Origin of the sequence: Streptomyces sp. NPDC048288 (assembly GCF_043201555.1) — a bacterium.
Taxonomy (GTDB): domain Bacteria; phylum Actinomycetota; class Actinomycetes; order Streptomycetales; family Streptomycetaceae; genus Streptomyces.
In genome coordinates, this window is the sequence record NZ_JBICZD010000020.1 from 1 (window position 1) to 56497 (window position 56497).

General features: G+C 72.4%; 51 protein-coding genes (1 of these 51 cut by a window edge). 24 read left to right on the plus strand and 27 right to left on the minus strand.

All coding sequences use genetic code 11. The annotated features are described in order from the left end of the window. Nucleotides 1–193: 193 nt before the first annotated feature. Nucleotides 194–1519 carry a flavin-containing monooxygenase gene (locus ACGFZS_RS45365; protein ID WP_393800099.1) on the minus strand — a complete coding sequence of 442 codons (1326 nt, stop codon included), beginning with the start codon at nucleotides 1517–1519 and terminating at the stop codon, nucleotides 194–196. Between the two features lie 144 nt (nucleotides 1520–1663). Here ACGFZS_RS45365 and ACGFZS_RS45370 point away from each other — a divergent pair, with 144 nt between their 5' ends. The 8 genes from ACGFZS_RS45370 to ACGFZS_RS45405 all read left to right on the plus strand — a co-directional run bounded on the left by ACGFZS_RS45370 (nucleotide 1664) and on the right by ACGFZS_RS45405 (nucleotide 8526). Further along, entirely contained in the window at nucleotides 1664–2575 is a 912-nt protein-coding gene (locus ACGFZS_RS45370) for a LysR family transcriptional regulator (protein WP_393800100.1), read from the plus strand. 450 nt (nucleotides 2576–3025) lie between these two features. Beyond that, nucleotides 3026–3760 carry an amino acid ABC transporter ATP-binding protein gene (locus ACGFZS_RS45375; RefSeq protein WP_393800101.1) on the plus strand — a complete coding sequence of 245 codons (735 nt, stop codon included), beginning with the start codon at nucleotides 3026–3028 and terminating at the stop codon, nucleotides 3758–3760. Nucleotides 3761–3765: 5 nt separating this feature from the next. Beyond that, nucleotides 3766–4401 carry an amino acid ABC transporter permease gene (locus ACGFZS_RS45380; protein ID WP_393800102.1) on the plus strand — a complete coding sequence of 212 codons (636 nt, stop codon included), beginning with the start codon at nucleotides 3766–3768 and terminating at the stop codon, nucleotides 4399–4401. Beyond that, nucleotides 4401–5054: an amino acid ABC transporter permease gene (locus tag ACGFZS_RS45385; RefSeq protein ID WP_393800103.1), complete on the plus strand. Its 654-nt coding sequence runs from the start codon at nucleotides 4401–4403 to the stop codon at nucleotides 5052–5054. Before ACGFZS_RS45380 ends, ACGFZS_RS45385 begins: the two co-directional genes overlap by 1 nt. 14 nt (nucleotides 5055–5068) lie before the next feature. Then, nucleotides 5069–5935 carry a substrate-binding periplasmic protein gene (locus ACGFZS_RS45390; protein ID WP_393800104.1) on the plus strand — a complete coding sequence of 289 codons (867 nt, stop codon included), beginning with the start codon at nucleotides 5069–5071 and terminating at the stop codon, nucleotides 5933–5935. 138 nt (nucleotides 5936–6073) lie between these two features. Further along, nucleotides 6074–7234: an FAD-dependent oxidoreductase gene (locus ACGFZS_RS45395; RefSeq protein ID WP_393800105.1), complete on the plus strand. Its 1161-nt coding sequence runs from the start codon at nucleotides 6074–6076 to the stop codon at nucleotides 7232–7234. A 77-nt stretch (nucleotides 7235–7311) separates the two neighbouring features. Continuing rightward, nucleotides 7312–8064: an SDR family NAD(P)-dependent oxidoreductase gene (locus ACGFZS_RS45400; protein ID WP_393800106.1), complete on the plus strand. Its 753-nt coding sequence runs from the start codon at nucleotides 7312–7314 to the stop codon at nucleotides 8062–8064. A gap of 306 nt (nucleotides 8065–8370) precedes the next feature. Beyond that, nucleotides 8371–8526, plus strand: coding sequence for a hypothetical protein (locus ACGFZS_RS45405; RefSeq protein ID WP_393800107.1), 156 nt, complete (start codon nucleotides 8371–8373; stop codon nucleotides 8524–8526). 333 nt (nucleotides 8527–8859) lie between these two features. On the opposite strand, the gene ACGFZS_RS45410 is transcribed toward ACGFZS_RS45405, so the two are convergent. From ACGFZS_RS45410 to ACGFZS_RS45425, 4 genes are all read right to left on the minus strand, one after another. Continuing rightward, entirely contained in the window at nucleotides 8860–9492 is a 633-nt protein-coding gene (locus ACGFZS_RS45410; RefSeq protein ID WP_393800108.1) for an MBL fold metallo-hydrolase, read from the minus strand. Continuing rightward, on the minus strand, nucleotides 9492–10577 hold the full coding sequence (locus tag ACGFZS_RS45415; RefSeq protein ID WP_393800109.1) for an S-(hydroxymethyl)mycothiol dehydrogenase: 1086 nt from the start codon (nucleotides 10575–10577) through the stop codon (nucleotides 9492–9494). Before ACGFZS_RS45415 ends, ACGFZS_RS45410 begins: the two co-directional genes overlap by 1 nt. Before the next feature lie 57 nt (nucleotides 10578–10634). Then, nucleotides 10635–11999, minus strand: coding sequence for an NADP-specific glutamate dehydrogenase (gene gdhA / locus ACGFZS_RS45420; RefSeq protein ID WP_393800110.1), 1365 nt, complete (start codon nucleotides 11997–11999; stop codon nucleotides 10635–10637). A gap of 86 nt (nucleotides 12000–12085) precedes the next feature. Next, nucleotides 12086–12832, minus strand: coding sequence for an SDR family NAD(P)-dependent oxidoreductase (locus ACGFZS_RS45425; protein ID WP_393800111.1), 747 nt, complete (start codon nucleotides 12830–12832; stop codon nucleotides 12086–12088). 560 nt (nucleotides 12833–13392) lie between these two features. Here ACGFZS_RS45425 and ACGFZS_RS45430 point away from each other — a divergent pair. Beyond that, nucleotides 13393–14709 (plus strand): flavin-containing monooxygenase, encoded by a 1317-nt coding sequence (locus ACGFZS_RS45430; protein WP_393800112.1) that lies wholly within the window; start codon nucleotides 13393–13395, stop codon nucleotides 14707–14709. A gap of 104 nt (nucleotides 14710–14813) precedes the next feature. Here the strand turns inward: ACGFZS_RS45430 and ACGFZS_RS45435 are convergent, their stop codons facing one another. After that, the gene (locus ACGFZS_RS45435) at nucleotides 14814–15617 is read right to left on the minus strand and encodes an SDR family NAD(P)-dependent oxidoreductase (RefSeq protein ID WP_393800113.1); all 804 of its coding nucleotides are present in this window, start codon (nucleotides 15615–15617) and stop codon (nucleotides 14814–14816) included. A 132-nt stretch (nucleotides 15618–15749) separates the two neighbouring features. Here ACGFZS_RS45435 and ACGFZS_RS45440 point away from each other — a divergent pair, with 132 nt between their 5' ends. Further along, complete coding sequence (locus ACGFZS_RS45440) at nucleotides 15750–16658, plus strand: LysR family transcriptional regulator (RefSeq protein WP_393800114.1); 909 nt, start codon at nucleotides 15750–15752, stop codon at nucleotides 16656–16658. A 299-nt stretch (nucleotides 16659–16957) separates the two neighbouring features. On the opposite strand, the gene ACGFZS_RS45445 is transcribed toward ACGFZS_RS45440, so the two are convergent. The 7 genes from ACGFZS_RS45445 to ACGFZS_RS45475 all read right to left on the minus strand — a co-directional run bounded on the left by ACGFZS_RS45445 (nucleotide 16958) and on the right by ACGFZS_RS45475 (nucleotide 22701). Further along, nucleotides 16958–17665 carry an SDR family oxidoreductase gene (locus ACGFZS_RS45445; protein ID WP_393800115.1) on the minus strand — a complete coding sequence of 236 codons (708 nt, stop codon included), beginning with the start codon at nucleotides 17663–17665 and terminating at the stop codon, nucleotides 16958–16960. A gap of 43 nt (nucleotides 17666–17708) precedes the next feature. Continuing rightward, nucleotides 17709–18143 carry a GNAT family N-acetyltransferase gene (locus ACGFZS_RS45450; RefSeq protein ID WP_393800116.1) on the minus strand — a complete coding sequence of 145 codons (435 nt, stop codon included), beginning with the start codon at nucleotides 18141–18143 and terminating at the stop codon, nucleotides 17709–17711. Continuing rightward, on the minus strand, nucleotides 18140–18388 hold the full coding sequence (locus ACGFZS_RS45455; RefSeq protein ID WP_393800117.1) for a hypothetical protein: 249 nt from the start codon (nucleotides 18386–18388) through the stop codon (nucleotides 18140–18142). The genes ACGFZS_RS45450 and ACGFZS_RS45455 overlap by 4 nt, the downstream gene beginning before the upstream one ends. Nucleotides 18389–18530: 142 nt before the next feature. Continuing rightward, complete coding sequence (locus ACGFZS_RS45460; RefSeq protein WP_393800118.1) at nucleotides 18531–19868, minus strand: Dyp-type peroxidase; 1338 nt, start codon at nucleotides 19866–19868, stop codon at nucleotides 18531–18533. Nucleotides 19869–19913: 45 nt separating this feature from the next. Continuing rightward, complete coding sequence (locus ACGFZS_RS45465) at nucleotides 19914–20996, minus strand: tetratricopeptide repeat protein (RefSeq protein ID WP_393800119.1); 1083 nt, start codon at nucleotides 20994–20996, stop codon at nucleotides 19914–19916. Then, nucleotides 20993–22144 carry a DUF4331 family protein gene (locus ACGFZS_RS45470; RefSeq protein WP_393800120.1) on the minus strand — a complete coding sequence of 384 codons (1152 nt, stop codon included), beginning with the start codon at nucleotides 22142–22144 and terminating at the stop codon, nucleotides 20993–20995. The genes ACGFZS_RS45465 and ACGFZS_RS45470 overlap by 4 nt, the downstream gene beginning before the upstream one ends. A gap of 86 nt (nucleotides 22145–22230) precedes the next feature. After that, nucleotides 22231–22701 carry a hypothetical protein gene (locus ACGFZS_RS45475; RefSeq protein WP_393800121.1) on the minus strand — a complete coding sequence of 157 codons (471 nt, stop codon included), beginning with the start codon at nucleotides 22699–22701 and terminating at the stop codon, nucleotides 22231–22233. Between the two features lie 453 nt (nucleotides 22702–23154). On the opposite strand from ACGFZS_RS45475, the gene ACGFZS_RS45480 reads away from it, so the two are divergent. Beyond that, complete coding sequence (locus tag ACGFZS_RS45480) at nucleotides 23155–24558, plus strand: MFS transporter (protein ID WP_393800122.1); 1404 nt, start codon at nucleotides 23155–23157, stop codon at nucleotides 24556–24558. Beyond that, nucleotides 24555–25811: an FAD-dependent monooxygenase gene (locus tag ACGFZS_RS45485; protein ID WP_393800123.1), complete on the plus strand. Its 1257-nt coding sequence runs from the start codon at nucleotides 24555–24557 to the stop codon at nucleotides 25809–25811. The genes ACGFZS_RS45480 and ACGFZS_RS45485 overlap by 4 nt, the downstream gene beginning before the upstream one ends. Nucleotides 25812–25854: 43 nt before the next feature. Here ACGFZS_RS45485 and ACGFZS_RS45490 read toward each other — a convergent pair whose 3' ends face one another. From ACGFZS_RS45490 to ACGFZS_RS45510, 5 genes are all read right to left on the minus strand, one after another. After that, the gene (locus ACGFZS_RS45490) at nucleotides 25855–26535 is read right to left on the minus strand and encodes a response regulator (RefSeq protein WP_393800124.1); all 681 of its coding nucleotides are present in this window, start codon (nucleotides 26533–26535) and stop codon (nucleotides 25855–25857) included. After that, nucleotides 26532–27860, minus strand: a complete 1329-nt coding sequence (locus ACGFZS_RS45495; protein ID WP_393800125.1) for a sensor histidine kinase — start codon at nucleotides 27858–27860, stop codon at nucleotides 26532–26534. The genes ACGFZS_RS45490 and ACGFZS_RS45495 overlap by 4 nt, the downstream gene beginning before the upstream one ends. 559 nt (nucleotides 27861–28419) lie before the next feature. Continuing rightward, on the minus strand, nucleotides 28420–29316 hold the full coding sequence (locus tag ACGFZS_RS45500) for an aldo/keto reductase (protein ID WP_393800126.1): 897 nt from the start codon (nucleotides 29314–29316) through the stop codon (nucleotides 28420–28422). Further along, nucleotides 29316–30782, minus strand: a complete 1467-nt coding sequence (locus ACGFZS_RS45505; protein WP_393800127.1) for an MFS transporter — start codon at nucleotides 30780–30782, stop codon at nucleotides 29316–29318. The genes ACGFZS_RS45500 and ACGFZS_RS45505 overlap by 1 nt, the downstream gene beginning before the upstream one ends. After that, nucleotides 30779–31813, minus strand: coding sequence for an alcohol dehydrogenase catalytic domain-containing protein (locus tag ACGFZS_RS45510; RefSeq protein ID WP_393800128.1), 1035 nt, complete (start codon nucleotides 31811–31813; stop codon nucleotides 30779–30781). Before ACGFZS_RS45510 ends, ACGFZS_RS45505 begins: the two co-directional genes overlap by 4 nt. 234 nt (nucleotides 31814–32047) lie before the next feature. Between ACGFZS_RS45510 and ACGFZS_RS45515 the strand changes: the two genes are divergently transcribed. The 3 genes from ACGFZS_RS45515 to ACGFZS_RS45525 all read left to right on the plus strand — a co-directional run bounded on the left by ACGFZS_RS45515 (nucleotide 32048) and on the right by ACGFZS_RS45525 (nucleotide 35904). After that, entirely contained in the window at nucleotides 32048–32947 is a 900-nt protein-coding gene (locus tag ACGFZS_RS45515; RefSeq protein ID WP_393800129.1) for a helix-turn-helix transcriptional regulator, read from the plus strand. Nucleotides 32948–33005: 58 nt separating this feature from the next. Beyond that, nucleotides 33006–34472: a WGR domain-containing protein gene (locus tag ACGFZS_RS45520; protein WP_393800130.1), complete on the plus strand. Its 1467-nt coding sequence runs from the start codon at nucleotides 33006–33008 to the stop codon at nucleotides 34470–34472. A 247-nt stretch (nucleotides 34473–34719) separates the two neighbouring features. Further along, entirely contained in the window at nucleotides 34720–35904 is a 1185-nt protein-coding gene (locus ACGFZS_RS45525) for a type III polyketide synthase (protein ID WP_393800131.1), read from the plus strand. A 33-nt stretch (nucleotides 35905–35937) separates the two neighbouring features. On the opposite strand, the gene ACGFZS_RS45530 is transcribed toward ACGFZS_RS45525, so the two are convergent. From ACGFZS_RS45530 to ACGFZS_RS45555, 6 genes are all read right to left on the minus strand, one after another. Further along, nucleotides 35938–38172 carry a SpoIIE family protein phosphatase gene (locus ACGFZS_RS45530; protein WP_393800132.1) on the minus strand — a complete coding sequence of 745 codons (2235 nt, stop codon included), beginning with the start codon at nucleotides 38170–38172 and terminating at the stop codon, nucleotides 35938–35940. A 187-nt stretch (nucleotides 38173–38359) separates the two neighbouring features. Further along, on the minus strand, nucleotides 38360–38971 hold the full coding sequence (locus tag ACGFZS_RS45535; protein WP_393800133.1) for a VOC family protein: 612 nt from the start codon (nucleotides 38969–38971) through the stop codon (nucleotides 38360–38362). 76 nt (nucleotides 38972–39047) lie between these two features. Beyond that, on the minus strand, nucleotides 39048–39806 hold the full coding sequence (locus ACGFZS_RS45540) for an SDR family oxidoreductase (RefSeq protein WP_393800134.1): 759 nt from the start codon (nucleotides 39804–39806) through the stop codon (nucleotides 39048–39050). 218 nt (nucleotides 39807–40024) lie between these two features. Further along, nucleotides 40025–40867, minus strand: a complete 843-nt coding sequence (locus ACGFZS_RS45545; RefSeq protein WP_393800135.1) for a PhzF family phenazine biosynthesis protein — start codon at nucleotides 40865–40867, stop codon at nucleotides 40025–40027. Between the two features lie 29 nt (nucleotides 40868–40896). Beyond that, nucleotides 40897–42189, minus strand: coding sequence for an amidohydrolase family protein (locus ACGFZS_RS45550; RefSeq protein ID WP_393800136.1), 1293 nt, complete (start codon nucleotides 42187–42189; stop codon nucleotides 40897–40899). 88 nt (nucleotides 42190–42277) lie between these two features. Further along, nucleotides 42278–43453 (minus strand): trans-sulfuration enzyme family protein, encoded by a 1176-nt coding sequence (locus ACGFZS_RS45555; RefSeq protein WP_393800137.1) that lies wholly within the window; start codon nucleotides 43451–43453, stop codon nucleotides 42278–42280. Between the two features lie 156 nt (nucleotides 43454–43609). Between ACGFZS_RS45555 and ACGFZS_RS45560 the strand changes: the two genes are divergently transcribed. Beyond that, complete coding sequence (locus ACGFZS_RS45560) at nucleotides 43610–44053, plus strand: Lrp/AsnC family transcriptional regulator (RefSeq protein ID WP_393800138.1); 444 nt, start codon at nucleotides 43610–43612, stop codon at nucleotides 44051–44053. Between the two features lie 12 nt (nucleotides 44054–44065). On the opposite strand, the gene ACGFZS_RS45565 is transcribed toward ACGFZS_RS45560, so the two are convergent. Beyond that, nucleotides 44066–46945: a helix-turn-helix transcriptional regulator gene (locus tag ACGFZS_RS45565; protein ID WP_393800139.1), complete on the minus strand. Its 2880-nt coding sequence runs from the start codon at nucleotides 46943–46945 to the stop codon at nucleotides 44066–44068. A gap of 156 nt (nucleotides 46946–47101) precedes the next feature. Here ACGFZS_RS45565 and ACGFZS_RS45570 point away from each other — a divergent pair, with 156 nt between their 5' ends. From ACGFZS_RS45570 to ACGFZS_RS45580, 3 genes are all read left to right on the plus strand, one after another. Continuing rightward, entirely contained in the window at nucleotides 47102–48220 is a 1119-nt protein-coding gene (locus tag ACGFZS_RS45570; protein ID WP_393800140.1) for a helix-turn-helix domain-containing protein, read from the plus strand. Next, a complete protein-coding gene (locus tag ACGFZS_RS45575; protein WP_393800141.1) occupies nucleotides 48214–49227 on the plus strand; it encodes a helix-turn-helix domain-containing protein in 1014 nt (337 codons plus the stop codon). The genes ACGFZS_RS45570 and ACGFZS_RS45575 overlap by 7 nt, the downstream gene beginning before the upstream one ends. A gap of 113 nt (nucleotides 49228–49340) precedes the next feature. Then, nucleotides 49341–49805 carry a DUF5709 domain-containing protein gene (locus ACGFZS_RS45580; protein WP_393800142.1) on the plus strand — a complete coding sequence of 155 codons (465 nt, stop codon included), beginning with the start codon at nucleotides 49341–49343 and terminating at the stop codon, nucleotides 49803–49805. Nucleotides 49806–49831: 26 nt separating this feature from the next. On the opposite strand, the gene ACGFZS_RS45585 is transcribed toward ACGFZS_RS45580, so the two are convergent. Next, the gene (locus ACGFZS_RS45585) at nucleotides 49832–50701 is read right to left on the minus strand and encodes a LysR family transcriptional regulator (RefSeq protein ID WP_393800143.1); all 870 of its coding nucleotides are present in this window, start codon (nucleotides 50699–50701) and stop codon (nucleotides 49832–49834) included. Between the two features lie 206 nt (nucleotides 50702–50907). Beyond that, nucleotides 50908–52149, minus strand: a complete 1242-nt coding sequence (locus tag ACGFZS_RS45590) for an MFS transporter (protein ID WP_393800144.1) — start codon at nucleotides 52147–52149, stop codon at nucleotides 50908–50910. A 256-nt stretch (nucleotides 52150–52405) separates the two neighbouring features. Here ACGFZS_RS45590 and ACGFZS_RS45595 point away from each other — a divergent pair, with 256 nt between their 5' ends. From ACGFZS_RS45595 to ACGFZS_RS45615, 5 genes are all read left to right on the plus strand, one after another. After that, nucleotides 52406–53377, plus strand: a complete 972-nt coding sequence (locus tag ACGFZS_RS45595; RefSeq protein ID WP_393800145.1) for an alpha/beta hydrolase — start codon at nucleotides 52406–52408, stop codon at nucleotides 53375–53377. 33 nt (nucleotides 53378–53410) lie between these two features. Next, entirely contained in the window at nucleotides 53411–54136 is a 726-nt protein-coding gene (locus tag ACGFZS_RS45600; protein ID WP_355710111.1) for an alpha/beta hydrolase, read from the plus strand. 97 nt (nucleotides 54137–54233) lie between these two features. Further along, nucleotides 54234–55085 (plus strand): hypothetical protein, encoded by an 852-nt coding sequence (locus ACGFZS_RS45605; protein ID WP_393800146.1) that lies wholly within the window; start codon nucleotides 54234–54236, stop codon nucleotides 55083–55085. A 68-nt stretch (nucleotides 55086–55153) separates the two neighbouring features. Beyond that, complete coding sequence (locus tag ACGFZS_RS45610) at nucleotides 55154–55813, plus strand: hypothetical protein (protein WP_393800147.1); 660 nt, start codon at nucleotides 55154–55156, stop codon at nucleotides 55811–55813. A 124-nt stretch (nucleotides 55814–55937) separates the two neighbouring features. Continuing rightward, nucleotides 55938–56497 carry the 5' portion of a sigma-70 family RNA polymerase sigma factor gene (locus ACGFZS_RS45615; protein ID WP_355710117.1) on the plus strand. 16 nt of this gene lie beyond the right edge of the window, so the window shows 560 of its 576 coding nt (coding positions 1–560); the start codon lies at nucleotides 55938–55940; the stop codon falls past the right edge of the window.

Genomic DNA, 56497 nt, shown 5'->3' on the forward strand with positions numbered 1-56497 from the left:
CGCTGCGGGCGCCTGCCCACGGGGCAACGAGCCGAAAATATGGCTCTGAACAGGGACTTTCTGTGCTTTGCTTGGGCCGATGTCATTCCGATGACGCATCATGTGGAGTGCGTGGCGATCCTTGAACCGGTCGGAAAGGCCGCCTGACGTCGGTCGCTGATCCTGTGGGGGAGTCGGTTGGAGACGTTCGGGGTCAGGGTTTCGTGCGGGCTGACGCTGTGGTGGGGCGGCCGATGCCGCGGGACACCGGTGCGGTTTCCAGTGCGCTGAGGAGCCGTGCGGTGTCGGTCATCTGGTCGTCCCAGGCCGCGCGCACGACATCGATGCGCAGTTCTGGCGGTTGCAGGTTCGCGAAGTAGTTGGTCAGGGCCAGCCCCTGCGGACCCGCTTCGGTGTGCAGGGCGATCATCCGGGCGACGAGCTTGGTCTGGACTCCGTAGAGGGGAATCTGTGGTCCACGTGGTGCGATCAGGCCGATGAAGTAGAGCTTCTCCGCGCCGGCGGGCAGGATCCCGCCGGCGTAGCGCACCGGCACTCCGGAACGCCAGACGATCTGGCCGTCGGCGAGGAACGGAAGCGACACGTCGAAGCCGGTCGCGTAGATGATCGAGTCGTAGTGGCGCGCGGTGCCGTCGGTGAAGTGGACCGTGGTGTCTTCGAAGCGGTCGATGGCCGGGCGGATGGTGATGCGGCCGTGGTGGATCCAGTACGGCAGGAGGTCGTTGACGGTGGTCGGGCCGTCGGCGAGTGTCGCCGCTTCCGGCACCGGCATGTTCGGGTAGTTCCCGGGCTCGCCGAGGGAGACACGGGCCAGCAGGCGGTTGATCAGGTCCTGTTCGTCGGGGCTGAACCGGGCGAGCCAGGGAACCTGCGCCCGCGGCACGCCGAAGTACGCCTTCGCCTGGAAGTGCCGGCCCTTGCGCATGACGACGTCGACCTCGAGACGGTGCTGGGCCACGTCCACGGCGATGTCGCAGCCGGAGTTGCCCGCGCCGACGACGAGCACGCGGTTCCCGGTGAGGTCGCCGACGTTGTCGTACTCGCTCGAGTGCAGCTGTGTGCCGGCGAAATCGCCCGGTACCGCCGGTATGTGCGGGCTCCACAGATGTCCGTTGGCGATCAGGACACCGTCGAACACACCCTCGTCGCCGCGAGTGGTCCGCACCCGCCAGCCGGCCGAGCCGACCGGCCCCGGGCCGCTGGGTTCGGGGGTGACGGCGAGGACCTCGGTGTCGAAGGTGATCAGGTCGTGGTGGCCGTGGTGGCGGGCGTAGGACTCGATGTAGGCGCGCACCTGGTCGCGGCGCGGGAAGTGCGGGTAGTCGGCGGGCATCGGGAAGTCCTCGAACGTCGTCATGTCGCGCGAGGTGATCAGGTGCAGGGCGTCGTAGTCGGTGTGCCAGTGGCCGCCGACCCGGTCGGTCTTCTCGAAGCACACGACCTCGTGGCCGGCCTCGCGCAGCTGCTGGAGCGCCGACAGGCCCGCGGCACCGGCGCCGATCACGCAGTATCGGGGCATTCCGCCTCCTCGGGCTCGACGGGCTTCGCGGTGCGTTCGGGAAAGAGTCTGCTCAGCGCCCTGCCTTCCGGTCCATGACATGATGGGGAGAGTTGCCAAAGGTCTTTCCTTGAGCAGGAGCCCGGTCGGTCGGAGGAGGTCGTGGTGGCGACGTCGGTCACGCTGCAACAGCTGCAGTACTTCCTCTCCGCCGTGCAGCACGGGTCGCTCTCGGCCGCGGCGGAGGCGCACTACATCGCCCAGCCCAGCCTGTCCGAGCAGATCCGCCGACTGGAGAGCCAGCTCGGGGTCAGCCTGTTCATCCGGACCAACCGCAAGCTCATCCTCACCGACGCCGCGCGAACCCTGGTCCCCTACGCCGAGCGCACGATCATGGCCGCCGAGGAGGCCGTGGCGGCGGTGGACCCCGTGCGCAACCTCACCGGCGGCACGGTCACCTTCGGCACCTTCAGCAGCGCCCACTACTTCCTGCACGCCGACCTGGTCGCGAACTTCCGGGCGCTGCACCCGCAGGTCCGCGTGCGCCTCGCGGGCATGAACTCCGTGCAGGTCGCGGACGGCGTGCGCGACGGCGACCTCGATGCCGGGATCGTCGCCCTGCCGGTGGACGACCGCGGCCTCGACGTCAGCCCCGTCGTCTTCGAGATGGAGGCCGTCTACCTCTCGCGCAGCCGCAGCCATGTCCGCGCTCCGCTCGGCATCGAGCAGGTCGCCGAGGCCGACCTCGTCCTGACCGAGGCGCACCTGGGGGACATGGACCCCACGCGCCGGCAGCTCGTGACGAGGGCCCAGAACGCCGGTGTCGCGCTGCGCCCGGTCGTGGAGGTGGAGTCCCCGGCCGCGGCACTGGACCTCGCCGCGCGCGGCGTCGCGGACACCGTCATCTCGTTGCCGCTGGCGCGCGCTCTGGGCGCTCTGCGGACGTTGCACTGGGTGTCGCTCGATCCGCCGCTCGCGGAGACCTTCGCGTTCGTCACCCGTCGCGACGCCACGCTTCTGCCGGCCACCGAGATCCTGATTCGGCTCGCGCGCGAGATCCTCACTCGCCTTTCCTGAGTCGGCCGACGTCCGCCGCGCGGTTACGGCGATGTAAGTTCCCGCTCGATCGCGTGACGGTGTCGCGGCTCCGGATGAGTTCCCGGCGACCCACGAAACGGGCCCTGAGCTGCGCAAGCGTTCCTTCGCGCGATGCGCTGCGCGCCGTCTGCTCCAGGGAAAACCTCTGGCTGCTCTCGTAAACAACGGCTTCACCCGGAGGCGGGGGGTGCCAACACTGTCGTCAACCCGAAACGCGCCGATAGGACAGTGTTCGCGAATCGGGCAGATGGTTCGAATTTTTGTCGAGTGTCGGACAAGGCCGAGGGCCGGAGCCGAACATCACCCGAATCCACGCCCCGATATCGACGCGATCGGTATCCACGCACGGACAGGAGCGGACCGATGGCCTTCAGTTTCGGCGCGCGAACCCCACGAACGTCAGCAGGGCCCCGAAGCGGGGGTGTGCACGTGTCCGGACTCCACAAGGCCTTCGGCACCCAGACCGTGCTGAAGGACGTCGACCTCGACATGGCCGAGGGCGAGGTGGTGTCGATCATCGGGCCTTCGGGCGCGGGGAAGAGCACCTTCCTCCGATGTCTGAACTACCTCGAAGTGCCCACCGCGGGGACCATCGACATCGGCGGTGTACGAGTCGACGTGAGCCGGAAACGTCCCGACGGCGCCTGCCTCGACCAGCTCCGCAAGGTGACCGGGATGGTCTTCCAGAGCTTCAACCTCTTCCCCCACCTCACGGTGCTGGAGAACATCACGCTGCCGCAGCGCAAGGCGCTCGGGCGCGGCAAGGACGAGGCCGTCGAGGTCGCGAACGCGCTGCTCAAGCGCGTCGGCCTGATCGAGAAGGCCGGCACGCATCCGTCCCGGCTGTCCGGCGGGCAGCAGCAGCGCATCGCCATCGCCCGCGCGCTCGCGCTGTCGCCGAAGGTGATGCTCTTCGACGAGCCGACCTCCGCGCTGGATCCCGAACTGGGCCTGGAGGTGCTCGCCGTCATGCGGGACCTGGCCGAGGAGGGCATGACGATGATCGTCGTCACGCACGAGATGCACTTCGCCCGCGACGTCTCGAACCGCGTGATGGTCATGGCCGACGGCGGGGTGCTGGAGATCGGGCCGAGCGAGCAGATCATGACGGCCCCGACCCACGAACGCACCAGGAAGTTCCTGAGGGCGGTGCTGGACCGGTGAGTGCGATGCTGAGCCAGATCGCGTCCGGGATCGGTTCGACCCTGCTGGTCACCGGCCAGTCGCTGCTCTTCGGCGCCCTCCTCGGGCTTCCCCTGGTGGCCGCACGCAGGTCGCGGTACGCGGTGCTGCGCACCGTGGCCACCACCTACATCAACGTGGTGCGCGCGATTCCGCCCATCACCTGGCTCTTCCTCATCTACTTCGGACTCCCGCAGTACGCCCTGATGGTCGACCCGATGACCGCCGCCGTCATCGGCTTCTCGGTCATCTCCTCGGGCTACCTGGCGGAGGCGTACCGCTCCGGTCTGCTCAGCATCTCCGCCGGGCAGTGGGAGGCCGCCACCGCGCTGGGACTCGGCTTCCTGGCCCGCAGCCGCTACATCATCGGGCCGCAGGCTTTTCGCGTGACGCTGCCGATCGTCGTCGCCTTCACCATCGGACTGCTGAAGGACTCAGCCCTCGCGTCGACCATCGGCGTTCACGACATGACGTACCAGGCCAACATGGCCGCCAAAGAAGCCCACAACGGTCTGCAGGCGTTCTGCGTCGCGGGCGCTCTCTACATCGCGATGAGCCTGCCGCTCGCGGTCGTCACCCGCCGCGTCGACCGCGCCATGCGACTCAAGGTGGAGGTGGTCTGATGTCGTTCCTCGCCCAGTGGGCCGACTGGCTGCCCGATCTCGCTCCCGGACTGCTGACCAGTGTCCAACTCACCGCGCTGTGCCTGCTGTTCGGCATGCCGCTCGGGCTGTTGCTGGCGTTGATGATCGAGAGTTCGGTGCTGCCGCTGCGGTGGGTCGCGTTCCTCGCCGTCGAGGTCGGCCGCGGTGCCCCCGCGCTCGTGCTGCTGTACCTGTTCTACTTCGGTCTGCCCGAAGGCGGCCTGACGCTCGCCGCGTTCACCACGGCCGTGATCTCGCTGTCCTGGACCACCGGAGCCTACGCGAGCGAGCTGTTCCGGGCCGGTCTCGCCGCGGTGCCGCGCGGGCAGAAGGAAGCGGCACTGACCACGGGCCTGCGCGGCTGGAGCGGCTTCCGCCACATCGTCCTGCCGCAGGCCCTGCGCATCTCCACCCCGCCGCTCGCCAGTCTGGCGGTCACCATCTTCCAGGCCAGTTCCCTCGCCTTCGTGGTCTCCGTGCCGGAACTGATGTCCAAGGCGTACGCCCTGAGTTCGCTGACCTTCCAGTACCTGAGCGTGTTCTGCCTGACCGCCACGCTCTACGCGGCCATCACGCTCGTCGCCCTCGGATTCGTCCGGATCGCCGAACGCAGGCTGAGCCGGCACCTGTGAAAGGAAACACCCTCATGAAGCACCTTCCCCGTCACTCCCGCACCACCGCCCTCGCCGGCGGCGCGGCCGCCCTCACCCTCGTCCTCGCCGGCTGCGGCGGAGGTTCGTCCACCTCCTCCGTGTCGTCGAACTGCACCCCGCAGCAGAAGTTCAGCACCGTCAAGGAGGGGACCCTGACGGTCTCCACCTACGACTTCAACCCGCACACCATCATCAAGGGTGACGAGCTGTCCGGCATCGAGGGCGACCTGCTCAAGGAGGTCGCCGCCCGGGAGTGTCTGACCCTGACCGTCTCCTCGGCCGGTGGCGCCAACGCCGCCGTCCCCTCGGTGCAGTCCGGGCGGGCCGATGTGGCCGCGGGCGACTGGTGGCGTACCAAGGCCAGAGCCAAGATCGTGACGCTGAGCGACCCGGTCTACCTCGACCAGGGCGCCATCATCTCCAAGGCCGGCTACAAGAACCTTGACGCCCTCGACGGCAAGAAGATCGGCTCCGTCGTGGGCAACCTGTGGAACGACGACATGACCAAGGTGTTCGGCGACAAGTTCGTCATCTACCAGGACGGCGAGGCCTTGTTCAGCGACCTCGCGAACGGTCGTGTCGATGCCGTGATCGACAGTGTCGGTGCCACTGTGGCCCGCTTCAAGACCAGTCCGATCAAGGGCGCTGAGATCGTCGCCTGGCCGGCCGATCCCCGGGTGTCCGCGTCGTCCGCACCCGGGCAGGTCAACTGGCCCACCAGCAAGAAGAACCCCGAACTCACCGCCGCGATCAACGCGCAGATCACCGCGATGCGTACCGACGGCACCATCGCCAAGATCCTCAAGAAGTACGGCCTCGACGCCAAGGCCGCCGTGGTCGGCACCCCGCGCGAACTCTGATCGCCGCCCCGGAATCCGGGCTCGCTCACCGCATGGGCCGGTGACCGAGCGAGCCCGGTGGTCCCGGCCACCGAGCGAGCCCGGTGGCCGGGAGCGAAACGTGACCTCGGACCCTCGGAACCAGTCGGAGACAAGAGCGTGGAAGAGTTCATAGTCATCGGGGCGGGTCTCGCCGGAGCGTCCACCGCCTGGCACCTGTCCGCGCGAGGACACCAGGTCACCGTCCTGGAACGCGCCGAACCCGGCAACCCGCTGGCCAGTTCGCACGGATCGGCCCGCATCTTCCGGTACGCCTACCCGGATCCGCTGTACACCGGCCTCGTCGTCCGTGCCCGGCGCGGGTGGGACGAACTGGAGCGGGTCAGCGGGGTGAGGCTGCTCACCGAAACCGGGTCGGTGGACCACGGAGACCTGCGCGATCCGTACCGGCTCGCGGCCGGGCTGGCCGCACACGGCATCGAGCACGACGTACTCACCGCCGCCGAGGCGAGCGCGCGGTGGCCGGGGCTGCGGTTCGACACGGACGTGCTCTGGCATCCCGGAGCCGGCGTCCTCGACGCCATCGGGACCGTGCGGGCCATGCTCAGGGTCGCCGAAGCCACCGGGAACGCCAGGGTTCTCACCGGCCGGCCCGTCCGTCGTATGGAACCCGTGGCCGGGGGGTACCGCGTGCACACGGCGGACGGACGCACCCTCGACGGCGCCCACGTAGTGGTGACCGCCGGCGGCTGGCTGCCCACGCTGCTCGGCGAACTGTCCCTGCCCGCGGCGTTTCTCGATCGCTTCCCGCCCTTCGAGATCAGACAGGAGCAGGTGTTCCACTTCCCCTACCGGGACCTGCCGGCGGACGGAGCGCCCGAGACGGTGTGGCCGAGCTTCATCCACAAGGGCTCCGACATCCAGACGTACGGCCTCCCCGGCGGGCGGGACGCCCAGTACCGCGGCCACAAGGTCGCCGAGTACAAGGGCGGGCCGGTGATTCCCACCGCGGACGATCACCGCAAGGGCGTGATCGAGCCGGGCGGCCGCGCGCGGATCGTCGACTTCGTGTCCCGCCTCGTCCCCGGAGTCGAACCGGAGCCGTACGCCGAGGCCACCTGCCTGTTCACCCTGACCCCGTCCGAGGACTTCCTGTTCGACCGCGTCGACGGCATCACCGTCGTGTCGCCGTGCTCCGGCCACGGTGCCAAGTTCGCACCGCTCCTCGGCGAACTCGCGGCCGACCTCGCGACCGGCGCCGGAGACGTCCCCGCCGAATTCCGGCTGGCCGCCCACGCCGCGGCCGGTGCGGGCCGGTAGGGCGGCCGAGCCAACCGATTCCCCTGACCGTTGTTCACCGTCGGCCCCTGCCGGCGGCCCACATGTGGAGGACCACCATGACCACTTCCGTTGCCCACCGGCTCAGCGGCCGGGTCGCGCTCATCACCGGCGGAGCACGTGGCCAGGGCGCGGCGCATGCCCGCCGACTGGCGTCCGAAGGAGCCACCGTCGTCATCGCGGACGTGCTGGACGAGGTAGGCGCCCAGACGGAGAAGGAACTGCGGGAGGCCGGACACGACGTGACCTACGTCCACCTGGACGTCTCCGACGAGACGTCCTGGCAGGACGCGTACGCCCTTCTCGACGGTCGCCACGGACGCCTGGACATCCTCGTCAACAACGCCGGCATCATCCACGAGACCACCCTCGCCGAGGAGAGCCTGGCGGCCTGGAACAGGCTCATCGCGGTCAACCTGACGGGCGCCTTCCTCGGCATCCACACGATGATTCCGCTGCTCCGCAACGGGGACCGGCCCGTCGTGGTCAACACCTCGTCCGTGTACGGGCCGTCCGGGGCGATCGGGTACGCCGCCTACGGGGCGAGCAAGTCCGGCATGCTCGGGCTGACCCGTACGGCCGCGCTGGAACTCGCCGCCGACGGAATCCGCGTGAACGCCCTGGTGCCCGGCGGGGTCAACTCGGCGATGAATGAGGACGAGCCGGACAGCGGTGTCCTGCGCGAGACGCCGCTCGGGCGCCGCGCCGTCCCCGACGAACTCGCCGCCGCCGTCGCCTTCCTGGTCAGCGACGACGCGAGCTTCGTCACCGGCACCGAACTCGTCGTCGACGGAGGATTCCGCACCCGCTGATCGCACAGGGAGCGGCACGCGAACGTCCGGCACCCACGCCGCGGACCCGGGAGGGGACGTGTCGTGGGCTCCGGGCGCCCCGGACGGCTGCTGACCCTGCTGACCGCAGTGGGCAGGGCGCAGACGACGCCGCGTCGGTGCCGACGTCTGCGCCGACGAACCCCTCCGGGACACCCCCCTGGAGACGGGCCAGTACATGGGTGGCGGACAGGCTCGTGACGTCGCGGATGGTGCCGAGGGGCAGCAGAGACCGGGTTTCGGTGATCTCCGCGGGGCCCGATGAGCCCTGCCAGCCCGGGGCCGAGCATGCGCCGGACGACGCCGGCGGTGGACATCGCGCTGAAGACGATCGTGCTGAGGATGAACCCGCCGGCCGGCAGCGGATACACGTCGGAATCGGCAGGAGCCGTCGCCGGACCGACGGCGACGGCGACGACACGTACGGCATCGAACAGCGCCTGAGCCGGGTGATGCCCGTGGGCGAGCAGCCGGGCCAGGTCGCCGAGGAGGGCCGTGAGCATGCCGAGCCGGCCGGTGAGCATGATCCGCGTCCCGGCGTCGTCCACGGCTGGACGAGTGGAGGCTCGCCGTCGAGGCCCCGGACGGTGCGTGTGCGGCCGTCCGTTTGTGACAGGGCGGCCACAGCGTCGTGCAGGAACACCGCCACCGCGTCGGTGGACGGCGTCATGGCCGTGCGAAGTTCCTGGTCACCACGGGAGGAGCAGCGGACCAGTGCCTGCCCGCGGTGGCATGGCACCGCGCCCTGGGGCGACCTGCCGGTGAGCCGAGGTGGCGTCAGTGGCCTCGGTCGATCCACTCCTGGAGGTGCGGGGCCTCGGTGCCGATGGTGGTCGGGGCGCCGTGCCCGGTGTGGACGGTCGTGTCCGGGGCCAGGGTGAGAAGCCGGTCGCGGATCGAACGGATGATGGTGGGGAAGTCGGAGAACGACCGGCCGGTGGCGCCGGGGCCGCCCTGGAAGAGGGTGTCTCCCGTGAACACGGCCCCCAGCGCGGGCGCGTGGAGGCAGACCGCGCCGGGGGCGTGACCGGGCGTGTGCAGGACGGTCAGCTCCGTGCCGGCCACCGTCAGGCGCTGTCCGTGGGCGAGGGGGCCGTCGGGGGCGCGGCCGGGGTGGGTCTGCTTCCACAGCGCGTCGTCGTCGGGGTGGAGCAGGATCGGTGCGCCGGTCAGGGCGGCGAGTTCCGGGGCCGCGCCCACGTGGTCGTCGTGGGCGTGGGTGCACACGATGGCCCGCAGGGTCCGGTTGCCCAGCGCCTGCGCGATGGCCCGCGCGTCGTGGGCGGCGTCGATGACGATCGCCTCGGTGTCGTCGCCGACGATCCAGACGTTGTTGTCGACGTCCCAGGTGCCCCCGTCGAGCGAGAAGGTGCCCGAGGTGACCAGGTGGTCGATGCGTACGGCCGTCATCACAGCACCACCACCGAGCGCAGCACGTCGCCGTCGCGCATCCTGGCGAACGCCTTCTCCACCTCGTCCAGGGAGATCGTCTCGGTGACGAAGGAGGCCAGGTCCAGGCGCCCCTGGAGGTGCAGGTCGATCAGCATCGGGAAGTCCCGGGACGGCAGGCAGTCGCCGTACCACGACGACTTGAGCGACCCGCCGCGTCCGAAGACGTCCAGGAGCGGGAGTTCGAGCTTCATCTCCGGGGTGGGCACGCCGACCAGGACGACGGTGCCGGCGAGGTCGCGGGCGTAGAACGCCTGCCGGTACGTCTCCGGGCGGCCGACCGCCTCGATGACGACGTCGGTGCCGAAGCCGCCGGTCAGGTCCTTGATCGCGCCGACGAGTTCGGTCTCGCGGGAGTTGACGGTGTGGGTGGCGCCCATCCGCCGTGCCGTCTCCAGTTTCCGGTCGTCGATGTCCACGGCGATGATCTTCGCCGCGCCCGCCAGCCGGGCCCCGGCGATCGCCGCGTCGCCGACACCGCCGCAGCCGATCACCGCCACCGTGTCGCCGCGGCCGACGTTGCCGGTGTTGATCGCCGCGCCGATGCCCGCCATCACGCCGCAGCCGAGCAGCCCGGCGACCTGCGGGGCGACGGCCGGGTCGACCTTGGTGCACTGCCCGGCCGCCACCAGGGTCTTCTCCGCGAAGGCGCCGATGCCGAGGGCGGGGGAGAGCTCGGTGCCGTCGAGCAGGGTCATCCGCTGCTCGGCGTTGTGGGTGTTGAAGCAGTACCAGGGCCGACCGCGCAGACAGGCCCGGCAACTTCCGCACACCGCACGCCAGTTGAGGATGACGAAATCGCCCGGCTCGACGTCGGTCACGCCGTCGCCCACCGACTCCACCACACCGGCGGCCTCATGCCCGAGCAGGAAGGGGAAGTCGGCGCTGATCCCTCCCTGCTTGTAGTGCAGGTCGGTGTGGCACACCCCGCACGCCTGCACCTTGACCACCGCCTCGCCCGGACCGGGGTCGGGGACGACGATCGTCTCGGTCCGTACCGGCTCGTCCCTGCCCGGCGCGATCACGCCGCGTACTTCCTGTGCCATGTCCGAATCTCTCCTCAACTGCCTTGTAGGGGTGTGGGTTTCGAGCAACCGGGTGCGTCAGATCACCCCGTGGTCGAGCATGGTGTCCGCCACCTTGACGAAGCCCGCGACGTTCGCGCCGACGACGTAGTCGCCCGGGGCGCCGTACTCCTCGGCGGCGGCGAGGCAGGTGGTGTGGATGCCGGCCATGATGGCCGCGAGCCGCCGGTCGGTGTCCTCGAAGGTCCACGCGTCACGGCCGGCGTTCTGCCGCATCTCCAGGGCGGATGTGGCGACTCCGCCGGCGTTGGCGGCCTTTCCCGGGCCGAAGGCGACGCCGGCCTCCCGCAGCAGCCGTACGGCCTGTGGGGTGGTGGGCATGTTGGCGCCTTCGGCGACCGCCATGACGCCTCCGGCCAGCAGCGCCCGCGCCGCGTTCCCGTCGAGTTCGTTCTGGGTGGCGCAGGGCAGGGCCACCGAGCACGGTACGTCCCAGACGGAGCCGCCCTCGACGTACCGGGCGCGGGTCATGGTCTGCGCGTACTCCTTGATCCGGCCGCGGCGGACCTCCTTGATGTCCTTGATCAGGTCGAGGTCCAGGCCGTGCTCGTCGACGACGTATCCGTCGGAGTCGGACACCGCGACGACTTGAGCGCCGAGTTCCCGGGCCTTCCGGGCGGCGTACAGGGCGACGTTGCCGGAACCGGAGACCACGACCCGCCGGCCGTCGAGGTCCTGGCCGCGTACGGCGAGCATCTCGGAGACGAAGTAGACGGTGCCGTAGCCGGTGGCCTCGGTACGGACGTGGGAGCCGCCCCAGTTCAGGCCCTTGCCGGTCAGCACCCCGGACTCGTAGCGGTTGGTGATGCGCTTGTACTGGCCGAAGAGGTAGCCGATCTCCCGGCCGCCGACGCCGATGTCACCGGCCGGGACGTCGGTGTGCTCGCCCAGGTGACGGTGCAGCTCCGTCATGAACGACTGGCAGAACCGCATGATCTCGCCGTCCGAGCGGCCCTTGGGGTCGAAGTCGGCGCCGCCCTTGCCGCCGCCGATGGCCAGCCCGGTCAGCGCGTTCTTGAAGATCTGCTCGAAGCCGAGGAACTTCACGATCCCGAGGTTCACGGACGGGTGGAAGCGCAGACCGCCCTTGTACGGGCCGAGCGCGGAGCTGAACTCCACGCGGAAGCCCCGGTTGACCCGCACCTGCCCGGTGTCGTCGACCCACGGCACCCGGAAGACGAGCTGCCGCTCCGGTTCGCACAGGCGCTCCAGGATCCGGTGGCGGCCGTACGCGGGGTGCCGGGCGAGCACGGGTTCCAGGGACTCCAGCACCTCGCGCGCCGCCTGGTGGAACTCGGACTGCCCGGGATCCCGTGTCTGGATCGCGGTGTATACGTCGGCGGTCAGGCGCAGGTCCGGTGCGGGTGCGTGCTGGACGGTCATGGACGTACCTCCGTCGGATGGCGAATGGCGTGGCGGATGCTCGTGGGACGGAGGGCGTACGCGGCGGATGCCTCCCTCCACCTGGGTCAGCGGACGGTGAGCCCGCCGCTGACGACCAGGGTTTCGCCGGTCAGATAGGTGCCGTGGCACAGCTTCCAGACCCAGTCGGCGATCTCTGCGGGCCGGGCGGCCCGGCCGAGCGGGACGGCGGCGACGCCCTCTTCCATACGGCCGCCGGCGCGGGTGCCGGGGGTGTCGACCCAGCCGGGGGCGACGGCGTTGACCGCGATGCCGTCAGGGCCCAGCTCATGGGCGAGCGAGCGGGTCAGACAGACCACCGCCGCCTTGGAGGCGCTGTAGACGAGCTGCCCCGGGGAGACCGCGAAGGCGTCGATCGAGGCGAAGTTGACGATCGTGCCGCCGCCCGCGGAGCGCAGGGCGGGCACGGCCGCGGCGGTGACGTTGAGGGTGCCGAGGACGTTCACGTCGAAGGTGCGGCGGTACGTCGCCTCGTCGTAGTCGGCCAGGAGGGTGGGCGGGTAGACGCCGGCCGCGTTGACCACCGCGCGCAGGCCGACCGGGGAGCCGAGTGCCGTGGTGACGGCCGCGCGGTCGGTGATGTCCACCGGCACGGGGCGGAAGGCGGGGCCGAGTTCGGCGGCCGCCTTGACCAGGGCCTCGGCATCGCGGTCCAGGGCGAGGACCGTCCATCCCTCGGTGAGGAAGCGTTCCGCGACCGCACGGCCCATGCCGCTGGCGGCGCCCGTCACCAGAGCTGTGGACTGAGCGGGGGCCGCCGGCTCGGCGGGCGCAGCGGGCGACGAAGCCGCCATCGGCGATCATCTCCGTTCCTGTCGTCAAAGCTGGAGTCGTCGAACGAGCGAAAGGGGACCGCGCCGGCGGCCACGGCGATGAGGGCGCTGCGGTGTCGGCGCGGTGGGGGCCTCAGGGCTTGCGGTGAGTATGAGGAGGCGCCGGGTGATTGGTGAAGCTTCGAAGTTCGGGAGCGTCTCAAGGCACAGCCTTGGGCAGGCGCTTTCGCGGTGCTGCGGCAGCTGACTCGGCGAGTGCGAGACGGATCGGGAACGGCCCGGCAGGTCGGGTCTGTTGCCCCTGGCCGACAAGGGTTCTCGGTCAACGACAGCCTTGGCGCCCCGGCCGAGAGGCCACCGACCGCCTACGCCCACCACGCGCCCACCACACGCCCGCCCGCCGCCGCAGGCCCTGTGAGCCGCAGTCATAGGGAAACCCTTGGGGTGCTCCCGTGGATCGCGCATTCATCCAGAGCGATCCCGCTGTCAATCTGTCGTCATCCCGATGGGCCGACCACTCGTCCCTGACCGGGCCCGGCCACGCCGAAGCTCCTGCTTTGCGGACCACGAAGGGAATCCCCATGCCCCGCTACTGCGTCATCGGTGCCGGCGCCGCAGGCGTCTCCGCCCTGCAGCAACTCCGCCAGCGCGGCCACGAAGTGGACTGCTTCGAGAAGACCGACCGGGTCGGCGGCCACTGGCACACCGACTACGACGCCCTGCACCTGATCACCTCGCGCGACATGACGACGTTCGAGGACTTCCCGATGCCCGCCGACTACCCGCACTTCCCGCGCCGCGACCAGGTGCGCGCCTACATCGAGTCCTACGCCCGCCACCACGGCCTCTACGAGATCATCCGGTTCGGCACCGCCGTGACGAGCGTCGAGCCTGTCGAGGCGCCCGAGGGGAGCGGGGACGCCCGGACCGGTGCGTACGGCTGGCGCGTGACCACCTCCGCCGGGGACGACGAGATCTACGACGGGGTCCTCGTGGCCAACGGCCACCTGTGGGACCCCAAGATCCCGGACGTCCCCGGCGAGTTCACGGGAAAGACGATCCACTCGGGGTCGTACCGGAACGTCTCCGACCTGGAGGGGGACCGCATCCTCGTGGTCGGCGCCGGCAACTCCGGCTGCGACCTGGCGGTCGACGTCGCCCAGCACCGCCTGGACGCCGACATCGTCATCCGGCACGGCTCATGGTTCCAGCCCAAGACGTACTTCGGCGTGCCGCGTCAGCAGGTGCCCTTCCTGGCCGACTTCTCCCCGTCCGAGCAGGACCTGATCAACCGGCTCATGTCCCGGCTGTCGCTCGGAGAGTGGAACGCCTATCCGGGTATGCCCGAGCCCGAGGGGGCCACCCTCGCCGAGGGCTACGCGGTCGTCAACGACCTCCTGCTGTACTGGATCCACCACGGCCGCATCACCATCCGCCCGGCCATCGACCGCTTCGACGGCAGAACCGTCCACTTCACCGACGGCACGGCCCGCGACTACGACACCGTCCTGTGGGCCACAGGCTTCAACGCCCGCCTTCCCTTCCTGGACGACGACCTGTTCAGGTGGGTCGGCGGAGTGCCCGTGCGCTACGCGGGCGGCATCGTCGCGGAAGCCGCCGAGAAGCTGTATTTCATCGGCCTCATCGCGCCCCGTGGCCCGCAGATCCCGGTCTACGGCATCCAGGCCAAGATCGTGGCGAAGATGATCGAAATGCACGAGCAGGCCGGCGCCCAAGGCGCCCCGCTCGCCGGATACCTGGCGTCCCTCCAGGAGCCCGAGACCGGCATCGACGTCGTCCGCGACCGCTGGCTGAGTCAGATGGCCGACACCGAACGACTGCTGGCGGCCTACGCGTTGTCCTCGGGCGACTCGACACCCTCGCTCCAGCCGGTGTGAACCACAGCGCCGAACAGGATGCCCGGCAGGGCGCCTTCGCTTCCGACGGCGCCGAGTGGGCCCTTGCCTCCGCGGCCCCCGGCTCCGACACCCGGCGCTGCCGGTCAGCCGAAAGCGGCCAGGGAGACCGGCTGCCACTGGCGCCAGGTGCTGAGACGCTCTTCGTAGAGATCGGCGACGTCGGCGTAGGACCTGCCGAGGAAGATCCTCAGTGGTGGCTGGTCCGCGTCGACGATCCGAAGAATCGCGTCGCGGGTCGCGCGCGGGTCGCCGACCTCGAAGTCCGGTGCGGTGGCCGCGTGGACCTCGCCGTAGTCCTGGTGCGGCTCACTGTGCCGTGCCCCGCGGGCCAGCCAGTCGGTGGCATAGGGGCCGGGCTCGACGTTGGTGATGTGGATGCCGAAGGCCGCCACTTCCTGCGCCAGGGACTCCGACAGCCCTTCGAGGGCCCATTTGGAGGCGTGGTAGGCGCCGATGCCGGGGAACGCGCGTACGCCTCCCTCGCTGGTCACCTGCAGGATCCTTCCCGATCGTCGCGACCGCATGAGGGGCAGCACGGCCTGCGTGACCCACACCGCGCCGAAGAAGTTGGTCTCCATCTGAGCCCGGAGGTCGTCCTCGTTCACCTCCTCGACCATGCCGAAATGCCCGTACCCGGCGTTGTTGACCGCGATGTCCAGCGAACCGAAACGCGCGTGGGCGAGCCGCACCGCCTCATGCACCGCGGCGCGGTCGGTGACGTCGAGCCGGACCGGCAGCACCGCGTCCCCGTACCGCTCGGCCAGAGGGGCCAGCAGGCTGACGTCCCGCGCTGTCGCCGCGACGTGATCGCCGCGTTCGAGCGCCGCTTCGGCCCACTCGCGGCCGAACCCCCTCGAACTGCCCGTGATGAACCACGTCTTCGCCATGACCGGTACTCCCTGCGTGCGACTTGCGGCTTGCCTGCTGTTGCCCCTCCATCGTGTTGCCGATCCAGGTATTCCACCAGCGAAGGTCTTTCATGGAAGACATGCGATTCCGGAATGTGTCAGGGTGGCGGCATGGCCGACTTCACCCTCACCGGTCTCCGTGTCGTCCAGGCGGTGGTCGACACCGGATCGTTCACCGCGGCGGCCGACGCCCTCGGATACACCCAGTCGGCGGTGTCCCGTCAGGTGGCGGCGATGGAAGCCGCCGCGGGCGCACCGCTGTTCGTCCGGGGCGCCCGCGGGGTGGTTCCCTCTCCCGCGGGCATGATCCTCGCCCGCCGGGCCACGACGGCGCTGAACGAGATCGACGCCGTCGGCACAGACCTCGCCGGACTTCAGGACCACGTCACCGGACGAGTCGCCATCGCGGCGTTCCCCTCGGCCGCCGCCGTGCTCGTGCCCAGGACACTGGCCCGCCTCGGAGACGACCACCCGGGGCTGATCGTCGAGTTCGGCGAGGCGTCCTCGCCCACGCAGCTTCGCCAACTCCGCGCCCACCGCATCGACATCGCGGTGATCGGCATGGGTCCGGACCTGCCCGCCTACGACGTCGAGGGGCTGCGCCGCGACCTGCTCCTGGACGGCGGTCTGCTGCTCGCCGTCCCCGACGGCCACCGGTTCGCCGGCCGCGGAACCATCCCGGTGACCGAGCTGAGAGGTGAAACCTGGATCGTCGGCAAAGGCCTCCGCGACGACCCCCAGTTCGGCGCCTGGCCGACCCTCGACCACCCGCGGATCGCCTACGCCGCCCGCGCATGGCCCACTCGCCTCGGGCTGGTCGCCGCCGGTCTCGGCATCGCCGTACTCCCCGAAGTCGCCGCGGCCTCGGTCCCCGCCGGAGTCCGCACCGTCCGGGTCGACGACCCCGCCTGGCTCGGCCGCGCCGTCGTCGCCGTCACGGCCCGCGACCGCTCTCCCGAGGTGACGGCCACCGTGGAGGCGCTGCGCCACGAGGCCGCACAGCTTCGTGCGGCGCCGTGACACCGCGGCCGGCCAGGAAGACGCGGGCGGTGACGCCGCGCTGCTCGGCCACGGACGACTCGGCCCGTGGCCGGAGGGCGGACACGGCGTCGCCACTGCCCCACAACCGCGTCCGCGTCATGGCGCGGCCACGCCCGCCCCCGATGGCGGCAAGTGCCCATCGTCCCCGCAGAGGTCGAAACGGACCTCTGCTTCATCAACGGCGCGACTACTTCATCTGGGGTGCGACCGATGGAATTCCCCACCGGTGCTTGGCCAGGTCCCTGGGCCCGATCTTGTTCCCCACCCCGCGAGGGGTGTTACGGGCGTCGGCCAGAAGCCGTTGTACCGGGTACGGCTCCCAGGGCCGCCCTGGCCTGACGGGTGCGTTCGTCGGCGAGGACTTCCGTCCGGCCCGCTTCGACGGCGGCGAAGGTCTGCTCGGCGATGGCTTCCGGAGTGTTCTTGGGACCGGTGACATGGGCGGCCATGTCCGTGTCGATGTATCCGCAGTGCACGCCGACGACGAGGACGCCGGTGTCGTGGAGTTCGCCGCGGATCCCGTTGGTCAGGGCCCAGGCGGCGGCCTTGGAGGCGCTGTAGGAGCCCATCGCGGGGTTGGTGAACCAGCTCGCGATGGACAGCACGTTGACGATGGCGCCGGGCGCGTTGCCCACGAGCAGCGGGGCGAAGGCACGGCACATCGCGAGCGTGCCGAAGTAGTTGACCTCCATCTCGGCGCGGGCGGCGTCCGGGGCGGGCGCGGCGAGCAGGGGGCTGTCGGTCAGGACCCCGGCGTTGTTGACCAGCAGGGTCACGTCGGAACACGTCTCGGTCGCGGCAGCTACCTGGGCGAGATCGGTGATGTCGAGGGTAACCGGGATCACGCCCGGCTCGCGGACCGACCGCGGGTCGCGGGCCCCGCCGTAGACGCGGTGGGCGCCGCGTCGCAGGAGCAGCCGGGCCATCATCTGTCCGAGGCCCCGGTTCGCCCCGGTCACCAGTGCCGTTGCCCCCTGGATCCGCATGGTTTCCCCCTCTCGTCCGGCCGATTCGCCGGCGGTTTCCCGATCACGCAGTGGACCATGTGAGATGAACGGCGGTCTCGCGGAACCCCAGAGCGCGATAGAAGTCGGCCGCTCTGCGGGTCGGCACGGTCACCTCGACGTCCTTCGCCTCCCGGGCCCTCGCCTGTGCGGCCCGGACCAGCGCGGAACCCGTCCCGCGGCCCCGCATGGACTCGGCCACGGTGAGTTCGAGCAGTTCGAGGACCGTTCCGCCGGCGAACAGGGTGGGCATGCGCAGCGCGAGCAGGTATCCGACCACGCACGCGTCCTGCTCGGCGACCAGGAACTCGGCCCTGCCGTACGAGGCGGCCTCGATGACCCGGGGGAACGCGCCGTCGTCGAAGACCGCTCGGTCGGGCCGGTAGCTCGTCACGAACCCGGTCAGCAGACGGTAGATGTCATCGGCGTCCGAGGGCGTGGCGTCGCGGATGGCCGTCACGCCGACGTGTCCGCCGGGAGGTCGGCGATCGAAGCTGTTGTGGCCCCCGGGACGGCTGCCATGAACTCCGCCGCCTCGATCTCGATGCTGCCGCCCGGCCGCGTCCCCGCCCGCGCAAGCCGCCCGGCACCGGCGGGCAACCGACCGCCTCGGCGGACCCCGACCGCGAGGGCGTCGTACCGCAGGCGTACATGGCCGGGCAGCGCCGCCGGGAGGAGAGGGTGCTCGTGCGGCCGAAAGGACACACCATGGGAGGCGGGCCTCTCCGGTGGACCAATGGGCGCGAGAGCGGTCACCTCGGCGAGATTACCTTGCGCAGTGCGGGAGTTGGCAACCAAATGAGGGGAACGAGCAGAGGCGGCCGAATGACGTTGGCGGGGCCTTCGTTCAGTTGTCGTCGGCCAGCCAGCGCAGTGCGCCGATGCCGGGCAGGAAGAAGTACTCTCCGCCGCGGGTGATGACGAAGCGCTCGACGCCGTGCAGGCGGCGCCGGACGGGGTGCTGTGGGACGGTGAAGTCGCCGGTGCCGTCGTTGTCGCCGGTGAGCAGGTCCTTCTCGGTGTCGAGGCCGGTGAAGTTGCCGTCGTTGAGCCACTGCGACTTCACGAACTCGAACTGCCGGTCGAGGTGGGAGCCGATGAAGACGAAGACGATGCCGCGGTCGGCGCCGTCGTCGTCCAGGGCGCCGGCGGGCAGCGGCGGGCCGTAGTTGGTGCCGCGACGGATCATGCGGTGCAGACGGACGTCGCCGATGATCTGTGAGTCGCGCGGGTTGGCGCGCCGGGCGTGGGCGCCGTGCGGGCAGAGCGTGCCGTGCGGGTCGGACTCGTAGCGGAAGTCGTTGTTGCGTCCCCTGTCCGCTCCCAGGGCCGGGTCGTCGTGCTCGGGCGCCAGGACCAGCGGGGCGCCGCTCGGCCAGCGGCCCACGATCTTGGCGGCGAGCAGTGATTCCTGCTCCGGGCCGCCGGAGTTCTCACGGAGGTAGCGTCGGAAGGCGGCCACGCGCGTGTGCAGCTTCCGCCAGGCCACGAAGGTGCCGTTGCGGCCCAGCTCGGCCGGCTCCGGCATGGGTGGCAGGTTGCCGGTCTCGTCGGGGTGGCCGAGGACGAACTCACCTGCCTTGAGCGCGGGACCGTCGCCCGGCGGGGCCTGCGCACCGCTGCCCTCGATCGTGGGGTTGCCGATGCCGTCCTTGTAGCCGAAGGTGGTGCGCCCGGTGGACAGTTGGTAGAAGTCCTGCCGGTAGACGACCTGAAGGCCGGGCAGCCGCGCGTGGGCCTTGCGGGCACGTTCGAGGACGACGGCCAGGGACTCCTGGTCGGCGGCGAGGAGGGACAGCACCACGTGCACCTGGCCGGTGCCGAAGGGCGGCTCCCAGCGGGCGGGCGCGCTCTCCCCGGTGTCGCCGATGAACTCGGCGCGGGCCGCCATGCCCTGGCGGAACTCCTCGGGGAAGGTGTTCAGGGAGGCGGCGGGGACCTGGAGTGCTTCGAGTCCCCGGTACGTCAGTCCGACGTTGAGGAGCGCGGGCAGCTCCGGCTGCCACCAGTCGGCGGCGGAGTCCACCAGGTCGGCCAAGCGCCCCATCAGCCGACGGCCGGCGCCCGGATCGTCCACCCGCAGCAGGATGTAGGTGCCGACGTAGGGCGACGGACGGTCGCGCAGCACGATGCCCTGTATGTCGTCCAGCTGCAGCGGCGAGGCTTGGGCGTGAGGCGCCGTCATGTCGTCCCTCCGGTCGGGCATCGGCCGAATTTGTATCAATTGCGGCTACCGTCGGCGCGCTCCGACACGACGCACGGCGTGGTCGAGGAGCGCGTGGGCGCGTGGGGTCGCCCGAAGGGCCAGGTTCTCCCGCGCCAGCACGAGTGCTCTGCGCGGGTCGTCGCCGACCGTCAGCCAGAACTGCGCCGCGTGGTCGACGTACGCCTCGGGGTGGTGTGCCGTCAGTTCCTCGTAGCGCGCGGCGGCGTGGGCACGCCAGAACCGCACCTCCGCCGAGTTCTCTCCCGCGTCGAGGTGGCGGGCGAGCCCGGCCGCGTAGGCGGGATCGTCGCTGGCGAGGGCCAGTCGGCGCAGCCGGTCCACCGCCGCGGCCGTTCTGCCTTCGGCGGCGTCGGTCTCGGCGAGGTGCCCCTGGGCCGGTACGTAGGACGGCAGCCGGGCGACGGCCGACTCCAGCCAGTCGCGCGCCCGCGCCGGGCGGCCCCGCTCCAGCCACATTCGTCCGCACTGGAATTCGAGGACCGCCGGCGGAAAGGGACTGACCCCGCGGTAGGAGCGTCGCGCCGCCAGGAACCACGATTCCGCCTCGTCCGCCGCCCCGCCTGTCTCAGCGCTCTCGGCGCTCTCGGCGCGGCAGCGGGCCATGGCACCGAGGGTTCTGAAGTCCCGCCGTCTCGACAACGCGTACCGGCACAACGCGAGCGCCTCGTCGTACCGCCCGAGCGCCTGGCAGACCGCTGCCCGCTCCTCGTCGACGGTGCGCCGGTCGAGTCCCAGGGCGGCCGCCCTGTCCAGATCGTCCAGCGCCGCCGCGAACCGGTGGAAGTGGGCCGCCCGTCCGGCGCGTGCCAGGAGCGCACGAGGATCGCGCGGCGCCCGGGCGGCGAACGCCTCGGCGAGCGTTGCCGCGCCCTCGGCCTCGTCGATACGGCCCCGCACGTGTCCGCGCAGGGCGGTCAGTTCCACCAGGTCGACCCAGCCGTCGGCGGTGAGCCCTTCCCGTGCGGCCCGGGCCCTCAGACCCGCGAGGTGCGCGTCGAGATTGCCCTCGGCGATGACGCCGGCCGTCGTACGCGGTCCGTCCGCAAGGCCGGGCCCGGCCCGAGGGGCCGCGGTGGCGCTGCTCATCGGCTTGCCGCGGCCTTCGGGATGACGGCCGCCTCCGCGGGCGGATTCGGGTTGGCCGGCGCCAGGTAGGGGAACTCGCGCAGGGCCGGGACGGTCCCGTCGACGCCGTCGCTCACCCGTGGGCCGTTGCCCGCGTTGACGATCAGCGTGTAGAGCGTGTCGATGACGTCGTCGTCGAGCGACCGGCCACCGCAGGTCGTGTACGGCCGGCCGGCCAGCAGGGCCCGCTCGATCTCGAAGAAGCTGTCCTCGGCGTACGGCTTGGCCGTATCCACGACCAGGAAGTCCGCGAGCAGCGGTTCCGTCAGCGGATGCGTCCCGTCCGGCCGCGTCGTCCAGTCCTGCTTGCCGTCGAGACCGTCGAAGAAGGCCAGGTTGGCGTTGAGCCGTGAGCGATAGGCGTCCAGGTGGGTCGGGCCGAGCCGGAACGGGTCTTCCTCGTTGTAGAGATCGCGCAGATCCACGATCTTGTTGGCGGTGTCGACCCCGTTGTCCGACATGAGGATGTTCTTGATCTCGGGGCGGCCCAGGCGTTCCAGGCGTATGGGGTACGGCCCGAGGGTGACGGTCTCCGCCGCGACGGCGAGGACGCTGCCCGCGGCCGGCCCGAACACCCTGGCGGCATCGAGTTCCGCCACGAAGGTCAGGATGTCGTTGCCCTCCAGCAGGTTGGTGCCCTCCGCCACGAAGGTGAGGCGTCGGCTCGCCCGCGTCTCCACCTCCTTGGCCACGTCCATGAAGAAGGGATCCAGCCGCAGCCCCGCGTAGCAGTGCACGCCGTCGCCCTCGCCGCCCCGCTCGTCGTTCACCGGGAACGACACCGGTTCCCCGCTCGGCAGCACGCACGTTCCCCGCTGCCCCGAATCCCCGTCCTGCCCGGTCGGAGCCGAGAAGGTGCAGGTGAGCGCGAATTCCTCGGTGCCGACATCGAACAGCGTGCCCGCTTCCCGCGTGGACACGGACGCCGGGCGCACGCGGAAGCGGTAGGCGGCGGCGTCGGAGAACAGGGCTCCGGGCCGGGCGCTGGGAAAGACGTTCAGGACGAGGACGAGCCGGCCGGGCCGGGAAGGGCTGGGAAAGGCGTAGAGGTCGGTCAGGTCTATGGCCGGATCGGCCACGGCGCGGGTACCGGAAAGATGGTCGGACATGGTGTTGTGACCTTCGCTGACATGAACCGGGCTCATGAGCGCACCCCGCCGGGGCCATCCGGCCTCCCGGCGCGGGGACCGGGCTGCTAGCCGGACGCGGTGTCCAGCAACGTGTTGAACGCCTGCGTGACCTTCTGCGCCTTCGCGGTGTCCGCGACCGTCATCGCCGGGTTGGAGGCATACCACATGTCGGCCTCCACGATCTTCGGCGCCAGCCAGTCGACGATGCCCGGATCCGTCGACCCGGGATAGCCCTCCACGACACCCTCGAACATCTCGTCGAACCACTCTCCGGCGTTGGCGAAGATGTCCGCCATGTACGGCTTGAAGTCACCGTCGTAGGTGACCGCGCCCAGGACCTGAGTGTCGTTGTTGATGAACGTGACGCGGAAGTCGTGGACCGTGCCGACGAGCTTCTCGTAGTGAAAGGCGTCTTCCTGGATCTTGGCGGCGTTCTGGCGGAATCGGTCCGCCCCGCCCGGCTTGGCATCGAGCAGGACGGTGATCTCCGCCACCTCCCCGACCCGCTTGCCGTATCCGTCGGGCTGCCTCGCCACGGTCGGGGTCGCATCCGTCGGAGTCGTCGACCTCGGAGAACCCTGTGTCGCCATGACTCCCTCTCCCTTCCCGAGTGCATCCGCACCACTCCGACACTCAGCTTTGCCGTCCTCCAGAGCGCGGGCAAGACGATCACGCCACCAAGAGGCGAAGGAAGCGGCGCTCGCTTGGCGAGCGGAACCAGGCAAACCCTCTGACCTGGGGCGATAGGGCTCGCCGAAGGTTTCGGCCGGTTCGGTAGGAAGGCGCTCTGGTTGGGGTTCGGCGGTCGGGGCCGGTCTGTAGTGCGCGGAGACCAGGTGGGGTGAGGGGCTGGTCCGGTCGCACCAGGGGAGGACGGGGGCTGGGGACGATGTCCGGTGGGGCGCCGGAAGGGAGGGTGAGGGGTGCGTGAATCTCACGCGTTCCCCTGTCCCGGCGGTGTCTGGAGTGATCAGCACGTGAGGAAAACGATGTCCAGGTCCGGCGATGTACTTGCGCCGGTCCGTATCGGGAGGCTGTCGATCGGTGCCCTCGGCATCCTGGCACTCGCCCTCGGCACGCTGCAGTCGGTGGTGGAGCCCGCGCTCCCGTTGCTGCAGCGTGAGTTGGGGGTGAGTCCTGCCGAAGGGGCGCTGGTCGGCAACGCGTTACTCGTCACGGGCGCGGTCGTCACGCCCGTCGCGGGCAAGCTCGGCGACCGCTATGGCGGCAAGCGGGTGCTGGTGCGGCTGATGGCGGTGGTCTCGGCCGGCGGTGTGGCGGCGGCCCTGGCACCGAACCTGCCGGTGCTGTTGTTCGGTCAGGTACTGCAGGGCGCGATGGTGGGGGCGCTGCCCCTTTCGTTCATCCTGGTGCGCAAGCACCTCCCGGCGGGGGCGTCACAGGTGGCGATCGGACTGGTCGTCGCGTTGTTCACGGGTGGCGGCATCGTCGGAACGCTGATCGCCGGGCCGATCGCGGACGGACTGTCCTGGCACGGGATGTTCGCGCTGCCGACGCTCGCGGTCGTCATGGCGACGGCGGCCGTGGCTCGGCTGCTGCCGCACGATCCGCCGCTCCGGTCGGGCCATGGGATCGACTGGCCGGGTGTGCTGCTGCTGAGCGGCACACTGCTCGCGTTCATGCTCGGGCTCGTGACGGCGACGCGGGACGGCGGTCTGCCGCCCCTCGCGGTCTGCGCCGTCGCGCTACTCGTGGCCGCCCTCGCCGCCGGATGGGTCGCCGTGGAGCGCCGGGCGGTCTCGCCGATGGTCGATCTGCGCATGCTGGCGAAGCCCGCGATGTGGCATGCGTGCGTGCTCACCCTCGTCATCACCACCAGTTTCGGGATGGCGGCCTTCCTGCTTCCGCAGCTGTTCGGGGTGTCGGCCGACGGGTACGGCTTCGGCGCCGGGACCACCGACATCGGACTGTTCCTGCTGCCCGGTGCCGTCGCCGGGGCGGTGAGCGATTCGGTCGGCGGGATCGCGGCGCGGCGTTTCGGTCCGCGTGCCGTGGTCGTCGTGGGTGCCGTCGTCACGGCGGGCACGATGATCGCCCTGGCGTCGCTGCACACCGCGGAGTGGCAGCTCGTCCTCGCGAAGGTGCTGACCGCGTTCGCCGCGGGTGTCGGTACCACGACGCTGCTCGCCGGCACCGCCACCGCCATCGAGACCGCCGACATCGGTATCGCCACCGGCCTGCTCGTGGTGACGCGCGTGATCGGTGTCGCCCTGGGCGCCCAGGCCGCGGGTGCGGTCCTCGACGCCGGCGCCGAGCCGATGACGGGCCTGCCGGCCGAATCGGCCTTCGTCACCGGGTTCATGGCCGCCGGGCTCGTCGCCGCGTCGTCGCTGTTCGTCGTCCGTCTCACGAAGAAGGGAGCGCAGGCATGACATCGGTGGGAGGGGCGACGGATGGGAGGGCCGCCGTGTGGCGCGAAGTCCTGATCTCGGGGGCCGGTGTCTCCGGACTCGCGCTGGCGTACTGGCTGCACCGGTCCGGATGCGCGGTCACCGTGGTGGAGAAGGCCGGCGCACTGCGGGACGGCGGTTACCCGATCGACGTCCGCGGAACCGCGGTGGAGGTGGTCCGGCGGATGGGCGTGCTGCCGCGGCTACGGGAGGCTCAGGTCGACTCCCGGCGCTGCACCTTCCTCAGGGCCGACGGCAGTGCGGTGGCCTCGGTCCCCACGCGCGCCGTCCCCACGCGCGCCGTGGCCGGTGGTGCCGGCGGCACCGGTGGTGTCGAGGGACAGGATCTGGAGGTGCGTCGGGGGGATCTGACCACGGTCCTCCACGCGCTGGTTCGCGACGGCGTGGAGTTCGTGTTCGACGACTCCGTCGACGCCCTGGACCAGTCCGCGGCAGGGGTCGACGTCGCCTTCCGCGGCGGGCGACGGCGGACGTTCGACCTGGTGGTCGGTGCCGACGGTACGCACTCACGTACCCGGGAGTCCCTGTTCGGCCCCGAAGAGCGGTTCCACCGCTACCTCGGCCACTGCTTCGCCCTGTTCACCATGCCGAACACCTTCGGGCTCTCCCACGAACTCGTGCTGTGGAACACCCCGGGGAAAGCCGCGGCCCTCTACGCCGTCGGGGACGACGACGAGCTGCACGCCTTCCTGAACTTCCACCGGCCGGAACCGCCGTTCGACGCCCTGCGGAGCCCCGACGCCCAGCGGGACCTGGTCGCCACCGTCTTCGCGGGCGCCGGATGGGAGGTCCCCGGCATGGTCGACGCCATGCGCGACGCGGACGACCTGTTCTTCGACACGGCCGGTCAGATCCGCATGCCCCACTGGTCCCGCGGCCGGGTCGCGCTCGTCGGCGACGCCGCGTACGCACCCTCGTTCCTCACCGGACAGGGCACGAGCCTCGCACTGGTCGGTGCCTACATGCTCGCCCACGCCCTGGCCACGCACCGGGACCACACCGTCGCCTTCGCCGCCTACGAGCACGCCGTTCGTGGATTCGTGGCCATGAACCAGGCACTGGTCGACGACGGCGCGGCCACCCTCTTCCCCACCACGGAGCGAGCCCTGGAACGACGCGACACCCTGCTGCGCGGCCTCGACACCCTGCCCTCCGCGACGACACGACCGGCCCACTCGGCCCTCACCCTGCCCGCCTTCGCCCCGCCGCCGTGACCCGGCACGACAGCCGCCCGCCTCCGCCGCTGCGTCACGAGGCCTACGACGGGGGGTCGGGTGTGGCCCGGGCCAGGCCCGTCCGGTAGGCGATGACGACGAGTTGTGCGCGGTCGCGGGCCTCCAGCTTGGTCATGGCGCGCTGTACATGGGCGCGGACGGTGAAGGGGCTGAGGAACATCCGCTCGGCGATCTCCTGGTTGGACAGGCCGGTCGCGACCAGGGCCACCATCTCGCGTTCGCGCGGGGTGAGCACGGCGAGTCGTCCGGCGTGGTGCGGTGGGGTGTCGTCCGGTGCGGCCAGGAAGCGGGCGACCAGGGAGCGGGTCGCGGCGGGGGAGAGCAGGGTGTCGCCGGTGGCGATCGTACGTACGGCGTCCAGGAGATCCTCGGTACCGATGCCCTTGCCGATGAATCCGCCGGCCCCCGCGCGCAGCGCCCGGGCGACGTACTCGTCGGTCTCGTACGTGGTGAGGATCAGGATGCGGGTGGCCCGCAGTTCCGGATCCGCGCAGATCTCCGAGGTGGCGGTGAGACCGTCCACCTCGGGCATCCGGATGTCCATGAGCACCACGTCCGGGCGCAGTTCCCGGGTGAGCCGCACCGCCTCCCGGCCGTCGCCGGCCTCGCCGACCACGGTGATGTCGTCGGCGCTGTCGAGAAGCAGCCGGAAGGCGCCGCGCAGCAGGGCCTGATCGTCGGCGAGGAGCACCCGAAGCGTCACGGCGCACCCCCGGCCGCTCCGTCATCCGTCGTTCCGTCATCCGTCGTTCCGTCGTCCGTCGTTCCGTCGTCCGTCCGCGTCGTGTCTCTCGCGGGCGGGAGGGGCAGGTGGGTGGAGACCAGGAAGCCGCCCTCCGGCCGTCTGCCCGCGGAGAGCTGTCCCCCGACCGCCGTGGCCCGCTCCCGCATCCCGATCAGCCCGTAACCGGGCGGCCGGTGCGGCACGGGGGACGCGGTCGGCCGGTCCGGCACCGGTGCCGCGGGCGGTGTCGTACGGGCGGCGGTGCCTCCTCCATCGTCGGCGACGGTGATGGTCACGTGATCGTGGTTCCAGACGAAGCCCACCCGGGCGCTACCGGTTCCGGCGTGTTTGGTCACGTTGGTCAGGGCCTCCTGGACGATGCGGTAGGCGGTGAGGTCGACTCCCGGCGGCAACGGCCGGGCCGTGCCCTCCCGGTGCACCGACACGTCCAGCCCCGCGCGGCGGAAGGATTCGAGGAGCGCGGGAAGCCGGGACAGCCCGGGTGCCGGTTCGGCGGGCGCGGCCGTGTCGCCGGACTGGCGCAACAGACCGACGGTGGCCCGCAGTTCGTCGAGCGCGTGACCGGTGGTCTCGACGAGTTCGCCCAGGCTTTTACGGGCCTGCTCCGGACGGGCGTCGAAGAGATGGGCGGCGACCATGGCCTGCGCGTTGGCCAGGGTGATCTGATGGGCCACCAGGTCGTGCAGTTCACGGGCTATCCGTACGCGTTCCTCGGCCACTCGTCGGCGCGCCTCGCTGTCCCGGCTCTCCTCGGCCCGCCGGGCCCGCTCCTCCACGGCCGCCAGATAGGCCCGTCGGTTCCGCACCGAGCGCCCGAGTACCCCGGCGGCCAGGGGGAACACCGCCACCACACCCATCCGGCTCGCGTCCTTCCACGAGAAGTCCCCGAACAGCGGGATGCAGACGGCCAGTGCGGCGGAAGTGAGCAACACCGCGCCCGCCGCGTGTCGTTCGGAACGCGCGGCGAGCGCGTAGGAGTAGGCGGCGATCACGGCGGGGGCCACGATGAGCGGGGTGAGCAGGAGGCCCAGGGTCGGTACCAGCACGCCGACGGCGGTCGTGGCCGCCAGGGCGGCCAGGGGTGCCCGGTGCCGTATCGGCAGCAGGGCACAGGACACCACGGCCACCAAGTAGGCGGCGGAGGGCGGCGCTGCCAACGTGTCGTCGACCTGCACCACGCCGCCGAGCAGACAGAGGCCGAACGCCGCCGCCGTGACCGCCGCCTCCCGCCGCCATGGGCCGCGTGCGCGTGCGCGTGGGCCACCGCCACCTGTGTGCGTCATGACGACGCCGGGGCCGGGACACGCCCTCGTTCCAGTGCCGCACCCTCGCTATCGGCATTCGGGAGCACGCGCCTCAGGATACGGGGCGGCCACCAGACCCGGTGGCCGCCGAGCAGTTCCGGCCCCGCAGGCGCGATCGCCCTCCGGACCAAGAAGGCGAAGAAGGCGAAGGAAGGACCTCGTAGTCCATGGCCCGTGATCCGCATCAGTGGCATGACCGGTCCGGTCCGGTGGCCAAGGACATCCAGCCACAGGCCGGCCACGAGCCGGTGGAGAGCGGAGAAGAGTGGAGAGACGTCGCCATCTGTTGATCACTCCGGACACCGTCAAGGAAAGGAAAAGGAAGGGGACGCGTGAGACGCACGCGCCGCCCACCCTTCCCTCCGGTGTCCCACCCGGCATCGTGCCAAGTCGCCGTCCCGCTCTGGTGCGACGGGACCGGTCACGCACGTGATCTGGTGCCGTCGCACTACCGTCCGGCAGGCCGGGGAGTGGCGGCGAGGGGTGCGTCGGCTGCCCCAGCCCCCGCCAGCGGCCCGCGCGTCGGGTGTCCCGACGGTCAGCCGATCTCCGCGGCTTCGGGGATGGTGCGGCCGTAGGCGGCGAGGGTGACCTTCTCGGGTTCGGGTCCGCCGCGGCGGCCGGTCTCCAGCGCGTCGAGGGCGGTGAGCTCCTCGGCGGTGAGCTCGAAGTCGAAGACGTCGATGTTCTCGGCGATGCGTGCGCGCCGGGTCGACTTGGGGATGACCGAGCGGCCCTGCTGGAGACCCCAGCGCAGCAGCACCTGGGCCGGGCTCTTGCCGTGCGCCTCGGCGATCCGGGTGACGGCGGGGTCCTGGAGGACGCTCCTGCGGTCCTCGCCGTAGCCCGGGTAGAAGGTGATCCCGCCGATGGGGGACCAGGCCTGGTCGAGGATGCCGTGCTCGGCGTCGAAGTCGAGTACGGCCCGCTGCTGGAAGTAGGGGTGGATCTCCAGCTGGTTGACCGCGGGGACGACGGAGGCGTCGTCGAGCAGCGCGGTCAGGTGGTCGACCATGAAGTTGCTGACGCCGATGGCGCGGACCCTGCCGTCGGCCAGCAGCTTCTCCAGGGCGCGGTACGCGGCGAGTGTCCGGTCGAAGCCGGACGGCAGGGCCTGGTGCAGGATCAGCAGGTCGATCCGGTCGACACCGAGCTTGGCGGCACTCTTGTCGAAGCCGTGCAGGGTCTCGTCGTAGCCGTAGTCGCTGATCCAGATCTTGGTCTCGAGGAAGATCTCGTCGCGGGGCACCCCGGAGTCGCGGACGGCCCGGCCCACCTCGCGTTCGTTGCCGTACGCGGCGGCCGTGTCGATGTGCCGGTAGCCGAGGTCGAGCGCGGACCTGACGGCGGCCATGGTCTCGTCGGGCGGGGTCTGGAAGACGCCGAGGCCGAGGGCGGGCATCTCGACGCCGTTGTTGAGGGTGAGGGTCTGCATCACAGGGACCTTTCGTGGCGGGTGGCCCGGGCGGGCACGATGAGAACGAGGACGGTCAGGACCGCCAGGGCGAGCAGTACGGCGGAGCCGGTCAGGGCGGTTCCCGCACGGGCCGCGATGTCGGCGGGCGTGTGGCCGGTGGAGACGCCGGCGGCGACGGCGGTCAGGATGCTCAGGCTCAGCGCGCTGCCGATCTGGTGCACGGTGTTGACCAGGCCCGAGCCGGCCCCCGCGTCCTCCGGGGCGATGCCGCCGACGCCGCTGGAGGTCAGCGGGGCCAGCGTCAGGCCCTGACCGGCGCCGATGAGCACCATCGGCAGCGCCACGCCCGTCAGGTAGGGGGTGTGCGGGCCGAGGCGGCTGAGCCAGGCCATGCCCGCCGCGGTCAGCACGACTCCGGTGAGGAGCACCGGGGGCCGGCCGGCCCGTTCGATCAGCCGGGGCACCAGGACGGCGGGGACGAAGTTGACCAGCGTCATCGGCAGGAAGGCGAGCCCGGCCTGCAGCGGTGTCCAGTGGTAGACGCTCTGCACGAACTGCGCGGTGAAGAAGAAGAAGCCCATCATCGCGCCCATGTAGAGCATCCGGGTGACGTACGCGCCGCCGCGCTCCCGGCTCGCGAACAGCCGCAGCGGCACGATCGGCTGCGCGGCCCGCCGCTCCACCCCGACGAACGAACCCAGCATCACCACGCCGGCCACCAGCGGCACCAGGGTGGCGGGAGCGGTCCAGCCGAAGTCGGCCGCGTCCACGATGCCGAGGACCAGCGCGGTCGAGCCCAGCGTCGCCAGCAGCGCCCCGGCCACGTCGAAGCGGCCTCGCCGGCGCTCGGTCTCGGGCAGGAACCGCATCGCCGGAGCCATCATCAGGAGGCCGATCGGGACGTTCAGGAAGAACCCGGCCCGCCACGAGACGAGGTCGGCGACCAGCCCTCCGACGACCAGGCCGAGAGCGGCACCGAGACCGGCGACGGCGCTGTAGGCGGCCATCGCCCGGTCACGGGCCCGGCCCTCGGCGAAGCTCCGGGTGAGCAGGGACAGGGCGGAGGGGGCCAGGACGGCGGCGCCGACGCCCTGCAGTGCCCGGGCGCCGATCAGCCACCACGGGGTCTGCGCGGCGCCCACCAGGAGCGAGGTCAGCGAGAAGACGGCCAGCGAGAACAGGAACACCCTGCGGTGTCCGAACAGGTCACCGGCCCGGGCACCCAACAGCAGCAGTCCGCCGAAGACCAGGACGTAGGCATTGGTGATCCAGGACAGGCCGGTCTCGGAGAACCCCATGTCGGAGCGGATCCGCGGCAGCCCGGTGAAGACGATCGAGTTGTCGAGGATGACCATGAAGTAGCTGACGCAGATGATCGCGAGGATCAGCGTCCCGTGGACCGGTGCCCCGTGGACCGGTGCCCCGTCCGGCCGCTCCGCCGCGGCCGGGGCGTCCACCGCGTTGATCACACGCTCCCCGCTCACGGCCGTACCAGCACCTTGAGGGCCTCGCGCGCGTCCATGGCCCGGTAGCCCTCGGCGACCTCGTCGAGACCGACGGTGCGGTCGAAGACCCGGCCCGGCTCGATACGGCCCTCCAGGATGTCGGGGAGCAGTTCGTCGATGTAGGCGCGGGCCGGGGCGGGGCCCCCGGTCAGAGTGATGTTGGGACCGAAGAGGCTGCCGAAGCCGACCGGGGCCTCCTCGTACTGGGGGACGCCCACACGGCTGATGGTGCCGCCGGGGCGGACCACGCCGTACGCCTGCTCGTAGGCGGGCCGGTGGCCGACCGCTTCGAGGACGATCGGGCTGCCGCCGCCGGTGAGCTCGCGCACCTTCTCGATGCCTTCGCCGCCGCGCTCGGCGACCACGTCGGTCGCGCCGAACGCCCGGCCGAGGTCGGTACGGGCCCGGTGCCGGCCCATGAGGACGATCCGCTCGGCACCGAGCCGCCGGGACGCGAGCACGGCGAGCAGGCCGACGGCGCCGTCCCCGATCACCGTGACGGTGCTGCCGGGCCGCACTCCGCCGCGGACGGCGGCGTGGTGGCCGGTGCCGAGCACGTCGGACAGGGTGAGCAGGGACGGGACGAGCGCGTCGTCGGCGCCCACCGGCAGCCGGACCAGGGTGCCGTCGGCCAGCGGCACGCGGACCGCCTCGCCCTGACCGCCGTCGACGCCGTCCCGGGCCCAGAACCCGCCGTGCTCGCAGGAGGTCTGCAGCCCGGCCCGGCAGTAGGCGCAGGTGCCGTCCGAGTAGGCGAACGGAGCGACGACGAGGTCGCCCTTGCGTACCGTCCGGACGTCGCCGCCGGTCTCCTCGACCACGCCGATGAACTCGTGGCCCATGCGCACGGGGCCGCCGGAGCCGGGCATGGACCGGTAGGGGTGCAGGTCGCTGCCGCACACACAGGCCGTGGTGACACGGACCACCGCGTCGGTGGCCTCCTTGAGGGACGGATCGGCGACCTGCCCGACGCGGACGTCGCCGGCTTCGTACATGAGTGCTGCGCGCACGGTGTTCCTTCGGTTCGGTGTCGTGTTCGGGCCGGTCCCGGACCCGCGGTCCCCGGCCTCCTCCAGAGAACCGCGCAGCGGGGCACGGGCGGGAGTCACTGCTCTTCCAGGTAACGGCAGTACCTCGCAGGCGCTCGCCGACGGACCTACCGTGAAGTGGCCGGTGGAGACCGGTAGAGATCGGTACAGATGCACGCCGACCGATCCACGCGGTCCGATCAGGAGGAGCCCCCCGTGCCCGACAGCGACAAGAAGAACCTGGCCGCCGAGGTGCGCGAGTTCCTGAGCACCCGGCGGGCGCGCATCACCCCGGAGCAGGCCGGGCTGCCGGTCCACGGCGGCAGCAACCGCCGGGTCGCGGGTCTGCGCCGGGAGGAGGTCGCCCTGCTCGCGGGCATGAGCGTGGACTACTACATCCGGCTGGAGCGCGGGAACCTCAGCGGCGCCTCCGACTCGGTGCTCGAATCCCTCGCCCACGCGCTGCGGCTCGACGAGGCCGAGCGCACCCACCTCTACGACCTCGCCCGCGCGGCGACCCCGTCGGGCCGCCGGTCCGCGGTGACCGCGTCCCGGGTGCGGCCCACGATCCTGCGGCTGCTCGACTCCATGACCGACGTGCCGGCGTACGTACGCAACGCCCGCTTCGACCTGCTGGCCGCCAACGCGCTGGGCCGGGCCCTGTACGCACCCGTCTTCGACTCGCCGCTGTTCGCCCAGCGCGGGCCGGTCAACAGCGCTCGTTTCATGTTCCTGGACCCCGCCAGCAGGGATTTCTGGGCCGACTGGGACAAGGGCGCCGACGATTCGGTGGCCTTCCTGCGGACCGAGACGGGCCGGGCGCCGCACGACAAGGCGCTGACCGACCTGATCGGTGAGCTGACGACGAGGAGCGACGACTTCGCCCGCCGGTGGGCACGCCACGACGTGAAGTTCCACCGCTCCGGCGTGAAGAACCTGCACCATCCGCTGGTCGGCGATCTCGCCCTGCCCTACGAGGCGATGGACCTGCCGTCCGACCCCGGCCTCCGGCTCAACTTCTACACCCCCGAACCGGACTCCCGGGAGCGGGAGGCGCTCGCCCTCCTCGCCAGCTGGGCGAGCACCGGCACGGCCGCTGTCAGTGGTGACCATTAGTTTGGGATCACTGGAGATCGGCCGCACCGGCCGGCCAGGCCTTGGGGAGGGGTGTGCGGTGTCCGCTGCGCAGGCACGACAGTCGGGGAGCACGACGTATCTGGAGCTGTCCCAGGAGAGCGGCGGTGCCCACAAGTTCTACGAGGTGACGGTGGAGGGCCTCGTCGTCTCCGTGCGGTACGGACGGATCGGCGTGGACGGGCAGCGCCAGACCTCGTCCTTCGCGACCGTCGAGAAGGCACAGGCAGCGGCGGCGAAGAAGATCGCCGAGAAGGTGCGCAAGGGGTACGCGCCCGCCGTGCGGGGGCAGCGCGCGGCCCGTCCCGTGACCCGCCGTCAGGTGACCTCCGCCCCGTCCACGGCCCGGGCGACCGCCCCGGTGCTGTGGCGGTTCCGCACGGGTGCCTCCGCGTTCGGCATCCATGTGGACGAGGACCGCTGCTGGGTCGGCAACCAGCAGGGCAGCGTCTACAACCTGAGCCACGACGGCGAGGTGCTCGCCCACTACTCCCTGCCCGACGGTGTGAAATGCCTGGTGGCGGACGACTTCTGGATCTACGCGGGCTGTGACGACGGCCGGGTGTACGACCTCTCGGCGAAGGTGCCGTTCGCCGCCTACGAGATCGCGGCCGAGGTCGACATCTTCTGGCTGGACATCCACGCGGGCGTGCTGAACGTCTCCGACCGCAACGGCGGCCTGACGGTCATCGACCACGAGGACGAGCTCCAGTGGTCGCGCAATTCGTCCGGGGAGCAGGGGTGGATGGTGCGCGCCGACGAGCGGGCCGTGTACCACGGGCACAGCAACGGCGTGACGGCGTACGCGGCCGACGGCACCAGGCAGCTCTGGCACACCGCGACCAGCGGCAACGTGCTCTTCGGCTGGCAGGAGGAGGACGCGGTCTACGCCGGGACGGGGCGGCGGGTCGTCCAGCGGCTCGCGAAGTCCTCCGGTGCCGTCGAGGCCTCGTACCAGTGCGACGCGGCGGTGTACTCGTGCGCCACGTCCCCCGGCGGCCGGTACGTCTTCGCGGGGGACTCCGCCTCCTCCGTCTACTGCTTCACCGCCGACGGCACCCGGCTGTGGAAGCTCGGCACGGGCGGCGGCTCGGCGCTCTCCATGCAGTACCACGACGAACGGCTCTACCTCGTCTCCACCGACGGCTCGCTCGCCTGCGTCGACGCGAGCGAGGCCGCGATCAACGCGGCCCAGTCGGGCACCGTCCCGGTCGCCGCGGACATCAAGCTGGCGGCCGCCCTGCCGACGTACGCGCCGCTGACCACCGCCGCCTCCGTCGCCACGGTCAGCGCCGTGCCCGCGGCGGGCGGCGGGGTCGTCGTGGAGTGCTTCGAGCAGAGCGGCCGGGTGCGCGTGCGGGTGGTCTCCGACGGCTACGAGCCGGGCTGGAACGTCCAGTTCCCGCGTGCGATACGCCAGCCCGGCGCACGCTACGTGGTGGACGCGCTGCACTCCTCCTCGGGCGGCTTCTACCGGGTGCGCGGAGAGATCCGGCGTCTGGTGTGAGAGGCCTCGCCCTCCGGCTCCATCTGCCCCACTAGGTCCGGTTTAGTGCTTTTCCGTGGCATTTATGTATCAATGTTCTGTCCTGAAAGTGTGTCAGCGTACAGGTGTGACGCGTGTGTCGGGGAAGCCCGAGAGTTGGCGAATGTGAAGTAGATTGCAATGACGGTGCCTTGACCCCGGTGGCCTGAATCAGGCAGGTTTCAGACAGTGGATGCCATCCACGGGTCTGCCGAGAAAGCTGCGTGCTATGGGTGCCTACCTGTCTCCTCCCGTCGTGATACACGGCGAACACGATGTGACGACCGGCCAGATCCTGGAGGAGGTGCGCGGCAGGCACTCGCGGGCGCCGTGGGTGTCACGGATCGACGGCATCGCCGAGAGCACCGGGATCCTCTCGCGCGGGTGGATGCTGCCGCTGGAGACGGCCGTCGCACCCGGCAGCGGGAGCGGCCTGCGCACCCCCGGCGCAGGTCAGGCCCGTACGGCGCTGCTCCGCGGCGGGTTCACCGACGGCGAGGTGAACCGCGTGATCGCCGAACTGGAGGCGATACCGGCGCCGCAGACCGTGCAGGAGCGGACCGCGCCGGCCTGGGCGGCCGTGCAGGCGTACGGGGAGCGCGCGGCGCGCGGGGCACTGGACGGCGCCGGACTGACGGCCGCCGACATCGACTGTCTGATAACCAGTCACTCGACCACCCCCGCCCTGCCCGGGCTGGACCTGTCCCTGCTCAACCGCCTTCCCTTGCGCAACGACGTGCTGCTGCTGCCGGCCACCCAGTGGGCCTGCATCGCCGGCACCCGGTCGCTGGCGCTGGCGGCCGACCTGGTCGCCGCCGATCCCGACCGGGCGGTGCTGGTCGTGATATCGGAGGCGCTGAGCACCACCTACCAGCCCGGCGACGACACCCTGGAATCGCTCATCGTCCGGCTGCTGTTCGCGGACACCGCCGTCGCCGTGGTCGTCACCGGGCGCCCCAGGACGGAGTCCGTCCTGCGGCTGGACGCGGTCTGGCACCACACCCTGCCCGGCACCACCGACCTGCACCGGCTGGAGACCCGGGCCGACGGCACGCACTTCGTGATGGACCGCCGCGGACCCCGTGCCGTGCAGGAGACGGTCGCCGCCATGTGGGAGTGGCTGCGCCTGCGCCACCAGGACGACCGGCACCCCTGGCACCCCGATCTGCTGCTAGCCCACCCCGGTGGCACACGGGTGCTGGAGTACATGGAACAGACCATGCCCGACGAGTGGCCGGCGGGGCTGCTGGACTACAGCCGGGACAGCTACACCACGGGCAACCGCGGCGGTGCCGCCGTCCTCGACATCCTGCGGCGCGCGTACGACGACGGCCAGAAGTCGGGCAGCCGTACGGTCCTGTACGCGGCCGCGCCGGGGCTGACCGCCACGGCCGTCGAGGGGGAGTGGCTGTAGCCGGAGCCCGCCGCCGCGCTCACCGCACGGGCGTCACACCTCCAGCTCCGCCCAGACGGCCTTGCCGGTGTCGCTCCAGCGCACCCCCCACCGGGTGGTCAGCTTGTGGACGACGTGCAGCCCCCGCCCGCCGTCGTCGAGCAGCTCACCGCGGCGCAGCCGCGGCCGGCCGCTGCCGGTGTCGCCGACCTCGCACGACAGCCGGTCCCCCGCGCTCACCAGCCGTACCGTGACCGGCCCGGTGCCGAACCGGACGGCGTTGGTGACCAGTTCACTGAGCACCAGCAGCACGCTGTCCCGGGCCGGTCCGCCGAGCTGCCACTGCCGCAGCAGCGGAGCGGCCAGGGCGCGGGCGCGGGCGGCGGTGTCCTCGCGGGCGGGCAGCCGCCAGGCGGCGGTGTCCCGGCCGCGGCGCCCGGCCATCCGGGCCAGCAGCAGGGTCACGTCGTCACGCAGCCGGCCCTGCGGGGCGAGCCGCGCGACCACGCGGCGCGCGGCCTGCTGCAGGTCGTCCCAGGGATGCACCTCGCGCACCACGTCCGTCAGCCGGCCGATGCCGTCGTCGATCGAGGCCGCCGGATCCTCCACCAGGCCGTCGGTGTACAGGACGAGCAGCGAGCCGGGCGGCGCCGCGAACTGGTGCGTCTCGAACGGCTCCCGTACGACGAACTCCGCGCCCAGCGCCGGGTGCGGCTGCGTCGCGATGGTCTTGGCGGACCCGTCGGGACGGACGAGGACCGGCGGCAGATGGCCGGCGTTGGAGAGCACCACCCGGTGGTCGACCGGATCGTAGACCGCGATGCAGCAGGTCGAGCCCAGCGCGCTGTACCCGGCCGCCAGGCCCGCGTCCGTGTCGTCCAGCAGGGTGACCGTCTCGTCCAGCCGCGCCAGCACCTCCCCGGGACCCAGCCCCGCCGACAGCAGCGCGCGGGCCTCCATGCTCAGCTGCCCCATGGCCGCCGCCGCCCCCAGACCGTGCCCCACGACATCACCGACCACCAGCGCGGTACGGTCCCCGGGCAGCGGAAAGCTGTTCACCCAGTCACCGCCGACGCCCGCGCTGTCGGGGGTGGTGGGCTGGTAGACGCTGGCCACCTCGATGGTGTCGCTGCCGGCCCGGGGCAGCAGCCGGCGCTGCAGCGCCAGGACCTGGGCGTGCTCGCGCTGGTGCTGGCGGGCCAGGTCCACGTGCCGGGCGGTCTTCGCCACCAGTTCCTGCAGATCGAGCAGTTCACCGTCGCGGAAGGGGTGCTCCGGCCGCCGCCAGACCTCCGTCACGCCCAGCACGATCGGCCCCGGTGTGCCGTGCGGCCCCTCCACGACCAGCGGGATGCAGGCGACGCTCACCGGCCGCTCGCCCGGCACCAGGGCCCGCACCAGCTGCGGGTCGTCCAGCGCCCGCTCGATCGTGCCCCGGTCGGGAATGACGATGGCCTGCGGCACGTCGTCCCGCATGACCGCGCCGGCCAGCAGCCCGCTCGCCTCCCGGGGGAGGTTGTCCCCGGGTGTCAGATACCCCTCGGGCCAGGCCCGGTCCGGCGCCAGGGCCGCCCGCCGCAGCCGGATCCGCTCATGGGCCTGTTCGGTGACCGCCTCGCCCGTCCACACGGCGTAGTCGAGGTCGACGGCGGCCACGTCCCCCCAGGCCAGCAGCGACTGGGCCAGGGACTGCGCGGTCTCCCCGACATCCAGCGAGGTCCCGATCGCGGTGGCGGAGGCGTACAGGTGCAGCCGCTTGGCCATGGCGATCAGGGAGACCGTCAGCCCCTCCTGCGGCGACGCGGCCGGCAGGATGCTCATCGAGACCACCAGCTCCGTCCCGTCGTCCCGGCGCAGCCGCTGGACCCGGGCGACATGCGCCTCCCGCGTGTCGAGAACCCGCCGCAGCCGCTGCGTCACCGTCGGGACGTCACCGGGCGGCAGCAGATCGGTGAAGGCGGACCCAGGAGGAGCACTCACCCCCGCGAACGGCGCGGCGTCCAGATTGCAGCGGGTGATCCGCAGCTCCCGGTCGAGATTGACCGCCCCGAGGATCTGCTCCCGGCCGTCGCTCTCCCGCCGATCGCTCTCCTGCCCTTCGCCCTCCCTCCTGTCCCTGTCGCTCTCCCGTCCGTCGCCCTCCCCGCCCGCACTCGCGGGCCGCCGCGCGTGCTCCGCGCCCGCCGCTCCGGTCCTCGGCAGGTAGCTCGCCAGGGCGCCGCTGACCATGTCGAACGGCGAGGAGGAGGGAGACGGGGGAGAGGAGGAAGGGGAGGGTTTGGGATCCATGCGGCTCACGCAGCTCGCTGACTCCGGCACCGGCCGGACGATGTTCCCGAGTCCATGCGGCCGGGCCCCGAGATCCCGCACCGCACCTCTCATGGGTAGCACAGATGGCCTGCCCGCCGAAGGGCCGGAAGGGCCGGAGCCGGCGCCCGTCAGGTGCCCCTCCTCAGGTCCCCCGGCGGCCCCTCCGTCACGCGGGCGGTTCCGTTCCGGCCTGCTCGCTCACCAGGTAGCGCGCGTACCAGTCCGGCCAGTCAGGGTCCTCCGCGCCGGTGCGCGCCTCGTGCTCGCCGTGTGCGGCCGCGGCCCGCCGGAGGGCGCTCGCCAGGTCGTCGGCCGAGGCGAACCCGGTGACGGACGGATCCAGCCGCCCCGGGAGCCGGGTGGTGACCTCCTGCAGCACCCAGCCGTTGCCGTCCGGGTCGCTGAACGACAGGAAGGAGCCGTAGCTGCCGCGCTGCGGCTCGGGTCCGGGCACCCGGGCGTCGGTGCCCTGGTGATGGAAGATCCCGCCGGCGTCGTGGAACACCTCGCTCGGTTCGGCGCCGTGCTTCGCCAGCTCGTCGTGGGCGGCCTCGATGTCGTCGACGATCAGGTGCAGGCCCTGGGCCGAGCCCGCCGCCTGCCCGGTGACGGACGTGCCGAAGATGACCGACGCCGGTGAGCCCGGCGGGGTCACCTGTACCACCCGGAAGCCGTCCTCGGGGGCGAGGTCGGCGTCGAGCCTCCAGCCCAGCGCCGTGTAGAAGTCCTTGGCCCGGTCGACGTCGGACACCGGCACCACGACTACCTCGAGTTTCATGTCCATCTCTGTCTCCCGTCTCCACGGCGCGTCGGCCTGCGGACCGGATCGGAACGCCGCGCGCCCCGGGGCGGGATCACCGCGCGACGAACTGCTGGCCGCCGTCGATGTCGTAGGTGGCGCCGGTGAGGGCGTCGTTGGCCATGATGTGCAGCGCCAGGGCGGCGACGTCCGCCGGACCGACCACCCGGCCGATGGGCAGCGTCTGCCTCAGCTGCTCCCGGCGCGCCTCCAGCCCGTCGCCGAGCAGCGAGGCCGACAGCGGGGTGTCCACGAACCCCGCGGCGAGGAGGTTGACCCGGACCGGGGCGACCTCCAGTGCCAGGTTGGCGATCAGCGCGGGCAGCGCCGCGGTGAGGGCGCCCGTCACCGCCATCCCGGGAGCGGGCCGCCGGCCGCCGGTGCCGCCGATGAACAGCAGCGTCCCTCCGGCCCTGACCTTCTCCCGGCTCGCGCGCGCCGTCGCCAGCACCATCGCCAGCCGCCCGCCGAAGTCGCGCCCGGCGTCGGTCAGGTCGAGCTCGTCGAGCGGGGTGTACGACGGGCTGCCCGCCGTGACCAGCACATGGTCGACCCGCGTCGGCAGCTCGCGCAGAAACCGCTCCAGGCGCTCGGTGTCCAGGGCGTCGAACGACGCGGTGCGCACGGGGGCCAGTTCCTCCGCCGCCTGCCGCAGACGGTCGGCGTCGCGAGCCGTGAGCACCACCTCGCCGCCGGCCGCGCGCACCTGGCGGGCGGTCTCCAGACCGATCCCCGCGCTGCCTCCCACCACCACGACCGTCTGCCCCGCCAGCCCTCCGCGCGCTGGACGGGCCTCCCCGCCGGCCGCGCTCACAGGAGGTCACCGCCGCCCGAACACCGTTCCCCCGGTTCCGGGGCGGGGCTGGGTCTCCGGTCGCCACGCATGCTCACCTCCGCGTGTCGCGCGATCCTTCCGCGGACGCCGGGCTCGCCGCTGCGGCACCCGGCTGACCTGGGCAAAGGCCCGCAGACTCGGCTTCAGTCTGTCACCCGTCCGGCCGACGTGCATCCGGACCCCGCCGGTGCGACGGGTCACAGGGTGACGGTCCCGCGGACCAGTACGACGGCCTCGCCCGTGACCCAGACCGTACCGTCGGGATCGGCGCCGATCCCGATGGTCGCGGCCCGGCCCAGGCGCGTGCCCTGGGAGACGCGGTAGGCGGCGGGCGCACGGCCGGAGGCGGTGAGCCACTGCCCGACGGAGGCGTTCATGCTGCCGCACGCGGGGTCCTCGGGCACCCCGCAGCGGGGTGCGAACGTACGCAGCTCGAAGTCGTGCGCGGAGCCGGCCGGCCAGGCCCCGACCGCCCCGAACATGCCGTCCGGGAACAGGGACAGATCGGGTTCCAGAGCGAGCACCTCCTCGGCCGTGGCCAGCTGGACGACGGCCCAGCCGGGCCCGTTGTCGACCCACTGGTGGGCCAGCACCCGGCCGGGCTCGATGCCGAGCGCGGCGGTGATCCGGCCCAGCCGCGCCGCGTCGAGCGGGCCCCCGCGGAGCAGCGGCGGGGCGGCGAAGGCCAGCGATCGCGCCGCCAGCCGCACGGTGACCAGACCGGCGGCGCACTCCTGCACCACCCGGTCGCCGTGCCGGGGCGTGCCGCCGCCGTCCAGCCAGGCACGCGCGGAGCCGAGCGTGGGATGCCCGGCGAACGGCAGCTCGCCCCGCGGTGTGAGGATGCGCAGCCGGTAGTCCGCCCCGGGCACCGTCGGCGGCAGCACGAACGTGGTCTCGGACAGGTTCGTCCAGCGCGCCAGGCGCTGCATCTCCTGGCCGGTCAGGTCCGTCCCGTCCAGGACGACCGCGACCGGGTTGCCGAGACAGGGCCCGGTGGCGAACACGTCGACCTGGGCGAACGGGCGGGTGCGCGGCATGGTCGTGCCTCCTGGTCCGGTCGGTGCGTCTACGGCTGCGGACGCCAGGTGCCGTCGAGCGGAACCCCGGCCGCCGCCGCGACCCGGTCGCGCGACTCCAGCAGCCGGGTCCGCAGCGACCGCAGGTCCACGTCCACCAGGACGCCGTCCCGCTTGACCACCCGGCCGGCGACGAGCACCGTGTCGACCAGGCCGGGATGGCCGTGGCTGACGACCGTGGCGACCGGGTCGGTGACCGGGAACACGGTGATGTCGTCGGCGCGCAGCAGGATCAGGTCGGCGTCCTTGCCGGGCGTGACGCTGCCCGTGCGGGCGTCGAGTCCGCAGGACCGGGCGGCGTCGACGGTGACGAACTCCAGCAGGTCGCGGGAGCGCAGACCGCCGTCCAGACCGCGCTGGACCGCGAACGCGGTGCGCAGGGTGGAGAACAGGTCGCCGCCGGCGGACGGGACGTCGTCGACGGAGAGGGTCGGGCGCAGTCCGGCGGCCAGGACCCGGCCGGTCATGGGCCAGCCGAACCCCATCTTCAGTTCGACGTCCGGGCTGATGGCGACCGAGCTGCCGGTGTCGGCGAGCATCCGCAGTTCGTCGTCGGCGAGTCCGTTGGCGTGGACGTAGGTGGTGTCCGCCCGGAGCAGGCCGTGTGCGTGGAGGTCGCCGACGGGGCGGCGGGTGCCGTCGGACTCGACGTGCAGGCTGGTGCGCAGGCCGAGTTCGGCCGCCAGCCTCAGCTCCTCGGCGACGGTGTCGAAGGAGGTGGCCTCGGCGCCGCGCAGCCCCAGCGCCATGGTGACCGGGCCGTCCCCGGACAGCGCGGAGCGCACCCGGCGGATCTCGGCGTCGACCGGGTCGGTGCCGCCCCACCCGGCGCCGTAGCAGAAGACGGACCGGCCGGGTGTGTCCCGCAGCGCGTCGACGGCGGCGTCGGCGTGCTCGGGGCCGAGCGCGCAGTGGAACCAGTCCAGCATCGTGGTCACCCCGGAGTGCAGGGCTTCGAGACGGCCGAGCAGGGTGCCCACGTAGACGTCCTCGGGCCGGTACCGGGGCTTGACCGTGCCGTGCATCGCCACCGCCCACTCGGGGAACGTCCAGTCGGCGCCGACGCCGCGGAACGCGGTCTGCCAGGTGTGCCGGTGGTTGTCGACGAAGCCGGGCAGCACGATCCGGTCGGTCGCGTCGATCACCTCGGCGTCCGGCGCGTCGATCCGCGCGGCCACCTCGGCGATCACACCGTCCTCGATCAGCACGTCACCGTGGTCGAGATCTCCGACGGCCGGGTCCATGCTGACCACGGTGCCGCCGGTGAGCAGGGTCCTGTTCATCGGGTGAGCTCCTCTGCGAGAGGCCTCCAGGGGAGGCCTCGGTCGGTCTGTTGCGTCGGGTGCTGCTTGGCGGGTCCGTTTCCGGTGGTCAGGGGTGTGCCGGCGAGTCGGCCGCGGCCACCGCGTCGGCGACCAGGTCCGCCGTGTCCTCCGTGCCCGCGGCCAGCCGGACCAGGCCCAGCGGAACCCCTGACGCGGCGATCTGGTCGGCGCCGAGCATCCCGCGCCACATGGACGCCGGATGCACGGCCAGGGACTCCACGCCGCCGAGGCTCGCCGACCGGCGGGGGTAGCGCAGCCGGCCCAGGAACGCGTCGGCCGCCTCGAAGCCACCGGTGAACTCGATGCCGAGCACCCCGCCGTAGCCGCTCATCTGACGGCTCGCCAGTTCGTGCTGAGGGTGGCTGGGCAGGCCGGGGTAGTGCACCCTGGCCACGGCCGGATGCGCCTGCAGGGCCTCCGCCAGGGCCTGGCCGTTGGCGTTGTGCCGGGGCAGCCGCAGCGGCAGGGTGCGCAGGCCGCGCAGCAGCAGCCAGGCGTCGAAGGGCCCGAGTACGGCGCCGGTGAGCAGGCCGGTGTCCCAGACGCGGTCCAGCAGCTCCGCCGGGCCGGCCAGCACGCCGGCGGATATGTCGCTGTGGCCGTTGAGGTACTTGGTGGCGCTGTGCCAGACCAGGTCGATGCCGAAGTCCGCCGGCCGCTGGTTCAGCGGGGTGGCGAAGGTGTTGTCGGCCACGGTCAGGACGTCGTGCGCGCGGGCCGGCTCCGCGACCGCCCGCAGATCGGTGATCTGCAGCAGCGGATTGCTCGGCGTCTCCAGCAGGATCAGCCGGGTGCGCGGGGTCAGCGCCTTCTCGAACGCCGCCGGGTCGGTCTGGTCCACCAGGGTGGTGGACACGCCCAGCCGGGGCAGCAGGTTCAGCAGTACCGACGCCGTGCCGCCGTAGGTGGACCGCTGCCCTACGACATGGTCGCCGGCGGACACCAGGGCCAGGACGGCGGTGGTGAGCGCGGCCATCCCGGACGCGGTGACCATGGCCGCCTCGGTGTGCTCCAGCTCCGCGACGACGGCCGCGACCTGGGCGTGGTTCGGGTTGCCGAAGCGCAGGTAGAAGTCCTGGCCCCGCGGTTCGACGGCGGCCCGCGCGAACGTCTCCGCGTCCGCGGCCGAGAACGCCGCCGTCTGGTGGATGGGCGGCGCCACCGAGCCGTCGGGACGGACACCGCGATCGGCGTGGATGACGACTGTGCTGTTGCCCGGCATGGCTGCCCTTCCCACGTCCCGTCGAATGCTGACGTCATCCAGCGTGACCGGGGGGAATGCCGAGACGAACGCATCGCGGCAACTTTGGCAGCAAGTTGCGCCGCACCGAGCCACGCAATGGTGCTAGGCGGAGCATCCGAGCAATAATCTGCCCCCATGGACGCAGTGGACCGGTCGATTCTGGCCGTACTGGAGAAGCACGGCCGGATCAGCAACGCCGAACTCGCCGCCCGGGTCGGCCTGTCGCCGTCGCCCTGCCTGCGGCGCGTGCACCGGCTGGAGGAGACCGGGGTGATCCGCGGCTACCGGGCGCTGATCGATCCCGCCGCCGTCGGCCGCAGCCTGCGGGTGTTCGCCGGGGTCCGGCTGGTACGGCACACCCGCGCCGACGTGGCCGCGTTCGAGCGTGCCGTCACCCAGCTGCCCGAGGTGGTCCACACCCACCACATCACCGGCAACTACGACTACCTGCTCCAGGTCGAGGTCGCCGACCTGCCGGCCTACGAGGACTTCCACGCCAACCGGCTGGCCGGACTGCCCGGCGTGGCCACGGTGACCAGCTACGTCACCATGAAGACGCTCTCCGCCGACCCGGCCTGACGCTCCACCCGCTCATGCCCCGGAAGCCGGCCCCCGCCGCCCGTCGCGCGAGAGGGCGTCGCGGAGCTGGGCCCTGGCGCGGATGCCGAGCTTGGGGAAGACCTTGTGCAGGTGGTAGCCGACGGTACGGGGGGAGAGGTGCAGGCGGGCCGCGATGTCGCGGTTGGTCAGACCCTGGGCGGCCAGTTCGGCTATCTGGCGTTCCTGGGAGGTGAGTTCACCCGCCGGAGCGGCGGCCGTCGTGGCCCCCGCCGCCCGCAGCTCCGCCGCCGTGCGCTCGGCCCAGGGCCGGGCGTCGAGGCGCTGGAAGCACTCCAGCGCCTCGTTGAGGTACGGGCGGGCCTCCGCGCTGCGGCGGCGCCGGCGCAGCCACTCGCCGAGGTCCAGCCGGGCGAGGGCCTTCTCGAAGGGCCAGCAGTCGGTGGCGGGGTCGTCGAGGGCGGCCCGGAAGCTGGTCTCGGCGTCGTCATCCGTGCCCGAGTCCGTGCCCGTGCCCGTGCCGGTCAGCAGCGCGGTGGCCCGGTGGAGTACGGCGGCCAGGCGCGGCGAGGGGGCGGAGTCCAGACCGTGCGTGACGGCGTCGACCACCGTGCGCGCGTCGTCCGCCCGCCCGGCGCGGACCGCCGCCGCGGCCAGGTCGCCGAGGTGGTACAGGGACGCGTGGTAGTGGACGGGAGCGGGCCGGACATCGCGGGTGAACGTGGCGCGCAGCTGCTCGTAGGCGTCGGCGTGGTCACCGGCGGCGAACGCGGCCATGCCCACGGCGTGCCGGTGCCGGACCTGGAGGCTCAGCGACCTGCGCAGGTCCACCCCGCGTACGGCGTCCATCGCCCGGGTCCGCGCGGCCGCGTGGTCGCCCCGGAGCGCGCACAGCGTGGCCCGCAGCAGGCGGGCGCCCACCGTCACGTTGTCGGCACCCGCCTCCGTCGCCATCCAGAACGCCTCGTCCGCCGCCTCCTCGGCCGCCGTCCAGGAGCCGTTCTCGAACAGCGCCAGGGCGAGCGCCTGGGTCACGGTCGCGTTGGTGCCCGCGCTGCCGGCCCGCCGCAGGAGGTCGATGGTCCGGCCGAGGATCCGTACGGCCTGCTCGGTCTCGTCCAGGATCCAGGTCGTGCCGCCCAGCGCCGTGAGGTTGCCGAGCGACTCCTCCCGGTCCAGGGCGGCCAGCCCCTCCTTCAAGTGCGCCAGGAGCAGGGGTCGTTCGTGATGGGGGTCGATGACCGCCCGGGCCCAGGCGCAGCCCGCGGGGTCGCCGTCCTCGTCGATCAGGTCGCCGATCCGGCGCAGTTCCGCGCGGTGGTACGGGGCACCGGAGTTGTAGACGGACGTCGCCGCGGTGCTCAGGGCGCCCATCGCCAGCTCCGGGGCCGGGCCGGCGCAGCTCTCGGCGACGCCCAGCAGCAGGGCCAGCGCGTCCTCGTGGCGGAGCGTGACCCCGAGGGCCCAGCCGCCCAGCAGTGAGGCCTCGGCACGCAGCCGGGGATCGTCGGTCAGCGCGCCCACCCGGCCGCTCATCTCGCCGACCCACTGGGGATGACCGGCGAACATGGCCGACTGCGCGGCCGTGAGCAGCCGCCGGGCGCGGGGCTCCGGCGCCGGGGTCAGCTCGGCCGCGCGCTCCAGCGCGGTCGCGGCGGCCGCGTAACCGCCCCGGCCCCGGGCCCGTTCCGCGCTCTCCGCCAGGGCGTCCGCGACCTCGGCGTCCTGACCGGTCGCCGCGGCGGCCAGCTGCCAGGCCCGGCGGTCCGGCTCGCCGTCCAGCGCGGCGGCCAGGGTGAGATGGGCCTGCCGGCGTTCGAGGAAGGAAGCGGCGTGGTACACGGCCGAGCGGACCAGCGGATGGCGCGGCAGCACCCGGCCGTCCACCACCCGGACCAGGCCGGCCCGCTCGGCGGGATCCAGCGCCCGCACGACGTCCAGCGCCGGAGCGGCCCGGACGAGTTCGGCCAGGTCCGCCGTGCCCGCCGCGGCCACCAGGAGCAGCGCCTCCCGGGTGGCCGCGGGCAACCCGGCCAGGTCGGCGGCGAACAGCCCCTCCAGCCGTGCCGTGAGCGGCAGCACGGCACCTGCGGCGGCCTCGGGGGTTCCGGGAGCTCCGGTGCTTTCGGGGGTTCTGGTACGCCCCGGGGCCAGGCCCCGGGCCAGGGCGCGGGGGAGTTCGATCAGGGCGAGGGGGTTGCCGGCCGCCTGCTGGAGGATCTCCGTGCGTGCCTTGCCGCGGGGCGGGTCCGGCTGGGCGTCCAGCAGCTGTCCGGCCGCGCTGCGGCTCAGCGGGCCGACGGTCACCTGGGGGAAGTCACGGTCGAAGCGGGCCGGTACGCCCTCCTCGCGGGCGGCCAGCAACAGCGCCACCGGTCTGCCCTCCAGCCGCCGGGCGAGGAAGGCCAGCACGTCCACCGAGCCGAGGTCCAGCCACTGGGCGTCGTCGACCAGCAGGAGCAGGGGCCGGTGTGCGGCGGCCTGGGTGACGAGGCCCAGTACGCCCACGCACAGGGAGAGCTGGTCGAGTCGCGGTTCGTGGTGCGCGGCCCCGGCGCCGAAGGCGCGGTCCAGCGCCTCCCGTTGCGCCGCGGGCAGGCCCTCGCCGGGCAGACCGTCGTCGGGCAGACCGGCACCGGGCAGCAGCGGATGCAGCAGCTGGTGCACCCCCGACAGGCCGAGGCCCGACTCGCCCTCGCTGCCGCGCACCCGCAGGATGCCGAGACCCCGGGCCCGGCCCCGCTCGGCCGCCCACTCGACGAGGGTGGTCTTGCCGGCGCCCGGCTCCCCGGTCAGCACCAGCACCTGCGGTCCGCCGCCGTCCACCGCCCCGAGCAGCCGGTCGAGGCGGGCCAGCTCCGTGGCCCGGCCCAGGATGCCCGGAGCGGAGGGATGGTCGGTGCCGGCGTGCATGAACGGTCCTTCGTCGTCGATCCTCTGCCCGCCCATCCTGCCAGCGGCCACCGGTACGACCGCCGGGAGGGTGACCGGTCATATGACAGAAGCGGGCCGCCCCCTGCTCCGAAACAATGGCGCCGGCCAGGGAGAACGCCACGGGGAGCACATTGAATGACGGTCCACCCACCGCAGCGGTCCACGATCGCCGGCGAGGCCATCGCGCCTGCCTGGCCCGGTGAGGCCACCGCGCCGGGCCGGGACACCGGGACCGAGCGGATCCCGCGGCGCGTGGCCCGCGAACCCGGCACTCCCCGGCCCCGGCCCCGGCCCCGCGTGCTGACCACCCGCTCGGTGCCGCCCGGGGAGAGCCTCGACTACTGGCACGACGCCGTGCTCGACACCCTGGTGGGGATGGACATCGCCACTGAGGGCCGTACCTACGACGCCACCATGCGGACCGACCACCTCGGCAGCCTGCAGATCACCACGGTGGAGTGCGACCCCGGCGAGGTCCACCGGGCACCGCGCTTCATCGCCCGCGGCGACGGCCGGCAGATCTTCGTGGCCGTCCAGAGCAGCGGCCGGGCCCGGGTCGAACAGGACGGCCGCACCACCGAGTTGAGGACGGGCGACATCGGCTTCTTCGAGACCGTACGTCCCTTCCGTACCGCCTTCCCGGAACACTTCCGGCTGAAGATCTTCGCGGTCCCGCGTCGGCTGCTGGAGATCGAGGAGGCCGACCTGGGGCGGCTCACCGCGCGGGCCGTGCGCCCGAGCGGCGGACTCCCCGCCCTGCTGGCGCCGTTGCTGGAGCGGCTGGCGGACACCTCCGAGTCGTACCCGACCCCGACGGCCGAGCGGCTGGCCGAGAACGTCATCGACCTGGTCGCGGCCACGGCGGCCGACCAGCTGGGCGAGGAGCCCGCCGAACTGCCGGGCGCGGACGGCGTCCTGCTGCTGCGGATCAAGACGTACATCCGCTGGCAGCTGTCGGACCCCGCACTGACTCCGGCCGTCATCGCCGGTGCGCACGGCATCTCGGTGCGCTATCTGCACCGGCTGTTCGCGGCCGAGGACAGCACCGTCTGCCGGTGGATCCGCGAGCAGCGCCTGCGCGCCTGCCGCAGGGAACTCGCCGGACGGCCACCGGGCTCCGTCGACCTGGGCCAGACCGCCCGGCGCTGGGGCTTCACCGGTTCCGCCGGGTTCGGCAAGGCCTTCCGCGGCTCCTTCGGCCTGTCACCGACGGAGTGGCTGGACCGGACGCGGACGGACGGGCCGCCGTGCTGACGACCGTGTCCTGCGCCGCCCCGGAACCGGCGCCCGGCGACCGCCTCACCGCCTGGCGGCGCGCCCTGTCCCGGACCTTCGTGGACGTCGAGGTCGGCGTCGCGCCCGACCGCCCGTGGACCGGCACCCTGACCGCCGAACGCCTCGGCGCCCTGCAGATCGCCACCGAGGAGTTCGGCCCCGGGACGATCCTGCGCGGCGCCGCCGCGGTCGCCGCCGATCCGCGCGGCCACATCCTGGTCCGCCGCCAGCTGGAGGGCACCGCACTGCTGCTCCAGGACGGCCGCAGCGCCGAACTGCACCCCGGTGACCTGGCGTTCCACGATGCCCGGCGCCCGTTCCGCCTCGTGCTGCCCGAGCCGCAGCGGGCCCGGGTCCTCATGGTGCCGCGTGCCCTGCTGCGCCTGGAGGAGCGGCACCTGCCCGCCCTCACCGCCACGGTGGTGGACGAGACCGCGGGGGGCGCGGCGGCCCTGCTGCTGCCGCTCCTCGACGGACTCGTCGACGAGGTCGCCCGGGCCGGGCGGGAGCGGCGCGAACAACTCGCCCGCACCGCGGCCGAGATCCTGGCCACCGTGGCCCTCGAACAGAGCGGCCGGCAGCCCGAGCCGGCCCTGTGGGAGCGGATCACCGCGTCCCTCGGCTCCCGGCTGGGCGAGCCCGGACTCACCCCGCAGGACATCGCCGACCAGCACGCCATCTCGCCGCGCTATCTCCACCGCCTCTTCCAGCGCCAGGGCACCACCGTGGGCGCCTGGCTGCGCGCCCGCCGACTGGAGGCGGCCCACCAGGAACTCGCCCGGCCCGCCGCCGACCGGTCCATCGCCACGGTGGCCGCCCGCTGGGGGTTCACCAGCCCCTCCCACTTCAGCCGCGCCTTCCGCGACACCTACGGCATGTCACCGGCCCAGTGGCGCAGGACAGCGGCCGACGGAACCACGCCCGCACACGCGGCCCCGCCGAACCTCGCCACCCACCCCCACCACCTCCCGGAGCCGGCACCATGAATCCCGCCCCCGGCGCCGCTTCGCCGATCGCGCCGTCCGGTCGGGCATGACCTCCTACGCTTTCCGGTTGACGGCCGGATCGAATCGATGGCCCGAGTGATGATGGAGCGCGCATGACCGACGAGGCGATGGGTGACGAGGTCTACCAGCCGGACGGTGCGGAGGTGCAGGACGACGCGGGTTTGCTGGACGCCTCAGACACCCTGGACTACCGGGCCGGCGAGGAGGCCCTGGACGAGGGGTACTCGCCGCCGGAGCGGCCCTGGGCCGTGGAGCACACCGGCGTCACCGCGGCCGAGGCACAGCGCGGGGAGACCCTGGACGAGCGGCTCGCCGAGGAGGTGCCGGACCTCGCCGTCCCGGAGGGCGACGACCTCGGCGACACCTGGGACACGGACGGCGAACTCCTCGACGACGAGGTCGGCGACGACCGCGCCGGACGGCTGCTCGCACCGGACGAGGGCGCGCACGAGGTCACCGATTCCGACCTGTTCGCCTCCGACCGCGGCCTGGACGGCGCCGGGGCCTCGGCGGAGGAGGCCGCGATGCATGTGATCCCGGACTCCGACACCTACTGACGCGTCGGCGGGAGCCCAGGCGGCGGTCAGACGATGTGGCGCAACAGCGCCGCGACCGCCGCCGGGGGCTCGCCCGGCGGCCGTACCACCATCACCTTCCAGTTCGGCGCGTGCCGGGCGAACCGGTAGGTCGCCAGGTCCGGGAAACGGCCGGCGATGGTCGGCGGCATGATGCAGACGCCGAGGTCGTTGCGGACCAGCTCCGACGCGGCCACGATGTCGTTGACCTCGAAGGTCGTGGCACGCTCGACGCCGGCCGCGCGGAACGAGCGGTCCGCCGCGTCGCGGATCGCCCAGCCCGGGGTGAACTCCACCTGCGGCAGCTCCGCGATGTCGGCCAGGTCGACCGTGCCCTCCGGGCCGCGCGGGATGAGGCTCCGCCGGGGCGAGGCCACCAGGACCATCTCCTCCCGGGACAGCAGCTTGGTCACCAGCCCGCGCTGCTGCCGGCGGTCCAGCGCCACCACCGCCAGATCCACCGTGCCCTCGCGCAGCGCCTGCCGGATGTCGACGACCGAGGCCTGTCGCAACCGGACCACCACCCGGGGGTGTTCGGCCCGCAGCGAGGCCAGCGCGCGCGGCAGGTTCGCCATCGCCCCCTGCATCGTGCCGACCGTCACCCGGCCGCGCAGCTCGCCCTTGGCCGCGTCGACCGCCTCGCGGGCCAGCTCGGCCGCGCGCAGCGCCTGCCGCGCCGCCGGCACGAACGCCTCACCGGCCGGGGTGAGCCCGACCCGGTGGGTGGTCCGGACGAACAGCGCGGTGCCCAGCTCGCGTTCCAGGGCGCGGACCGCTCCGGAGACCGCCGACTGCACGACGTGCAGCTGCCGCGCCGCCGCCGTGAACCCACCCGCGTCCGCCACCGCGACGACGACTTCCATCTGCCGTAGGTCCATCGCCCGCTCCCACCGACCCGGCGCCCGCCTCGGCCGGGCGGCGATCACCGCTGCATCCTAGGCAGGCCCCGACTTTCCCCGGCGCCGGACGGGGAGAGTGTCGGCCAGGTCGACGGGACACTCCCAGCGCCCCCAGCCCCCCAGCCCCCTCAGCGATCCCCAGCCCCCCAGCGATCCCCAGCGCCCTCCGGCGGCCGATACGCCGATTACGCCGAGCGCACCTCGCCGCCTGCGCCCCGGCGGCGTTCGGTGAGCCAGTACAGGAGGGCCAGCACCGGCAGGGCGGCCCCGAACAGGCTGACGGCGGTCCAGCCGTCGGCACGGTAGGCGATCGAGCCGGCCTGGGAGCCGACGGCGCCGCCGATGAAGAAGATCGCGATGAAGGCGCTGTTCAGACGGGCCCGGGCGAGCGGGTCCAGCTGGTAGACGGTGTGCTGGCCGAGGATCAGGCTGGTCTGCACGGCCATGTCGAGGACGACGGCCGCGAGGGCGATCAGCACGATGCTGTGCTGCCCGAAGCCCGCCGCGGCGAAGGCCAGCGCGGCGAGACCGAACGCGGCCCCGGTCATCGGCCGGGTCAGCCCCTGGTCGGCCCAGCGCCCGGCCATCGGGGCGACGGCCGCACCGGCCGCCCCGACCAGGGCGAAGATGCCGACCCCGACGGCGGAGTAGTGGAAACGCGGCCCGGTCAGCACATACGAGACGGTGGTCCAGAAGGCGCTGAACGCACCGAACATCGCCGCCTGGTAGAGACCCCGGCGCAGCAGCGCGGGATGGGTGCGCACCAGCGCCAGCGTGGAGCGCAGCACCTGGTGGTACGGCACGGAGGTGGTCGGCGCGTGCCGGGGCAGCGCCGCCCGCAGGGCCACCGCCAGCAGGGCCATCAGCACGGCCGAGCCGAGGTAGACGACCCGCCAGCCCGCGACGCCGGAGACCAGGCTGCTGAGCGTGCGGGACAGCAGGATGCCGGTGAGCAGGCCGCTCATCACCCGGCCCACCACCCGGCCCCGGGCGTGGTCGGGTGCCAGGCTCGCCGCGAACGGCACGAGTATCTGCGCCACCACCGACGTCGCGCCGCTGATCAACGAGGCGGCCAGCAGCATGGGGAACCCGGTCGCGAGACCCGCCGCCACCAGGGCGAGCGTGGTCACCGTCAGCAGCGCGGTGATCAGGCTGCGCTTCTCCAGCCGGTCGCCCAGCGGGACCAGGAAGATCATGCCGATCACGTAGCCGACCTGGGTGAGCGTGATCAGCGTGCCCGCGGTGGCCTCGCCGATGTGGAAGACACCGCGCAGCTCGGAGAGGAGCGGCTGGGCGTAGTACAGGTTGGCGACCGTCATGCCGGAGGCGACGGCGAACAGCGCGATCAGCCAGCCCGGCACCCCGTGCGCGGGCTCGGCGGCTGCCTTCCGGCGGGGGGAGCGGACTTCTGGCGACGACTGGGACACGGGGACCTTCTTCACAGGAGGTGTGGCTCTCACCCCGCACCAGCGCTCCGCCGCCCGCGATGCTTCCCCCGATGCGGCGATGGTTCGGGATGTCAGTCATCTCGACAAGAGATGACCAGGGCCGCCGCACCCGCCTGTGCACTGCCGGGGTGCCGACTGTGCGCTCCGGGACAACTGCCCGGCCCGCACGGCTCCTACCGTGACGCGCGGGGCGCCGGAACGACCGGTGTGCCCGACGCATTCCCAGGAGACTCGTATGTCCGAAGCCTTCACGCCCGTCACGCCGGTGCTCGAACCCGCAGCCCAGGCGTTCGTCGAGGCCACCGCGAACCCGCCGTACCTCTTCGACCTGGCCCCGGCGGACGGTCGCAAGGCGGTGGACGAGGTGCAGTCCGGCGAGATCGCCAGGCCGGCCGTCGACGAGGAGTGGATCACGGTCTCCGGCGGCCCCACCGGCTCCGTCCGGGCGCGGATCGTGAAGCCCGCCGGTGCCACCGGCCCCCTTCCCGTGATCATCTACATCCACGGCGCCGGCTGGGTCTTCGGCAACGCCCACACCCATGACCGCCTGGTCCGCGAACTCGCCGTCGGCGCCGAGGCGGCCGTCGTCTTCCCCGAGTACGACCTCTCGCCCGAGGTCCGCTACCCGGTCGCCATCGAGCAGAACTGGACCGTCGCGAAGTGGGTCGTGGAGCAGGGCGCGACCAAGGGCCTGGACGCCGGCCGGATCGCGGTGGCCGGTGACTCGGTCGGCGGCAACATGACGATCGCGCTGACCCTGATGGCCAAGGAGCGCGGCGGTGTCCCGCTGCTTCAGCAGGTGCTGTTCTACCCGGTCACCGACGCGAGCTTCGACACCAACTCCTACCACCAGTTCGCCGAGGGCTACTTCCTGCGCCGCGACGGCATGTTCTGGTTCTGGGACCAGTACACGACCGACGAGGCCGAGCGCGCCCAGATCACCGCCAGCCCGCTGCGCGCCACCGTCGAGCAGCTCAAGGACCTGCCCCCGGCCCTGGTCGTCGTCGCCGAGGCCGACGTCCTGCGCGACGAGGGCGAGGCCTACGCCAACAAGCTCCGCGAGGCCGGCGTCCCCGTCACCGCCGTCCGCTTCCAGGGCATCATCCACGACTTCGTGATGCTCAACGCCCTGCGCGAGACCCATGCCGCCGAGGCCGCCATCTCGCTCGCCGTCCGCACCCTGCACACGGCCCTGCACACCGCCTGACCCGCAGCGCGGCCCCGCCGACAAGGAATCCCCATGACCGACTCCACGCCCACCGTCGTCCTGGTGCACGGCGCCTTCGCGGACGCCTCCAGCTTCGCCCGGGTCGTCCCTGAGCTGCAGGCCGACGGCCTCAAGGTGCTCGTCCCGGCGGTGCCCAACCGCAGCCTCACCGGTGACGCCGCCTACCTCGCCTCGGTGGTCCGCGCCGTGCCCGGCCCCGTCGTCCTGGTCGGCCACTCCTACGGCGGTGCCGTCATCACCGTCGCGGGCGCCGAGGCCAACGTCCAGGCGCTGGTCTACCTGGCCGGCTACGCCCTGGAGGAGGGCGAGAGCCTCGGCGAGCTGCAGGGCCGCTTCCCGGACTCCGAGCTGGCCTCGGCCCTCGTGTACACGCCGTTCCCGGTCGAGGGCTCCGACGAGCCCGGCACCGACGTGACGGTCGACCCCGACCGGTTCCCCGAGATCTTCGCCGCCGACGTGGACCCGGACCTCGCCAGGGTGCTGGCCGTCTCCCAGCGGCCCCTGGCGGGTGCGGCCTTCGCCGAGGCGGCCCCCGTCGCCGCCTGGAAGACCAAGCCGTCCTGGGGCCTGGTGTCGTCCGCGGACCGCACCATCAACCCGGACGTCGAGCGCTACGGCTACGAGCGGGCCGGCATGACGACCGTCGAGGTCGACTCCTCGCACCTGGTCATGCTCGCCCACCCGCAGGAGGTCGCGGACGTGATCCGCGCGGCCGTGCTGTCCCTCGGCACGGAGTAAACGGCGCACCCCGCAAGGGTGACGCAGTGCGGGCCGCGCACCGGTGTCGACCGGGCGCGGCCCGTCCGCGTGTAGGTACGTGATCATGCGGACACCGATGCGATCCCCCTGGACCTGGGCGGCCCTCGCCGTCGTGACGGCGGTGTGCGGGGCGCTCCCGTTCACCGTGACCGGCGGCGACACCCCCCGCCCGCTCTCGGCGGACGAGGCCCGGCGCATGGCCCTCACCCGGTTCCGCGCCTACCGGGACAGCCCGGCCGAGGTGACGGTACGGGCACCGCTGCCCGGCGGAACGGCCGTGGTCCGCGCGGTGGTCGACGAGCACCGGCACCGGGCGGTGGGCTGGTTCGACACGGGCGACGCGGCCGAGCGGGGGCTGCTGGCCTGGGACGGCACCGGACTCTCCCTCGCCCGCCCGAGAATCGACGGCACCGCGGGCCCGCTCGCGAAACCGGCGTCCCTGGCGGAAGCGGTACGGGACGCGGCCCGCGTCAGCCCGACGGCCTGGATCCGCCGCGCCTACGGCCCCGCCTCGCTGGACACCGCCCTCCGCCTGACCCTCAGCCTGGCCGCCGCCCACCCGGACAGCGCCCGGCTGCTCGCCCGCTCGGCGCCACGCCATCTCAGGCAGGACCGCATCGACGGCCGCACGTACGACGTCTTCTCCGCACCTCCGCCGACGAGCGCGATGGCCGGTGAACAGCCTCTGACCTACTGGATCGACAGGGCAGGACACCTGCGCCGGGTCAGGTCCGACCTCGACGACGACCGCACGATCGTGGTCGACCTGACGGCGGCGAAAGTCCACCCGGGGGTACCGGAAGGACCCTGGGCTGCAGCGCCCCGCCAGGGGCGCGGGGAACTGCGCGACCAGCCCCCACCGAACCCGCACCCGACCGCCGACCGTTCCACCCGAGCTATGAACCCCCCCACCCCACCTATGAGTTGAGCACACCACCTGTGGATCCCCGTACCACTCCCCGAAGGAGCCCCCGCCGGATGCGAGGATGATGCGCCATGACGGCAGGTTGGTGCGCACGCACAGTACGGTCCGCGGTGTTCGCGGCCGTCTGCGTGCTGCTCGCCGCCGTCGGCCACGTCCTGATGTCCGGCAGCCCGGTCCCCGCCTGGGCGCTGGCCGCCGGCACCGCGGTCACCACCGCCCTCGGCTGGACCCTGTCGGCACGCGAACGCGGCCTCGCGCTCGTCGCGTCCGCCGCGGTCGGCGCCCAGACGGCCCTGCACTCCGGCTTCTCGGCCGCCCAGGTGTGGACCACCAGCACCACCTCCATGGGCACCATGCATATGGACATGGCCGGCGACATGTCCGCCATGCACATGGGCCCCGCCCACATAAGCCCCGCCGAATACCTCGGCCTCGGCACCGGCGGCACCGCCTCCACCGGCATGCTCGCCGCCCACCTCCTCGCCGCCCTGCTGTGCGGACTCTGGCTCGGCCACGGCGAACGCGCGGCCTTCCGCATCAGCCGGGCCGCCGCCGCCCGGCTCACCGCGCCGCTCATCGCCCCGCTGCGGCTGCTGCTCGCCCTGCCCGTCGCTCCCGGGCGGCCGCGCCCCCGGCCGTACCGCCGCCGCTCGGACCGGGCACCACGGCTTCTGCTTCTCGTCCACGCGATCACTTCCCGGGGTCCGCCCGTGCGGACGGCTGTCATCTGACGACAGCTGGTGTTCCGGGACCGCCCCTGCGCGCCCCGGACGAACACGGCGGCCGTACGCCCGCTCAGGCACCGCGAGCGCCACCGGGCCGTCGCCCCCTTCACCTTTCCCACAAGGACACCGAGTGATCACTTCCGTCCTGCCCGCACGCCCTGCGCCGGACGAGAAACGCGACGAGTCGATCACGGCCTGGGCCCTCGCCGCCCGGTCCGGGGACACGGCCGCCGTGGACGCGTTCGTACGGGCCCTGCACCGCGACGTCCTGCGGTACGTCGCCCATCTCTGCGCCGACCCGCAGGCGGTCGACGACCTCGCGCAGGACACGTTCCTGCGCGCGCTGGGCAGCCTGCACCGCTTCGAGGGACACGGTTCGGCCCGTTCCTGGCTGCTGTCGATCGCCCGCCGGGCCGTCGTGGACAGCCACCGGTACGCCGCCGCCCGGCCGCGCCCGGCGGACGTCCCCGACTGGCAGCTCGCCGTCGAGCGCGCCCAGCCGTACGGGCTGCCGGGCTTCGAGGAGGGGGTCGTCCTGCTCGACCTCCTCGCGGCGCTGCCCGACGAACGGCGTGAGGCGTTCGTCCTCACCCAGCTCGTCGGGCTGCCGTACGCGGAGGCCGCCGAGGTCAGCGACTGTCCCGTCGGCACGGTCCGCTCCCGGGTGGCCCGGGCCCGCGAGGCGCTCCA

Bases quoted from the DNA above. Each gene is read 5' to 3' on its own strand.
- ACGFZS_RS45560 (WP_393800138.1), top strand. From the start codon at position 43,610: ATGGACGCAGTGGACCGGTCGATTCTGGCCGTACTGGAGAAGCACGGC.
- ACGFZS_RS45415 (WP_393800109.1), bottom strand. From the start codon at position 10,577: ATGGCACAGGAAGTACGCGGCGTGATCGCGCCGGGCAGGGACGAGCCG.
- ACGFZS_RS45435 (WP_393800113.1), bottom strand. From the start codon at position 15,617: ATGGCGAAGACGTGGTTCATCACGGGCAGTTCGAGGGGGTTCGGCCGC.
- ACGFZS_RS45530 (WP_393800132.1), bottom strand. From the start codon at position 38,172: ATGGATCCCAAACCCTCCCCTTCCTCCTCTCCCCCGTCTCCCTCCTCC.
- ACGFZS_RS45425 (WP_393800111.1), bottom strand. From the start codon at position 12,832: ATGGCGGCTTCGTCGCCCGCTGCGCCCGCCGAGCCGGCGGCCCCCGCT.
- ACGFZS_RS45430 (WP_393800112.1), top strand. From the start codon at position 13,393: ATGCCCCGCTACTGCGTCATCGGTGCCGGCGCCGCAGGCGTCTCCGCC.
- ACGFZS_RS45380 (WP_393800102.1), top strand. From the start codon at position 3,766: ATGCTGAGCCAGATCGCGTCCGGGATCGGTTCGACCCTGCTGGTCACC.
- ACGFZS_RS45390 (WP_393800104.1), top strand. From the start codon at position 5,069: ATGAAGCACCTTCCCCGTCACTCCCGCACCACCGCCCTCGCCGGCGGC.
- ACGFZS_RS45595 (WP_393800145.1), top strand. From the start codon at position 52,406: ATGTCCGAAGCCTTCACGCCCGTCACGCCGGTGCTCGAACCCGCAGCC.
- ACGFZS_RS45385 (WP_393800103.1), top strand. From the start codon at position 4,401: ATGTCGTTCCTCGCCCAGTGGGCCGACTGGCTGCCCGATCTCGCTCCC.
- ACGFZS_RS45440 (WP_393800114.1), top strand. From the start codon at position 15,750: ATGGCCGACTTCACCCTCACCGGTCTCCGTGTCGTCCAGGCGGTGGTC.
- ACGFZS_RS45580 (WP_393800142.1), top strand. From the start codon at position 49,341: ATGACCGACGAGGCGATGGGTGACGAGGTCTACCAGCCGGACGGTGCG.
- ACGFZS_RS45465 (WP_393800119.1), bottom strand. From the start codon at position 20,996: ATGAGCAGCGCCACCGCGGCCCCTCGGGCCGGGCCCGGCCTTGCGGAC.
- ACGFZS_RS45545 (WP_393800135.1), bottom strand. From the start codon at position 40,867: ATGCCGCGCACCCGCCCGTTCGCCCAGGTCGACGTGTTCGCCACCGGG.
- ACGFZS_RS45550 (WP_393800136.1), bottom strand. From the start codon at position 42,189: ATGAACAGGACCCTGCTCACCGGCGGCACCGTGGTCAGCATGGACCCG.
- ACGFZS_RS45485 (WP_393800123.1), top strand. From the start codon at position 24,555: ATGACATCGGTGGGAGGGGCGACGGATGGGAGGGCCGCCGTGTGGCGC.
- ACGFZS_RS45460 (WP_393800118.1), bottom strand. From the start codon at position 19,868: ATGACGGCGCCTCACGCCCAAGCCTCGCCGCTGCAGCTGGACGACATA.
- ACGFZS_RS45600 (WP_355710111.1), top strand. From the start codon at position 53,411: ATGACCGACTCCACGCCCACCGTCGTCCTGGTGCACGGCGCCTTCGCG.
- ACGFZS_RS45495 (WP_393800125.1), bottom strand. From the start codon at position 27,860: ATGACGCACACAGGTGGCGGTGGCCCACGCGCACGCGCACGCGGCCCA.
- ACGFZS_RS45525 (WP_393800131.1), top strand. From the start codon at position 34,720: ATGGGTGCCTACCTGTCTCCTCCCGTCGTGATACACGGCGAACACGAT.
- ACGFZS_RS45470 (WP_393800120.1), bottom strand. From the start codon at position 22,144: ATGTCCGACCATCTTTCCGGTACCCGCGCCGTGGCCGATCCGGCCATA.
- ACGFZS_RS45610 (WP_393800147.1), top strand. From the start codon at position 55,154: ATGACGGCAGGTTGGTGCGCACGCACAGTACGGTCCGCGGTGTTCGCG.
- ACGFZS_RS45445 (WP_393800115.1), bottom strand. From the start codon at position 17,665: ATGCGGATCCAGGGGGCAACGGCACTGGTGACCGGGGCGAACCGGGGC.
- ACGFZS_RS45605 (WP_393800146.1), top strand. From the start codon at position 54,234: ATGCGATCCCCCTGGACCTGGGCGGCCCTCGCCGTCGTGACGGCGGTG.
- ACGFZS_RS45570 (WP_393800140.1), top strand. From the start codon at position 47,102: ATGACGGTCCACCCACCGCAGCGGTCCACGATCGCCGGCGAGGCCATC.
- ACGFZS_RS45480 (WP_393800122.1), top strand. From the start codon at position 23,155: ATGTCCAGGTCCGGCGATGTACTTGCGCCGGTCCGTATCGGGAGGCTG.
- ACGFZS_RS45535 (WP_393800133.1), bottom strand. From the start codon at position 38,971: ATGAAACTCGAGGTAGTCGTGGTGCCGGTGTCCGACGTCGACCGGGCC.
- ACGFZS_RS45585 (WP_393800143.1), bottom strand. From the start codon at position 50,701: ATGGACCTACGGCAGATGGAAGTCGTCGTCGCGGTGGCGGACGCGGGT.
- ACGFZS_RS45405 (WP_393800107.1), top strand. From the start codon at position 8,371: ATGCGCCGGACGACGCCGGCGGTGGACATCGCGCTGAAGACGATCGTG.
- ACGFZS_RS45400 (WP_393800106.1), top strand. From the start codon at position 7,312: ATGACCACTTCCGTTGCCCACCGGCTCAGCGGCCGGGTCGCGCTCATC.
- ACGFZS_RS45565 (WP_393800139.1), bottom strand. From the start codon at position 46,945: ATGCACGCCGGCACCGACCATCCCTCCGCTCCGGGCATCCTGGGCCGG.
- ACGFZS_RS45410 (WP_393800108.1), bottom strand. From the start codon at position 9,492: ATGACGGCCGTACGCATCGACCACCTGGTCACCTCGGGCACCTTCTCG.
- ACGFZS_RS45555 (WP_393800137.1), bottom strand. From the start codon at position 43,453: ATGCCGGGCAACAGCACAGTCGTCATCCACGCCGATCGCGGTGTCCGT.
- ACGFZS_RS45365 (WP_393800099.1), bottom strand. From the start codon at position 1,519: ATGCCCCGATACTGCGTGATCGGCGCCGGTGCCGCGGGCCTGTCGGCG.
- ACGFZS_RS45500 (WP_393800126.1), bottom strand. From the start codon at position 29,316: ATGCAGACCCTCACCCTCAACAACGGCGTCGAGATGCCCGCCCTCGGC.
- gdhA (WP_393800110.1), bottom strand. From the start codon at position 11,999: ATGACCGTCCAGCACGCACCCGCACCGGACCTGCGCCTGACCGCCGAC.